This window comes from Peptoniphilus stercorisuis, assembly GCF_017874395.1.
GTDB classification, from domain to species: Bacteria; Bacillota; Clostridia; order Tissierellales; family Peptoniphilaceae; genus Anaerosphaera; species Anaerosphaera stercorisuis.
In genome coordinates, this window is sequence record NZ_JAGGLJ010000011.1 from 1 (window position 1) to 57,671 (window position 57,671).

57 protein-coding genes and 3 tRNA genes (1 of these 60 running past the window's edge) are annotated in these 57,671 nt (G+C 27.6%); 8 read left to right on the top strand and 52 right to left on the bottom strand.

The genetic code is table 11. The features are described 5' to 3' along the window. Positions 1–163: 163 nt before the first annotated feature. Genes J2Z71_RS06090 through J2Z71_RS06100 form a run of 3 tightly spaced genes read right to left on the bottom strand, consistent with a single transcriptional unit; the run spans position 164 to position 3,767 of the window. Positions 164–988: a CvfB family protein gene (locus J2Z71_RS06090; RefSeq protein WP_210060998.1), complete on the bottom strand. Its 825-nt coding sequence runs from the start codon at positions 986–988 to the stop codon at positions 164–166. Then, positions 985–1,590, bottom strand: a complete 606-nt coding sequence (locus J2Z71_RS06095; protein WP_210061000.1) for a hypothetical protein — start codon at positions 1,588–1,590, stop codon at positions 985–987. The genes J2Z71_RS06090 and J2Z71_RS06095 overlap by 4 nt, the downstream gene beginning before the upstream one ends. An 8-nt stretch (positions 1,591–1,598) precedes the next feature. Beyond that, on the bottom strand, positions 1,599–3,767 hold the full coding sequence (locus tag J2Z71_RS06100; protein WP_210061002.1) for a DNA topoisomerase III: 2,169 nt from the start codon (positions 3,765–3,767) through the stop codon (positions 1,599–1,601). Between the two features lie 191 nt (positions 3,768–3,958). Here J2Z71_RS06100 and J2Z71_RS06105 point away from each other — a divergent pair, with 191 nt between their 5' ends. Then, a complete protein-coding gene (locus J2Z71_RS06105) occupies positions 3,959–5,482 on the top strand; it encodes a bifunctional metallophosphatase/5'-nucleotidase (protein WP_210061004.1) in 1,524 nt (507 codons plus the stop codon). A gap of 25 nt (positions 5,483–5,507) precedes the next feature. Here J2Z71_RS06105 and J2Z71_RS06110 read toward each other — a convergent pair whose 3' ends face one another. From J2Z71_RS06110 to J2Z71_RS06185, 16 genes are all read right to left on the bottom strand, one after another. After that, positions 5,508–6,938, bottom strand: coding sequence for a VanW family protein (locus J2Z71_RS06110; RefSeq protein WP_210061005.1), 1,431 nt, complete (start codon positions 6,936–6,938; stop codon positions 5,508–5,510). Beyond that, a complete protein-coding gene (nth, locus tag J2Z71_RS06115; protein WP_210061007.1) occupies positions 6,922–7,584 on the bottom strand; it encodes an endonuclease III in 663 nt (220 codons plus the stop codon). Before nth ends, J2Z71_RS06110 begins: the two co-directional genes overlap by 17 nt. Before the next feature lie 6 nt (positions 7,585–7,590). After that, a complete protein-coding gene (locus J2Z71_RS06120) occupies positions 7,591–7,872 on the bottom strand; it encodes a DUF503 domain-containing protein (protein WP_210061009.1) in 282 nt (93 codons plus the stop codon). 58 nt (positions 7,873–7,930) lie between these two features. After that, a complete protein-coding gene (locus J2Z71_RS06125) occupies positions 7,931–8,092 on the bottom strand; it encodes a hypothetical protein (RefSeq protein ID WP_210061021.1) in 162 nt (53 codons plus the stop codon). Positions 8,093–8,175: 83 nt separating this feature from the next. Then, complete coding sequence (locus tag J2Z71_RS06130; protein ID WP_210061023.1) at positions 8,176–8,892, bottom strand: YaaA family protein; 717 nt, start codon at positions 8,890–8,892, stop codon at positions 8,176–8,178. Next, positions 8,892–9,665 (bottom strand): 3-deoxy-7-phosphoheptulonate synthase, encoded by a 774-nt coding sequence (aroF, locus tag J2Z71_RS06135; RefSeq protein ID WP_210061030.1) that lies wholly within the window; start codon positions 9,663–9,665, stop codon positions 8,892–8,894. The genes J2Z71_RS06130 and aroF overlap by 1 nt, the downstream gene beginning before the upstream one ends. Before the next feature lie 117 nt (positions 9,666–9,782). Beyond that, positions 9,783–10,220, bottom strand: a complete 438-nt coding sequence (gene aroQ, locus J2Z71_RS06140; RefSeq protein WP_210061032.1) for a type II 3-dehydroquinate dehydratase — start codon at positions 10,218–10,220, stop codon at positions 9,783–9,785. Then, entirely contained in the window at positions 10,192–11,724 is a 1,533-nt protein-coding gene (locus J2Z71_RS06145; protein ID WP_210061036.1) for a shikimate kinase, read from the bottom strand. Before J2Z71_RS06145 ends, aroQ begins: the two co-directional genes overlap by 29 nt. Next, positions 11,711–12,811: a chorismate synthase gene (gene aroC / locus J2Z71_RS06150; RefSeq protein WP_210061043.1), complete on the bottom strand. Its 1,101-nt coding sequence runs from the start codon at positions 12,809–12,811 to the stop codon at positions 11,711–11,713. The genes J2Z71_RS06145 and aroC overlap by 14 nt, the downstream gene beginning before the upstream one ends. Continuing rightward, a complete protein-coding gene (locus J2Z71_RS06155) occupies positions 12,801–14,033 on the bottom strand; it encodes a 3-phosphoshikimate 1-carboxyvinyltransferase (RefSeq protein WP_210061045.1) in 1,233 nt (410 codons plus the stop codon). The genes aroC and J2Z71_RS06155 overlap by 11 nt, the downstream gene beginning before the upstream one ends. After that, positions 14,030–15,070, bottom strand: coding sequence for a 3-dehydroquinate synthase (gene aroB / locus J2Z71_RS06160; protein WP_210061047.1), 1,041 nt, complete (start codon positions 15,068–15,070; stop codon positions 14,030–14,032). Before aroB ends, J2Z71_RS06155 begins: the two co-directional genes overlap by 4 nt. A 193-nt stretch (positions 15,071–15,263) precedes the next feature. After that, complete coding sequence (locus J2Z71_RS06165; protein ID WP_245311195.1) at positions 15,264–15,782, bottom strand: acyl-CoA thioesterase; 519 nt, start codon at positions 15,780–15,782, stop codon at positions 15,264–15,266. Then, positions 15,754–16,686 carry a pseudouridine-5'-phosphate glycosidase gene (locus J2Z71_RS06170; protein ID WP_210061049.1) on the bottom strand — a complete coding sequence of 311 codons (933 nt, stop codon included), beginning with the start codon at positions 16,684–16,686 and terminating at the stop codon, positions 15,754–15,756. The genes J2Z71_RS06165 and J2Z71_RS06170 overlap by 29 nt, the downstream gene beginning before the upstream one ends. Continuing rightward, complete coding sequence (locus tag J2Z71_RS06175) at positions 16,676–17,761, bottom strand: carbohydrate kinase (RefSeq protein ID WP_210061051.1); 1,086 nt, start codon at positions 17,759–17,761, stop codon at positions 16,676–16,678. The genes J2Z71_RS06170 and J2Z71_RS06175 overlap by 11 nt, the downstream gene beginning before the upstream one ends. A gap of 77 nt (positions 17,762–17,838) precedes the next feature. Further along, entirely contained in the window at positions 17,839–18,423 is a 585-nt protein-coding gene (locus J2Z71_RS06180) for a thymidine kinase (RefSeq protein WP_210061053.1), read from the bottom strand. Between the two features lie 62 nt (positions 18,424–18,485). Further along, a complete protein-coding gene (locus tag J2Z71_RS06185) occupies positions 18,486–19,733 on the bottom strand; it encodes a dihydroorotase (RefSeq protein WP_210061055.1) in 1,248 nt (415 codons plus the stop codon). A 157-nt stretch (positions 19,734–19,890) separates the two neighbouring features. On the opposite strand from J2Z71_RS06185, the gene J2Z71_RS06190 reads away from it, so the two are divergent. Then, positions 19,891–20,442, top strand: coding sequence for a TetR/AcrR family transcriptional regulator (locus J2Z71_RS06190; RefSeq protein ID WP_210061057.1), 552 nt, complete (start codon positions 19,891–19,893; stop codon positions 20,440–20,442). A 10-nt stretch (positions 20,443–20,452) separates the two neighbouring features. After that, the gene (locus J2Z71_RS06195) at positions 20,453–21,115 is read left to right on the top strand and encodes a hypothetical protein (protein WP_210061058.1); all 663 of its coding nucleotides are present in this window, start codon (positions 20,453–20,455) and stop codon (positions 21,113–21,115) included. Between the two features lie 11 nt (positions 21,116–21,126). Here J2Z71_RS06195 and J2Z71_RS06200 read toward each other — a convergent pair whose 3' ends face one another. The 4 genes from J2Z71_RS06200 to J2Z71_RS06215 form a co-directional block, all read right to left on the bottom strand. Continuing rightward, entirely contained in the window at positions 21,127–21,729 is a 603-nt protein-coding gene (locus tag J2Z71_RS06200) for a peptidylprolyl isomerase (protein ID WP_210061060.1), read from the bottom strand. A gap of 9 nt (positions 21,730–21,738) precedes the next feature. Further along, positions 21,739–23,058: an MATE family efflux transporter gene (locus J2Z71_RS06205; protein ID WP_245311196.1), complete on the bottom strand. Its 1,320-nt coding sequence runs from the start codon at positions 23,056–23,058 to the stop codon at positions 21,739–21,741. A 178-nt stretch (positions 23,059–23,236) separates the two neighbouring features. Beyond that, positions 23,237–23,992 carry a type I methionyl aminopeptidase gene (map, locus tag J2Z71_RS06210; RefSeq protein WP_210061068.1) on the bottom strand — a complete coding sequence of 252 codons (756 nt, stop codon included), beginning with the start codon at positions 23,990–23,992 and terminating at the stop codon, positions 23,237–23,239. Between the two features lie 2 nt (positions 23,993–23,994). Beyond that, the gene (locus tag J2Z71_RS06215) at positions 23,995–24,903 is read right to left on the bottom strand and encodes a tetratricopeptide repeat protein (RefSeq protein WP_210061075.1); all 909 of its coding nucleotides are present in this window, start codon (positions 24,901–24,903) and stop codon (positions 23,995–23,997) included. A gap of 84 nt (positions 24,904–24,987) precedes the next feature. Between J2Z71_RS06215 and mnmL the strand changes: the two genes are divergently transcribed. Next, positions 24,988–25,902: a tRNA modification radical SAM protein MnmL/YtqA gene (mnmL, locus tag J2Z71_RS06220; RefSeq protein ID WP_210061082.1), complete on the top strand. Its 915-nt coding sequence runs from the start codon at positions 24,988–24,990 to the stop codon at positions 25,900–25,902. 35 nt (positions 25,903–25,937) lie between these two features. After that, on the top strand, positions 25,938–26,687 hold the full coding sequence (locus J2Z71_RS06225) for a YoaK family protein (RefSeq protein WP_210061084.1): 750 nt from the start codon (positions 25,938–25,940) through the stop codon (positions 26,685–26,687). Here J2Z71_RS06225 and J2Z71_RS06230 read toward each other — a convergent pair. The 4 genes from J2Z71_RS06230 to J2Z71_RS06245 form a co-directional block, all read right to left on the bottom strand. After that, complete coding sequence (locus tag J2Z71_RS06230) at positions 26,682–28,997, bottom strand: heavy metal translocating P-type ATPase (RefSeq protein ID WP_210061086.1); 2,316 nt, start codon at positions 28,995–28,997, stop codon at positions 26,682–26,684. The two genes, J2Z71_RS06225 and J2Z71_RS06230, sit on opposite strands and share 6 nt — an antisense overlap. 313 nt (positions 28,998–29,310) lie before the next feature. Continuing rightward, entirely contained in the window at positions 29,311–29,766 is a 456-nt protein-coding gene (locus J2Z71_RS06235) for a DIP1984 family protein (protein WP_210061088.1), read from the bottom strand. A 100-nt stretch (positions 29,767–29,866) separates the two neighbouring features. Then, the gene (locus J2Z71_RS06240) at positions 29,867–30,661 is read right to left on the bottom strand and encodes a nitroreductase family protein (protein WP_210061090.1); all 795 of its coding nucleotides are present in this window, start codon (positions 30,659–30,661) and stop codon (positions 29,867–29,869) included. Between the two features lie 13 nt (positions 30,662–30,674). Next, complete coding sequence (locus J2Z71_RS06245) at positions 30,675–31,226, bottom strand: phosphatase PAP2 family protein (RefSeq protein ID WP_210061092.1); 552 nt, start codon at positions 31,224–31,226, stop codon at positions 30,675–30,677. A gap of 147 nt (positions 31,227–31,373) precedes the next feature. Between J2Z71_RS06245 and J2Z71_RS06250 the strand changes: the two genes are divergently transcribed. After that, a complete protein-coding gene (locus tag J2Z71_RS06250; RefSeq protein WP_210061094.1) occupies positions 31,374–33,206 on the top strand; it encodes an ATP-dependent helicase in 1,833 nt (610 codons plus the stop codon). A gap of 27 nt (positions 33,207–33,233) precedes the next feature. On the opposite strand, the gene J2Z71_RS06255 is transcribed toward J2Z71_RS06250, so the two are convergent. Then, positions 33,234–33,731: a GNAT family N-acetyltransferase gene (locus J2Z71_RS06255; RefSeq protein WP_210061095.1), complete on the bottom strand. Its 498-nt coding sequence runs from the start codon at positions 33,729–33,731 to the stop codon at positions 33,234–33,236. Positions 33,732–33,809: 78 nt separating this feature from the next. Between J2Z71_RS06255 and sfsA the strand changes: the two genes are divergently transcribed. Beyond that, complete coding sequence (sfsA, locus tag J2Z71_RS06260; RefSeq protein ID WP_210061096.1) at positions 33,810–34,514, top strand: DNA/RNA nuclease SfsA; 705 nt, start codon at positions 33,810–33,812, stop codon at positions 34,512–34,514. Here sfsA and J2Z71_RS06265 read toward each other — a convergent pair. The 5 genes from J2Z71_RS06265 to J2Z71_RS06285 all read right to left on the bottom strand — a co-directional run bounded on the left by J2Z71_RS06265 (position 34,511) and on the right by J2Z71_RS06285 (position 36,802). Further along, a complete protein-coding gene (locus J2Z71_RS06265) occupies positions 34,511–34,969 on the bottom strand; it encodes a macro domain-containing protein (RefSeq protein WP_342590807.1) in 459 nt (152 codons plus the stop codon). The two genes, sfsA and J2Z71_RS06265, sit on opposite strands and share 4 nt — an antisense overlap. 105 nt (positions 34,970–35,074) lie before the next feature. After that, positions 35,075–35,150: transfer RNA gene (locus tag J2Z71_RS06270), tRNA-Phe, on the bottom strand. Positions 35,151–35,154: 4 nt separating this feature from the next. Then, positions 35,155–35,231: transfer RNA gene (locus tag J2Z71_RS06275), tRNA-Ile, on the bottom strand. A gap of 15 nt (positions 35,232–35,246) precedes the next feature. Then, positions 35,247–35,337, bottom strand: a tRNA-Ser gene (locus J2Z71_RS06280). Between the two features lie 286 nt (positions 35,338–35,623). Continuing rightward, positions 35,624–36,802: a homoserine dehydrogenase gene (locus J2Z71_RS06285; protein WP_210061105.1), complete on the bottom strand. Its 1,179-nt coding sequence runs from the start codon at positions 36,800–36,802 to the stop codon at positions 35,624–35,626. A gap of 126 nt (positions 36,803–36,928) precedes the next feature. Here J2Z71_RS06285 and J2Z71_RS06290 point away from each other — a divergent pair, with 126 nt between their 5' ends. Further along, positions 36,929–37,912, top strand: a complete 984-nt coding sequence (locus tag J2Z71_RS06290; protein WP_210061112.1) for an aspartate-semialdehyde dehydrogenase — start codon at positions 36,929–36,931, stop codon at positions 37,910–37,912. A 16-nt stretch (positions 37,913–37,928) separates the two neighbouring features. Here the strand turns inward: J2Z71_RS06290 and J2Z71_RS06295 are convergent, their stop codons facing one another. From J2Z71_RS06295 to J2Z71_RS06380, 19 genes are all read right to left on the bottom strand, one after another. Further along, positions 37,929–38,498 carry a TetR/AcrR family transcriptional regulator gene (locus J2Z71_RS06295; RefSeq protein ID WP_210061119.1) on the bottom strand — a complete coding sequence of 190 codons (570 nt, stop codon included), beginning with the start codon at positions 38,496–38,498 and terminating at the stop codon, positions 37,929–37,931. Between the two features lie 11 nt (positions 38,499–38,509). Continuing rightward, positions 38,510–39,499 (bottom strand): flippase-like domain-containing protein, encoded by a 990-nt coding sequence (locus tag J2Z71_RS06300; RefSeq protein WP_210061127.1) that lies wholly within the window; start codon positions 39,497–39,499, stop codon positions 38,510–38,512. A gap of 1 nt (position 39,500) precedes the next feature. Beyond that, positions 39,501–40,940, bottom strand: coding sequence for a radical SAM protein (locus tag J2Z71_RS06305; protein ID WP_210061128.1), 1,440 nt, complete (start codon positions 40,938–40,940; stop codon positions 39,501–39,503). A gap of 10 nt (positions 40,941–40,950) precedes the next feature. Next, the gene (locus J2Z71_RS06310; protein ID WP_210061129.1) at positions 40,951–41,511 is read right to left on the bottom strand and encodes a manganese efflux pump MntP; all 561 of its coding nucleotides are present in this window, start codon (positions 41,509–41,511) and stop codon (positions 40,951–40,953) included. Positions 41,512–41,652: 141 nt separating this feature from the next. Continuing rightward, positions 41,653–42,315: a PIN/TRAM domain-containing protein gene (locus tag J2Z71_RS06315; RefSeq protein ID WP_342590809.1), complete on the bottom strand. Its 663-nt coding sequence runs from the start codon at positions 42,313–42,315 to the stop codon at positions 41,653–41,655. Further along, positions 42,290–42,658 carry a hypothetical protein gene (locus J2Z71_RS09050; RefSeq protein ID WP_342590808.1) on the bottom strand — a complete coding sequence of 123 codons (369 nt, stop codon included), beginning with the start codon at positions 42,656–42,658 and terminating at the stop codon, positions 42,290–42,292. Before J2Z71_RS09050 ends, J2Z71_RS06315 begins: the two co-directional genes overlap by 26 nt. 125 nt (positions 42,659–42,783) lie before the next feature. Further along, on the bottom strand, positions 42,784–43,269 hold the full coding sequence (locus tag J2Z71_RS06320; RefSeq protein WP_210061130.1) for a CarD family transcriptional regulator: 486 nt from the start codon (positions 43,267–43,269) through the stop codon (positions 42,784–42,786). A 293-nt stretch (positions 43,270–43,562) separates the two neighbouring features. Beyond that, positions 43,563–44,933: a DNA repair protein RadA gene (gene radA / locus J2Z71_RS06325; RefSeq protein WP_210061134.1), complete on the bottom strand. Its 1,371-nt coding sequence runs from the start codon at positions 44,931–44,933 to the stop codon at positions 43,563–43,565. Continuing rightward, positions 44,905–47,358: an ATP-dependent Clp protease ATP-binding subunit gene (locus tag J2Z71_RS06330; RefSeq protein WP_210061136.1), complete on the bottom strand. Its 2,454-nt coding sequence runs from the start codon at positions 47,356–47,358 to the stop codon at positions 44,905–44,907. Before J2Z71_RS06330 ends, radA begins: the two co-directional genes overlap by 29 nt. After that, the gene (locus J2Z71_RS06335) at positions 47,358–48,335 is read right to left on the bottom strand and encodes an ATP--guanido phosphotransferase (RefSeq protein ID WP_210061138.1); all 978 of its coding nucleotides are present in this window, start codon (positions 48,333–48,335) and stop codon (positions 47,358–47,360) included. The genes J2Z71_RS06330 and J2Z71_RS06335 overlap by 1 nt, the downstream gene beginning before the upstream one ends. Before the next feature lies 1 nt (position 48,336). After that, positions 48,337–48,837, bottom strand: coding sequence for a UvrB/UvrC motif-containing protein (locus tag J2Z71_RS06340; protein ID WP_210061139.1), 501 nt, complete (start codon positions 48,835–48,837; stop codon positions 48,337–48,339). A gap of 12 nt (positions 48,838–48,849) precedes the next feature. Then, the gene (locus tag J2Z71_RS06345) at positions 48,850–49,305 is read right to left on the bottom strand and encodes a CtsR family transcriptional regulator (RefSeq protein ID WP_210061141.1); all 456 of its coding nucleotides are present in this window, start codon (positions 49,303–49,305) and stop codon (positions 48,850–48,852) included. Between the two features lie 179 nt (positions 49,306–49,484). Then, complete coding sequence (locus J2Z71_RS06350) at positions 49,485–49,961, bottom strand: YbaK/EbsC family protein (protein ID WP_210061143.1); 477 nt, start codon at positions 49,959–49,961, stop codon at positions 49,485–49,487. Positions 49,962–50,023: 62 nt separating this feature from the next. Further along, positions 50,024–50,983 (bottom strand): ABC transporter ATP-binding protein, encoded by a 960-nt coding sequence (locus J2Z71_RS06355; protein ID WP_210061150.1) that lies wholly within the window; start codon positions 50,981–50,983, stop codon positions 50,024–50,026. Then, the gene (locus J2Z71_RS06360) at positions 50,976–51,986 is read right to left on the bottom strand and encodes an ABC transporter ATP-binding protein (protein ID WP_210061152.1); all 1,011 of its coding nucleotides are present in this window, start codon (positions 51,984–51,986) and stop codon (positions 50,976–50,978) included. The genes J2Z71_RS06355 and J2Z71_RS06360 overlap by 8 nt, the downstream gene beginning before the upstream one ends. 8 nt (positions 51,987–51,994) lie before the next feature. Continuing rightward, the gene (locus J2Z71_RS06365) at positions 51,995–52,954 is read right to left on the bottom strand and encodes an ABC transporter permease (protein ID WP_210061154.1); all 960 of its coding nucleotides are present in this window, start codon (positions 52,952–52,954) and stop codon (positions 51,995–51,997) included. After that, entirely contained in the window at positions 52,954–53,880 is a 927-nt protein-coding gene (locus J2Z71_RS06370; protein ID WP_210061156.1) for an ABC transporter permease, read from the bottom strand. The genes J2Z71_RS06365 and J2Z71_RS06370 overlap by 1 nt, the downstream gene beginning before the upstream one ends. 77 nt (positions 53,881–53,957) lie before the next feature. Next, positions 53,958–55,742: a peptide ABC transporter substrate-binding protein gene (locus J2Z71_RS06375; protein ID WP_210061158.1), complete on the bottom strand. Its 1,785-nt coding sequence runs from the start codon at positions 55,740–55,742 to the stop codon at positions 53,958–53,960. Positions 55,743–56,152: 410 nt separating this feature from the next. Beyond that, on the bottom strand, positions 56,153–57,671 hold the 3' portion of the coding sequence (locus tag J2Z71_RS06380) for an oligopeptide ABC transporter substrate-binding protein (protein ID WP_210061160.1). 302 nt of this gene lie beyond the right edge of the window; 1,519 of the gene's 1,821 nt are visible here — the last part of the coding sequence; its start codon lies beyond the right edge, outside the window; it ends in the stop codon at positions 56,153–56,155.

Consider the following 57,671-nt stretch of genomic DNA (forward strand, 5'->3'; position numbering starts at 1 on the left):
AACTTAGTAATTTAGCTATTTTATTTGCCCATTAAAGATTTTAATTGGGGATAAGTATCCTTAAATATCAAATTCCTATTCTGCAACTACCTATTAATTATATAATAACATATTTTTAAAAAAAGTACAAAAAAAGAGGCCTAAGCCTCTTAATTAATTAAATTTATTTTCTTTTTAAAACTATTTTTTCAGGATAAAGTTCTACAAGTCTTGCTTTATATAAAGCACCTTCTGCTTTTTTAAATGCTCCTTTAGAAAGTCCTGTAACTTCAAATATAAGTTCTGGATCTGATTTATCACCAAGTGGTAATACTCCATCATTATCTTCTACAAGTTCTAGTAAAAACTCTGCATCTCTATGCATTTGTTTGTAGCTTTTTTGTCTTAAAGTAAGAGTGATTCTTCCATCCATTAATATTCTTTGAATTCTTGTTTCTATTACATCTCCTACTTTGTATATGCCCTTTAATTCTTGTTTTAATACTAATCCATTATATTTATCTTCAATAGCAACATGAGCTCCTCTATTGTCTATTAAATAAATAGTTCCAAATACAATATCATTTACATTAAATTTATCATTTGTTTTTAATTTCTTTTCAATATTCATAGTTACACAAAGTCTATCTGATTTATCAATATATAACATCATTAAATAGCTTTCTGTAACATTTATTCTACCTACAGTTTCTTTATATGGTAGAAATATATCCTTATCTAATCCAATATTTACAAAATATCCAAATTTAGTTTTAGATACAACTTCAAGTTTTTTAACTTCTCCAACTTTAATAAAAGTTTCTTTTAAAGTTGCAACTCTTTCTCCTCTACCATTGTCATATACAAATACATCTACTATTTCACCTTTTTCAAGTTCTTTATAGCCTTCTTGCTTCGGTAGAAGTATTTCTTCATTTTCTTCTGATACTAAATAAGCACCATGATTTGTAATATTATTAACTTTTAATTTTTGATTTCCTAATTTCATTTTATTAACTCCCCAATTTTTTTACCATATGAAAAAGTATTACTAACTATTTCATTATAAAGTTTCTCATAATTATCTAATACTTTTAACACTTCTAAACCATAATAAGTAAACTCTGGATGAATAGATAAATTTTTAATAATTTCTACTGCAGCAGGAGCATTTTTAAGTTGGTAATATCTAGTTAAAAGTATTCCGAATTTAACAGCTTCTATTGAATTAGTATCTCTCATTAATAAAATTGAAAGTCCAAGTAGCCTTTGTTCATCAAATATATCTTGGGATAATAAATAGGATTCAAAGCCATGAATTGACTCTAATGCTCTATTTTTTTCAAAATATTCTGTCATTACTATAATACTTGATGGATCTCTTTTCATAAATAAGTCTATTCCATTATTTAAATCAAAAGTTTTTTTATTTTTTACAATATCTTTATTTCTTAAATAATCATATTCAAAAGTTCCTGCTTTATATTCTTTATCACTATAAAAGTCTATAAGTGAATTTTCATCTAATAATTTTTTAGATTCTAGATCTAATATTCTATCATAAATTGATTTATATTTTCTAATTTTAAATTTTTTAAAAAAATCTATCATTTAATCTCCTAATCAAATTTTAAATTTTTAAGTGCATCTGAAAGTGATGTATTAACTGGCTCATTTTCATTATCTTGTTTATTTAAAAATCTATTAACATCTGATTTTTTCATTTTATTTTTATTTGCTTTAAATTTCTTATCCATACTTTCCTTAGACTCTCTATATCCACAATTATCGCATATATAAGTTTTCTTGTCACCACTTGATATTAATCTAAGTCTCTTATGGCATTTATTACATCTTACATTAGTAAGAATTGAAATAGTTTCTCTATAATTACAATTATAATCCTCACAAATAAGCATTTCTCTATCTTTTCTATTTACTTTTAATAGATATTTACCACATTCAGGGCATTTTATATTTGTAATATTTTCATGTCTAAATTTATACTTACTCTTTTTAATTTCATCTATATTTTCTCTTGAAAAATCTCTTATTTCAGATAAAAATTCTTTATCCTTTAATTTACCATTTTCAATTTGTCTTAGCTTTAATTCCCAAGAAGCAGTTAACTCTGGACTTTTTAGTCTTTCTGGAACAAGCTCTAGTAATTGAGTACCTTTACTTGTAATTGAAATTTTATTATTTTTATTTTCAATTAAATCAGAACTATATAATTTTTCAATAATATCTCCACGAGTTGCAACAGTTCCTATTCCACCAGTTTCTCTTAGAGTTTCTTTTTTAACCTTACTCATATCACTATCATATTTAGTTGGATTTTCCATAGCTAAAAGAAGTGATCCTTCGTTAAATTTTGATGGTGGTTGAGATTTTCTTCTAGTTTTTTTAATATCTTTTATAGATAGGCTCATTCCAGATTCTAGATTATATATTTTTTGATTTTCTTCTTGCTCTTCTTCATAAGAATCAAGTGCTTTAAATCCAAGAGATAATTCCTTAGTTCCCTTTGCAATAAATACTTCATTATTTACCTTAGCAACTACTTTTACTTCTTCATATTCATAGGGATCCATTAACATAGATAAAAATCTCTTAGCTACTAAATCATAAATTTTATACTCTTTATCTGTTAAATTATCTAAGCTAAGTCTTTCTTCTGTTGGAATAATAGCATGGTGATCAGATACTTTTGAATTATTTACAAATCTTTTATTTGCACTTATATTTTTATTCATTAGCTCTCTTGCAAAGGACCTATAACTTCCAGTTGACATTGCCTTTAATCTATCCTTTAAAGTACCTACAACATCATCTGTTAAATACCTACTATCTGTTCTAGGATATGTTAAGACCTTATGTCTTTCATATAAATTTTGCATTATATTTAAAGTTTCCTTCGCAGAAAAATTATATCTTACATTTGCATCTCTTTGTAGATTTGTAAGGTCATATAATTCTTGTGGATATTTTTTCTTTTTCTTAGATTCTACTTCTACAATTTCAAGTTTTTCATTTTTTATTACATTTATAATATTATCAATTTTACTCTCATCTAAAATAGATTGAACATTATTTTTATTAACCCACTTAAATTCCATAGTATTTGTCTTTAAGTTTATTCCAAAATATTCCTTTGGTATAAAAGATGCTATTTCTTCATCTCTTTTTTTAATAATATTTAATGTTGGAGTTTGAACACGTCCACAGGATAATGGTGTGTTGTATTTTAAAGTTAAAGCACGTGATCCATTTATTCCAACTATCCAGTCAGCTTCTGCTCTTGCCATAGCTGATCTATATAAATTATAGTATTCTTTTCCATCTTTTAAATTATTAAATCCATCTTTAATAGCTTTATCTGTTACAGAAGATATCCAAAGTCTCTTTGTTTTTTTATGACATCCACTCATTTTAAGTATTAGCCTTGCAACAAGTTCTCCTTCACGACCAGCATCTGTTGCAATTACAATTTCAGAAACATCTTTTCTATTTAAAAGTGATTTTACAGTATTAAATTGTGCTCTTGAGTTTTTTATTACACTAAGTTTCATCTCTTCTGGAACTATTGGAAGATCGTCCATATCCCATTTTTGAAATCTTTTATTATATTCCTCTGGCGTACTTAATGTGACTAAATGGCCTAATGCCCATGTAACTATTTTATCATTTGATTCAAAATAGCCCTTATTTTTTCCATTTACTTTTAAAACTCTTGCTATATCTCTTGCAACAGAAGGTTTCTCTGCAAGTATAAGTTGTTTTGACATTTTATAACCTCGCTTTTCCTTCAGTTATTTTATCATACTTAGGAGTATTTCTAAAACATTAAAAATAAAAACTATTTATATTTATACTTATATATATGCTTTTACTTAATATAAAGATATTTAATATTACTAGAAAGTTTTACTTTATTTCATTAAAGATATATGCTATTCTTTTAGAAATGGAGGAATTTATGGAAATAAATATTTTTGCATCATCAGATGTTCATGGATTTATTGATAACTATGATTATGTTAAAAATGAAAATTGTTCTAATTCCTTAGCTGCGATTAATACAGCTTTTAAAAACTCAAATTCCAAAAATAAAATTATAGTTGATAATGGCGATATGATTCAAGGAAATTTTATTGGAAACTTTAACGAAAATATTCCACATCCTGCAATAGATGTAATGAATAAAATAGGATATTCTATTTGGAATCTTGGCAATCACGAATTTAATTATGGAGTGTATAATTTAAAAAATGTTATAAAGCAATTTAATAATACAACTTTAATGGCAAATTCCAATGATGATTTTTTTAAAAAATATAAAATATTAAATATCAATGGAATAAATATTGCCTTTGTTGGAGTAAATACTCCCCTAATTAATAAATTTGAAAGTAAAGAGGCCTTAGGAGATTTAATTATAACTGATCCTGTAATAGAACTAGAAAATATTTTAGAAGATATTAAAGATAAATCAGATGTAATTATTGGTCTTTTTCATATGGGACTTAAAAATGAAAATAGCTATTTAAATAGTGGTGCTTTATCTATTATTGATAATTTAAGTAATAGTAATCTACTTGATGTAGTAATCTGTGGACATACTCATCAAAAAATAGAAGAATTTTTTTATAAAGATATACTTATTACACAGCCCTTTGTCTATGGTAAAAATCTTTCTAAAATCAAACTTGTATTTGATAATAATAAACTTATCTCAAAAAGTTCTTCACTTATAGATATAGAAAGTTTTGAACCTGATGAAAATATTATAGAATATTACAAAACTTATCACGAAAAAATAATAGATTTCACACATAAGACTCTAGGATATATTAAAAACGCAGAAGAAAATAGAAATGTAGATTTAGAAGATAGTCCACTAGCTCATTTTATTACAGATATTATGCTGAGTTTTTCTAATGCAGATATATGCTCCTTTCAAATAGATAATACAAAAGCCTATCTTTCTAATGGACCTTTAAAAAGATTTCATATGTCAAATTTATATTCCTATTCTGGAGGAGAAGTTTCTACATATAAGATTAAAGGTTTCCATCTTAAAAAATATATGGAGTGGAGTGCTTCTTATTTTGATAAAATAGATGAAAAAGTCGTTGTCAATGAAAAAAGATCAAAACTAAAATACAAGACCTTTGATATCTTTGGAAATTTATTATATGAAATAGATTTAGATGAAGAAATAGGTAATAGAGTTAAAAATATAAAATACACAAATGGAAAAGAAGTTAAAGATGATGATAGTTTAATAATTGCAATTAATGAATATAGAATGAATTTTCTAATGTCTGAAAAGGGACCTTTAAGTGGAAATGAGTTTGAAAAACTATCCACTACAAAATACCAAGATGAATTTGGACATAAACATGGCACTATAAGTGGCGATTTAGCTGAACAGTTTTTTGAAAAATTAGAAGACAAAACTTATATTGCAAATAACAATAAATTTTTTAGAATAATATAAAAAAGACCATAAAAATGGTCTTTTTTTAATTCATACTTAATTTTTCTTGTTTTTGTTCCTTAGCTCTTTTTTCTTTGGCAAGTTTTCTTTCTCTAATTTCATCAGGATCTCCCTCACCAATTACTACTACTCTATCCTTTGCTATATAGTTTGAATTTGATAGCTTTTCACTTTTTACAATTTCACCATTTTCTACAAACTCTCTATAAGTTTCATAATAATATCCCTTTGCACCAGATTTTTTTACATCTGTTCTTCCTACTGGAATACTTGTAGAATATTGTTTTATTTCACGAGGATTATTTACAGATACAAGCTTTGGAACAATATTAATATCATATTTTTTAAGTTCTTTATTTCCAAATATTTTAAATTCTAAATTATCTCCATCTGCATAGGATTTAATATAAACTGGATATTTAGAACTATTTTTAAATTTTAAATCTTTATATCCACTTACAACTGCAGCATCAGTTCCAAGAGGCACATAATTTACAGGTCTTGTATGGTTAATTCTTTCAACAACATCTAAATCAGCTCTTATTATTGCATTGTATAAAGTAGTTGAAACTTGGCAAATTCCTCCACCAATACCACTATCTAGCTCACCATTTATTATTACTCCAGCAGATTTAAATCCTCTATCTTCGTTAATATCTCCAACGGTTTCATTAAAAGAAACTTCCATATCTGGTTTTACTAAAATACCATCAAAGAAACTTGCTCCTATTGCAATATTTTCTTTTCTATTAGCTATACTTGCAGAATACTTTGTTGAAAATTCTGAAAGTAATGTATCTATTCCATTGAAATCATGTTTATAGATTTTTGGCTGAATATCTATTACAGGAAGTTCTATTTCTTCTCTTTTTTCTAAGTATCCATTTATTTCTTCCTTAGTTTTTTTAATATCTAAAGTTCTACCTAGTTTTTCAGATTCAATAATAGGCTCTTTTTCCTTTATAGTTAAATTTGCATCCTTTGGCTTTTTATAAATATTTTCTTCAAGTTTATCTATTGCAATATTTACACTTTCTTTATTAAAAGATTCATATAATTCTATATTTTTATGAAATACAGTTGTTCCTACAATTACAAAGAAGTTTTTAAAAGGATTTTTTGTCCTTCCAACATTATAGGCTCTATCTACTGCATCTTCTATATCCACATTATATCCAAGTTCCTTAAAAGGTATAAAATAGTTTTTGTCATTTAATTTTAATGTAACTTGAGCATTTTTATTTTCTTCTTCTTTTGCTTCTTCCACTTTTTTTATAGCCTCTTTTTGACTTAATCCAGAAACTTTTATATTTTCTATTTTTACTCCATGATGTATGTGAGTTTCACGAACTTCATGGGCATAATAAATAAATGTAAATAATATAAAAAAAGCAATGACTGTTGTAATTACAGTTTTTTTGTCCTTTGCCTTTAGCAAATCAATATATTTTTCCATTACCTTCCCCTTTTAAGTAATATCTACAATATGAATTTATATTACACTCTTCACATATAGGTTTTCTTGCCTTACATGTTCTTCTTCCATGAAATATTAATAAATGATGGGCCTTAGTCCACATATTTTTATCAATTTTTCTTTGAAGAGAAGCTTCTGTATCTAAAACATTTTTTTCATCAACAAAACCAATTCTATTAGCAAGTCTAAATACATGAGTATCTACAGCTATTGCAGGTACTCCAAAACAAGTTGAAGCAACTACATTTGCAGTTTTCTTGCCAACACCTGGAAGAGTCATTAGCTCTTTTATAGTATGAGGAACTTCTCCATTAAATTCTTCAATTATTTTTTTAGATGTTCCCATAATACTTTTTGCTTTATTTCTATAAAAACCACAAGGTTTTATTATTTTTTCAAGTTCTACTATTCCAAGTTCTAAATAATCATAGGGCGTATTATAATCTTTAAACATATCCTTTGTAATAGAGTTTACTCTTACATCAGTACATTGTGCAGACAAAATAGTAGCTACTAATAGTTCAAAGGGACTATTGTGATCAAGCTCACATTTTGCATTTGGATATCTTTCATTTAAAAGTTCTAATACTTCCTTTGTTTCATCTTTTGTCAATAATTTTCTCATTTTCTCCTACAACATTTCTATATCATAATCTATAATTTCAACTGCATCAAAAGAGTCAATAAAATTAATTATCTTATTGATCACCTCATCTGCATATACTCTATCTTTAGATACTATAGCAATTCCAATAGTTGCAATTTGCCATAGGTCATTATCAGAAACTTCTGCTATGGAAATATTAAATCTATTTTTAAGTCTTTCAATTAGCGATTTTAAAATCATTCTCTTCTCCTTTAAACTACTAGGAGAATACAATCTAAGTTTAAGTTTACAGCTTCCAATAATCATAATTATTATATCATAATTTCTATTTAAAACATTATGCTAATACAATGTTTTATTAAAATTATGCTTCCTCCTTTTTTAATTTTATATCACTATTATTTTCATTAATTTCAAACTTTTTTATATTCTTATTTTCTTTTCTATTTAAAAACAAATTTATTGTTCCTACAAAACTAATTATAAATGAAATACAAATAAATTTTTTACTTTTCCTATTTTTCATAAATCCACTCCCTATATATATATTACAAAATAAAAGTATTTTTTTAAAGTTTAAAGCAATAAAAAAGCTACCATTATAGGTAGCTAATTATTTAAAATATAAACTATTTTATTTTTTGAAGATAAATCTTCTCTATATATTAAATTTTCTATTTCTATTTTTAAAAGTTCATCTAAATTTTCTATTTTATTTTTTATAAGAGAATTAAGAAGTATCCCTCTACCTTTTTTTGATGTTGTAGAATGAGTTTTTAATTCATTATTTTTTATCTTATAAAATTCAAAATCTATAAATTCATAATTTTCTCTATTTATTAAAGATGAAAATTCATCACTTGCTAGATTAAATATTTTTTCGTTTTTATTTATATTATTATATTCTTCTATCCAGTACTTTTTTAAATTTAAATTATCAACTTTTATCTTTGCATTCATATCTAGTCTATAGGGCGATATATATTTAAGTCCATTTATCATTCCATATAAACTAGACAATATTATTAAATAATCTTTTATATATTTTTCTTCATCTTCAGTAAAATTCTTATCTAATTGTCTAAAGCTAAGTCCATTATATAAATCTATTGCACGAAAAAATGGTTTTTCATAAAAATTTTCATAATAATCATAGACATCATCTAATAAATTATCACTTAATTTTAAAGATTTTTTAAGATTTTCTTTACTTAAAAGACTAATCTCTTTTAAAATACCCTTTGTTTTTTCACTGATAAATAAATCTTCACTATATACTTTTTTAGAAAAATCCATATCCTTAGCAGGTGAAAAAATAATTTTCATTATAAATATTTTCCTCGTATTTTTTCATAATCACTATAAGTAATAGTTTGTTCACCATCACTTAGAGCAGTATCTGGATTTCTATGAGTTTCAATTATTACTCCATCAAGTCCACAGGCAATTGCTGCATCTGTCATAGGTCCAATTAGCTCACGTCTTCCTGTTCCATGACTTGGATCTACTATTACAGGAAGTCCTGTTAAATTCTTTGCTACAAGGGCTCCTGCTAGATCAAGTGTATTTCTTGTATAGTCATTGAAAGCTCTTATTCCTCTTTCACATAAAATAATATCTTCATTTCCACCCATTGCAATATATTCAGCAGCCATAGTCCACTCTTTTATAGTTGCACTAAAACCTCTTTTTAATAATACTGGTTTATTAGTTTTTCCAAGTTTTTTTAATAGAGAATAATTATACATATTTCTAGAACCTACTTGAAAAATATCTACATAATCAATCATTTTTTCTATATCATCTTCACTTAGAACTTCTGTTATAATTGGTAAATTAACATTATCTGCAGCTTTTTTAAAATATTCTAATCCTTCATATCCAAGTCCTTGAAAATCATAAGGGCTTGTTCTTGGTTTAAAAACTCCACCTCTTAAAATATCTACTCCAATTTTTTTAAGATTATTTGCCTCATCTATAATATGTTCTTCTGATTCAATAGAGCAAGGTCCTGCAATAAAAATAGGTTTTTCTCCTCCTATTTCCAAATCTCTAACTTTAATAATTTTCTTTTTTCCAGTTAATTTTAATTTATCCATTCTCTCTCCCATACTTCTATATAAACTATATCTTTTTTCTAATGTTAAAAACTATTTATATACTTTTTATTATAATTTGTCAATATTAAGTATATTATGTATTGGGAGAAACTCCCATTATTGATTGTTTAAATAATCTTTCAAATATTCTATAGCATATTTATATCCTTCAATTCCAAAACCTTCAAAGGATTTTATTACATATTCACGAATAAAATTAATCTGTCTAAAATTTTCTCTTTCTGAAACTTTTGAAATATGAACTTCAACAGTTGGAATATTTACAGCTTTTAGTGCATCTAATATTGCAACACTTGTATGAGTATAAGCTGCAGGATTTATTACAATACCATCATACTTTTTATATGAGTCTTGAATAGTATCTACTATATCTCCTTCATGATTACTTTGAAAATGATCTATTTTTATATTTAACTCACTTTGAAGTTTTTCTAAATATCTTAATAAATCACAGTAGTTTTTATTACCATAAATTTTAGGTTCTCTTAGACCTAATAAATTAATATTAGGCCCATTTACAACTAATAATTTCATCTCTTACAAGTCCTCTTAATATAAAATCTAAAGTTTCGTCTATATTTTCTTTTACAGGTACATATCTATTTGAAATACTTCTATATATATTATATCTATTTTTATAAAGAACTTCTAAACTATTCATATCCTTAGAAAGAGGTCTTCCTATTCTTTCTAATTTATCTAAATCTCTATCTAAAAATATTACATAGCCATTTTGTACTATTGCATTACTATTTTCTTGATATACAGGAGTTCCTCCACCAGTTGCAATAATATATCCAGTTTCTTTTGCAAATTTTTGAATTACCTCAGACTCAATATTTCTAAATTCACCTTCGCCTTTAGTTCTAAAAATTTCAGAAATATTCATCTTTTCTTGTTCTTCAATGTATTTATCAATATCTACAAATTTTCTATTTAATTTTTTTGCAAGTGCTTCACCTACTGTAGTTTTTCCAGATCCTGGCATACCTACAAGTACAATATTTAACATTTCTGCTTTTATTCTCTTTGTAGTTCTCTCTACAACTTCAATTGGAATTTCTTTTCCCAAAAATAATTTTGATGCATAATAAGCTTGGCTCACTAACATATCAAGTCCAGTTGCTGTTTTTTTGCCCATTCTCTCAGCATTTAATATCATTTTAGTTTTTAGAGGATTATAAATAATATCTATAACAGACTCACATTTTTCAAATTGAGATATTTCTACATTACACTCTAAATTATTAGGATACATTCCTATAGGAGTAGTATTTATTATTACTTCTGTATCTTTAAAATCATATAAGTTTTCGTAATTATTTTCTCCATGTCTGCTTATAACAGTAATTGATTTTGCTTTTTCATCTCTTAGTAGAGCTTGAATAGTCTTACTTGCTCCACCACTTCCTAGAACTAAAACATTTTTATCTCTTAATGTAATATTTGCCTTTTTGCACATATACTCAAATCCACTATAATCAGTATTATATCCAAAAAGCTTACCTTTTTTATTTACAATTGTATTTACTGATCCTATTTCCTTTGCTAAAGAAGATATTTCATCTATATATTTCATAACTTCAACCTTGTATGGAATAGTTACATTCATTCCTGAAAATTGTCTTCTGCTTAAAAAGTTCTCTAATTCAAACTCATCCATAGGATATAAATCATATTCATATCCACCTATTATTTTGTGAATATAAGGTGATTTACTATGAGATAATTTCTTACCAATTAAACCATAATACTCCTCTGGAGAGTATTTATTATTATTCATAAGTTCTACTTGATACTCTTTGCTTAGTTGAAATATCTTTTCATATAAAGGCTCTACTGCAAATTTATATTCCTCTTCAACTTGATTCTCAAGCCTTTTTATAATTTCATTTTCACGTCCCCTATCACGAACGGGAACATCTCTTACTCTTTTATATCTGCCGATTTTTTTAGTAATATCCATTCTCTTTTTGAAAACTTCTATTAATTCATTATCAATTTCATCTAATTCTTTTCTTAAATTATCTAATCCCATAAAAATCTCCCAACATTATCAAATCTAATATACTAATCGCAGTTATTGCCTCAATAGCTGGAAGTGCTCTTGGAACAATACATGGATCATGTCTTCCTGCAATTTCAATATTTTCCACATCTTTTTTCTCTATATTTATAGTACTTTGTCTTTTAGCTATAGAACTTGTAGGCTTTATAGCTACTTTAAAGACAATTGGCATTCCACTAGTCATTCCACCAATCACTCCACCGTGATTATTTGTTTTAGTTTTTACAATGCCATCTTTATCATAATAATACTCATCATTGTGAGTGCTTCCCTTTAGCTTTGTAGCATCAAATCCAAGTCCAAATTCTACTCCACGAACTCCTGGAATAGAAAATATACCTGAAGAAATTTTAGATTCTACAGAATCATATAATGGCTCCCCTACACCTATTGGCATATTAAAAATTACAACTTCAATAATTCCACCTACTGAGTCTTTTTCGCCACTAACTTTTTCAATTAAACTAATCATCTCATTTCCCTTATTGTCATTAATAACAGGAAATTCTTTTTCTTTTATATTTATTAAATCTTCTTTTTTTATATTAGCAAGATCTATTTCATCATCATTAATATTATAAATACTTTTAATATGAGATGTTATAAAAATATTTTCTTTTTCTAATATACTTTTTGCTATTGCTCCTGCAATCATAATAGGAGCAGTAAGTCTTCCTGAAAACTGCCCACCACCTCTTATATCATTAAATCCATTATACTTTATAAAAGCTGGATAATCAGAATGTGATGGCCTTGGATTAACTTTTAAATTAGAATAATCCTTTGAAATTTGATTTTTATTTTTAATAATTGCACCTATTGAAGATCCAACACTTACTCCATTAAAAACTCCAGATAAAATTTCAAAATCATCTAATTCATTTCTCTTTGTACTATAAGAGTTTTTCCCAGGACGTCTTCTATTTAACTCTTTTCTTATTAGATTATAATCTATTTTAGTTCCATAGGGAACTCCTTCAATAACAATACCTATAGCTTCTGAATGGGACTCACCAAATGTAGTAATCTTAAATTTTTCTCCGAAACTATATGACATCTATTTCTCCTCCAAGATTTTTAAAATCTTCATAAAAATTAACATAAGATTTATTTACACTTTCTGCACCAAGTATTTCTATTTTTCCTTTTGAAAAATTAGAAGCAATTGTAGCAGACATTGCAATTCTATGATCATTATAAGAATTAATTTTACATTCTTTAAATTCATCTACAGAATTAAAAGAAAAACTATCGCTATATTCCACAACATCTACTCCTAAATTTCTTAACATCTCAATAGTAGATTTCACTCTATTACTTTCCTTAATCTTAAGCCTTTTAGTGTTTATTACTTTTGTATATCCCTTTGTAATAGCAGATAATATACAAAGAATCGGAACAGTATCCGGAATATTTTTTGCATCTAAAATTCTTATATCTTTTTCTTTCTTTATTTTCTCTAACTTAAATTCATCCTTTGAAATATTAAAAAATCCTAAATCTTCTAGAAATAAAAGAGCTTCCTTATCCCCTTGCTTTGAATTTTTATTAAGTCCTATAACTTCAACTCCAGCAGCTAAGAAAAATAAAGCATTACTCCAATCTTTTTCTACAATGTATTTTGTACCTTTAGGAGTATTTTTAATAGTATAGATATTTTTATCTTTAATAATCTCAACACCAAATTTTTCCAAAATATCAATTGTCATATTTACATAATCTTTTGATTGAAGTTCTTTATTTACAATAATCTTACTTTCTTTTTCTAAATAAGATAAAGCTATTAAAAGCCCTGAAATAAATTGAGAACTTATATCTCCATCAAGTTCATAAATTCCCTCTTTAATACTTCCACTTTGAATAATATATTCATTATCTTCTTTAATAAAAGCACCATGACTTGGTATTAAATCAAAATAAATATCATTAGGTCTATTTATTAAACTTCCCTCTCTTATGATTTTTCCATTAAGACCTAATACAGAAATAATTGGAATTAAAAATCTAAGGGTCGTTCCACTTTCTCCAACATTATAAGTATTTGATTTATAAATATTTGGAGGTTTTATTTTATAAATATTTTCATCTAAATCTATTTCACATCCAAGAGATTTTATAGTATCTAATGCCCTTTTTATATCATCTGAAATAGTATCTATTTTTAGAAAAGATACACCCTTTGATAAAGCCGAAATAAAAATTGCCCTTTGAGCATAGGATTTTGAAGAAATCCCATTAATACTTCCTGATATTTTTTTAGGATAAACTACTATATTCATATTTCTTTTCCAAGTTCTATAATATTTTTAAGCTCATTAAAACTTAAAGTTTTACTTATAGTATTTCCTATCTCCGTAGGAATAATAAGATTGATTTTATTATCCTTAATTTTTTTATCATGTTTCATAATTTCTAAGATTTCATCTGTTTTAAAATCATACTCTGTTGGAAGATTATATTTTTTAAATTCCTCAATTAAATCTTTATAAAAAGGCTCACTTGCAATTCCAAGTTTATATGCAGCTCTAGATACATATATCAGACCAATCCCAACGGCCTCTCCATGGTTTATTTCATACTTACTAAGGCCTTCTATTCCATGACCTATAGTATGTCCTAAATTAAGATGTTGCCTTATAGATTTATCTCGAATATCATCTTTAACAAATTCAATTTTTATCTCAAGAGATCTATGAATTAAATATTCATAATCTAGTTTTTCATTATTTTTTAATATTTCAAATAAATTTTTATCTTTTAACACTGAATACTTAAACATTTCTGCCAAACCATTATTTAAGTCTCTCTTCTTTAAAGTATCTAAAAAAGAATAGTCAATATGAACATATTCTGGAAAATAAAAAGTTCCAACTTGATTTTTAAGTCCATTAAAATTTATTCCATTTTTCCCACCAACTGATGAATCAATCATAGACAAAAGAGTTGTAGGAACTGCAATAAAATTTATTCCTCTTAAATAAGTAGAAGCGACAAAACCAGCTAAATCGCCTGTTATTCCACCACCAAAAGCAAGTATTACATCTCCTCTTGAATAGTCATTTTCTGACAAAAACTCTAATATTTCACTATAAGTTTTCATTGATTTTGATTTTTCTCCTTGTGGAAATGTAAAAATATCATAATCAAAATCACATAAAATATTATGAAGCCTATTTCTATAAATAAAATATACATATTCATCAGATATAAGAGCAATCTTTCTATTTTTATTTTTAGATAAATAATCTTTAAGTTCTTGATCTATATTTTGTCCTATATTTATTTCATAGTTGTTTTCTTCTACTTTTAACTTCATTTAACTTCCCCTTTAAATATTCAGCTTCCTTAATAATATCAAATTTTTGCTAATATGTTAAGTTTCTTTCTTCTATTATATCTTATATTTTACAACTTATTAAGCTTTATAAAAGCCTTAATATTCAGAAAAACCTTTCCAAATTTTTTTATTTTAAAATTGAAAAAAAGACTGCTTTTTAGCAGCCTTTTAATTAAAAATCTAAATTTATAATTTTTTTAAATTCTTCGTTTCTCTTTATTTTTTCTTTTAGAATAGCTCTTCTTATCTCATATCCATCTATGATTTTTATTTCTTCTTCACTTTCACCTTGAATTTTTGGAAGAATTTCATCTTCTTCTAATCCCTTAGCTCTAAATGTTAGAAAAGCTAAAGCTCCTAAAAATCTTTCTCCTGTGAAATCATCTTCACCGACAAATTTTACACATATTTCCATTGATTGATTTCCAACACCTGAAATAAATGCTTCAATAAATAAAAATTGTCCTACTTTAAAAGGTTTAATAAAGTCAAAACTATCTATTGATGCAGTAGTAACTGGACCTCTTGCATGTCTAATTGCAACAGAACCTGCTAAATTATCTGCAAATTCAAGTAGTCTTGCTCCATATAGTGTTCCCTTCGTATTTAAATCTGTAGGCATTATAGAATAAGAACTTCTAATTCTACTTTCTGATGTTTTTTTAGATTTCTTTATAATAGTTTTTTGCAATTTCTGCTCCTAATTTACAATTATTTTTAACAAGGGCAATATTTGCTTCAAGAGATTTTCCTTCAGTTACTTCAAGAACTTTACTTAATAAGAAAGGAGTAGCTTCTTTTCCGTGGATTCCTTGTTCTTTTGATTCAATTATTGCTTTGTCTATTGCAGCATTAATTACATCTTCATCCATTGCATGTTCTGCTGGTACTGGATTTGCAACTACAACTCCACCTTTTATACCAAGTTCCCATTTAGTCTTTGCAGTATTTGCTATTTCTTCTGGACTATCTACTCTATAATCTAGATTAAATTCAGATTCTCTTGTGAAAAATGCTGGCATTTTCTCTGTTTTATATCCTAACACAGGTACACCGAAAGTTTCAAGGTATTCAAGTGTAAGACCAATATCAAGAATTGATTTACATCCTGCACAAACTACAGTTACATCAGTATTTGCAAGTTCTTGTAAATCTCTAGAAATATCAAAAGTTGTTTCTGCTCCTCTGTGAACTCCACCAATTCCACCAGTTGCAAAGAATTTAATTCCAACAAGTGAACAAGTAAGAACTGTAGTTGCAACAGTTGTTGCTCCATTTTTCTTATTTGCAACAATATATGAATAATCTCTTGTAGAAGTTTTTGCAATATCTTTTGAAGTTGACATAAACATTAAATCTTCTTCAGTAAGACCTACTTTGATTTTTCCATTGATTATTGCAGTAGTAGCAGGAACAGCTCCGTTTTCTCTAATTATATCTTCACATTCTTTAGCAGTATTATAGTTTTGTGGATATGGCATTCCATGAGATATAATAGTAGATTCAAGAGCAACTATTGGAAGTTTTTTGTCCATAGCTTCTTGTACTTCAGGGCTTATTTCAACATATTTTTTTAACATTTCATTATTCAACATTTTTCATTTCCTCCTCAATTGTTTCAAGAACAAATCTCTCACTATTTGTTCTTTCAGATAAAAGTGCTACACGACTTGCAGCAGTTGCAAATCTAAGTTTATCCTTTAACTTCATCTTTTTTATATTTCCATAAACATAAGCAGACATAAAGGCATCTCCTGCACCTGATGCATTTGATACTTTTATTGGCTTTGATTTTATATATACTAAATTTTTCTTATCAGCATAAATTGATCCATCTTCACCCATTGTTATTACAAGAGACTCAACACCTAGATCAATTAGTTTTTTAGCTGCGATTTCAGCATCTGATATATTTTTTATTTTCATATCAGAAAGTACCATCGCCTCATAAATATTTGCCTTTAAAAAATATATTTTATCTAAAAGATTTTTTATTTTCATTGCCTTTTTAGCTGATACTGCATCTATATAATATTTTTGATCTACCATTTTTAATAAATAATCTAAAGCTTCTTGAGATAAATTAGTATCTAATACAGTACCTACTGAATTTTCAATTATTTTTTTCTTTTTTGACAATAAATTAGGATTTAACTTATCCATTATATCCATATCATTTATTGCAAGTTCCATATCTCTATTTTCATCTAAAATGGCAAGATATACAGAAGTTCTCTCATGTGGAAGTATTATTATATTCTCAGTATCTATACCAAGTTCTTTTAATTCATTTAATATAATTTTTCCCTTATCATCTTCTCCAATTGCAGTTATAAGACTTGTTCTTAAATTAAGTCTTGAAATATTTTCTGCAATATTTCGTCCAACTCCACCAGTTGATTGACTAATATGTCCTGGATTAGAATCCTTATAGACTATACTTTCATTTGTATATCCAAAAATATCAAGATTTGCTCCCCCAACAACAGTAATATATGGCTCATCTCTTAAGATATATCCTCTTCCCAAAATATATCCTTGATTGCTTAAATTATTAATATGAACCGCTACTGATGACCTTTTTATTGAAAGCATCTCTGCAATTTCTTGTTGAGAAAGGCTGGGATTTTTTCTGATTAATTCCATAATCTCTCTTTCTCTTGGTGTCAAAATATCAACTCCTTTAACAATGTTTATAAACTAAACTTTTTATTAGTTTTACTATTGTTTATATTATAAGCTAATCTTTATTTATTTTCAAGTTCTTTTTTTAAGGATTGATTATAACAACGTCTGCAAAGAGGCTCATACTCTTCAGTTGCACCAATTACAATTCTTTGTTCGCTAGATGTTTTTCTTTTAGATACCCAAGCATCTGATCCACAACTTGAGCAAACTGCATGATGTTTATTTAAATAATCTGCCCTTGGCATAAGTTCCTTTACCACTTCAAAAGGTTTTGCACTAAAGTCCATATCAAGCCCTGCTACTACTATTGTTTTTCCCATATTTAATAAATTATTTATCTCACAGACAATATCCTTTATTTCTCCACCTAAAAATTGAACCTCATCTATTCCAATTACATCTACATTGTGACAATTAATAAATTTTTTAATTTCATATATATCATTTACAACTACAGCTGAAAAAGAAGTATTATCATGAGTTATTATTTTTTCTTCCTTTGATCTAGTATCTAATGAAGGCTTAAAAGCAACTGTTTTATAACCTGCAATTGTAAATCTTTTCATCTCTTTTTCAAGACTTGAAGTCTTACCACTAAACATTGATCCTGTATGAACTATTAACTTACCTTTATATTGATGCATATTATTCTCCTTTAAAATTACTTAAATTATATTTTTTAAATTTAAAAAGCCTCTTTACGAGGCTATGCTTTATAAACTATTTCTCCATTACAAATTGTATAATATATTTTACCAGGAAGTTTTTCTCCTATAAATGGTGAATTTTTAGATTTAGAAGAAAAATCTTCAACGCTCCACTCTTCATCTATATCAAAAATAACTAAATCGGCACTTTTGCCCTCTTCAATATATCCTGAATCTAAATTATAAAGTTTCGCTGGATTAATTGTCATTTTTCTTAGAAGTTCTAGAATAGATAAATGTCCTTTATTTACAAGTTCTCTTATTCCAAGACCTAAAGCAGTTTCAAGTCCTACTATTCCACTTGGTGCCTTTGTTAAATCAACATTTTTTTCTTCTTCACTATGTGGAGCATGATCAGTTGCAATAATTTCTATAGTATTATCTATTAATCCTTTTATTATTTCATCTCTATCATATGATGTTCTAAGAGGCGGATTCATCTTTGCAAGAGTTCCATATTTTAAAACAGCATCTTCTGTAAGAGTAAAGTGATGAGGAGTAACTTCTGCATAGACCTTTGCACCTTTATCTTTTGCATATCTTACAAGATCTACACTTCTTGCTGATGAAATATGTTGAATATCAACCTTTGCACCAGTATATAAAGCGAGATTTACATCTCTTGCAACTAAAACATCCTCTGCAATATGTGGGCTTCCATAAATTCCAAGACTTTCTGATACCTCTCCATGATTTATTCCATTTTCCTTAATTAAACTTGGATCCTCTTCATGAAAACTTAAAACTGTATCTAATTCTTTCGCCTTTTTCATAGCTTCTAAAACTATATCTGTATTTCTATCAGGAATTCCATCATCAGAAAAACCTATTGCTCCATTCTCAAGCATAGATTTCATATCTACTAAATCTTTTCCATTGAAGTTTTTAGTAAGTGCAGAAACTGTATAAACATTTATATTTGATTTTTTAGCTTTTTCTAAAAATTCTTTTAAAACCTCTACATTATCTATTTTAGGGCTTGTATTTGCCATACATACAACTGATGTGAACCCTCCACGAGCAGCTGAATTTGAGCCTGTTATTATATCTTCTTTATGAGTTTGACCAGGATCTCTAAAATGAACATGAATATCTATTAAACCTGGGGCTATTATTTTTTTATCTAAATTAATTCCATCTTCTTTAATATTTCCAATTCTTTTAATAATTCCATTTTCAATTTCTATATCAACTATTTCATCTCTATTAGTCTTTGGATCTATTAATCTAGCATTTTTAAAAATCATATAAAACTCCTTTCAAATATAAAATTAACTATCTTATATATTATAGCAGTAAAATCTTTTTTAAAATTTATTTTTTTAATTTATTGACAACTTCACCAAAAGAGTATATATTAAATATAAATCATATGAACGTTGTTCGAATAATAAAGGAGGCTATATGAAAAAACTTGATATTAGCGAAGATGATTTAATTAATATAGGTATTAATATGGCACAAAGAGAAGGACTTTCAAATATTACAATAAGATCCTTTGCAAAAGAGGCAGATGTCTCTGTTGGAACTGTTTATCAATTTTTTAAAGATAAGAATACTTTAATAAATAAAATTATGAATAGTTACTGGAAGGAAACATTAAATTTAGAAGTTGAGAATATCATTGAAAATAGCAGGGATTTTTTAGAATCTTTAGATGAAATTTATTCTTTAATTTACAAAAAATCTTTAGAATTCCATGATTTTTCTCTAAATTATTTAATGAGTTCAAAGTCAAAACCAAGTGATAATACTATGGATTTAAAACTTTTTGCACTTAAAAATAAATTAGAGAAACTTTTAAACAAAGATATAAATGTAAAAGAAAAAATTAATTTAATTACAACTGATGATGAATTTTTAGACTTTATTATAGACAATATTTTGTCTCAAATTAAAAGAAGAAATAGTAATCTTGGATTTTTTAGAAAAACTTTAGAAATTATTTTAAATTAAGAGGTGAATTATGCAAAGAATTATGGAAAGTATTTTTGATATTTGTTATTTAGTTTTTGCAATTGGAATGGGAATTTATCTTATTAAAAATGCAAAAGATAAAATTACAAAAAGTTATGGAATTATGTCTGTTGTACTAGGTTGTGGTGATGCTTTTCACTTAATACCTAGAGTTTATGCACTAAATACTACAGGATTTGAAGCAAATGCTGCAGCACTTGGATTTGGTAAGGCTGTAACTTCTATTACGATGACAATCTTCTACTTAATACTTTATAAAATTTATAAAGACTATTATAAAGAAGACAATAAAAGTTTAACTTTTACAATTTTAATACTTGCAATTATTAGAATTATAATTGGTTTACTTCCACAAAATATGTGGCTTGAATATCATCAACCAATGAATTTTGCAATTTATAGAAATATTCCTTTTGCAATAATGGGAATTATTATGATAATTTTATTCTATAAAAAATCAAAATTAAATGATGTATTTAAAACTATGTATATTGCAATATTTTTGTCTTTTGCTTTTTATGTTCCAGTAGTTTTATTTGCTGAAACTTATCCACTTGTTGGACTTCTTATGATTCCTAAAACTATTGCCTATGCATATATAGTTTATCTAGGATATAAATATTATAAATTAACATTAAAAAACGAGGCTTAAGCCTCGTTTTCTTATTTTACTTCTTCTATTATTACTTCTTCTATTACAACATCATTTAATGGCTTATCTCTAAAATCTACTTGAACAGATGCTATATCATCTACAACTTCCATTCCTTCATAAACTTGTCCAAAAACAGTATGTTTTCCATCTAGCCAATAAGTTCCACCAAGATTTTCATAAGCATCTACTACATCACTTGGATATCCCTTTTTTTCTCCTGCACTTCTCATTTGATTTATAATATCTTTTTCAACAGGTCCCATTTGAACTATAAAAAATTGTGAACCATTTGTATTAGGTCCAGCATTTGCCATAGATAAAGCACCTCTTATATTTCTATAATTCATATTAAATTCATCTTCAAAAGGCTTACCCCAAATACTTTCTCCACCCATTCCTGTTGCAGATGGATCTCCACCTTGAATCATGAAATTATCTATTATTCTATGAAATACTGTTTTATCATAATATTTTTTATTAATAAGTCCTTTGAAGTTTTCCACAGTTTTTGGAGCTGCTTCTTCAAAAAGTCTTATTTTAATATTTCCTTTGTTAGTTTTTAATATTACTACTTCTTCGCCTTTAATTGGTTCTTTTAATTGTTCTAACATTTTTCACCTCTACATAATCTGTTCTGTTTTATGAATATATTTATTCATATTCTCTCTAAATCCATTTGTCTTACTAAATAAATATTTATATATTACAAGTATTACTATTCCCTTTAATACACTTGATAAACTCATAGATGCCCATATTCCATTTAATGCAAAGACAGGTATTAAAAGTTTTGCAAAGGGAATTCTTGCAATATTAAGCACTACAGCATTAATTGCAGGATATTTTGTAAGTCCCATTCCATTTAACATTCCTGTAACGCCTATTTCAATTGCCATAAAAAGTTCTGATATTGCTATTATCTTTAAATACCAAGATCCATATTCAACTGCAATAGGATCATTTGGTATGAATATTTTAAATAGTGGTTTACTAAAGAAAAATAATAAAGCTGTTGCAAATATTCCAAGAACTACAATAATTTTCATTCCCTCTTTTTTTCCTCTTTCTAATCTTTCAAAATCTCTTGCTCCATAATTTTGTCCGAAAAAGGCAGAAAAAGCTTTAGCAAATCCTTCAGCACTCATCCAAGATATAGACTCTATTTGAGATCCTATTGCATATACTGCTATTCCCACTGATCCATAACTTGCTATATATTGATTTAATTTTACACCAACAAGTGCATGAATAATACTTTGAATAGATACAGGAACTCCAAGTCTTAATACATCTTTAATTGATTCTTTATTAAAAGTTTTACTATAATTTATTCTAACATATATTTCTCTATCTTTAACACCAAGATATAGATATAAAAGTGCATTTATAATTTGAGCAATTACTGTTGCAAGTGCTGCTCCTTGGATTTCAAGTCTTGGAAAAGGTCCTATTCCAAAAATTAAAATTGGATCTAATATTATATTAATTATTAAAGATATAAGAGATATTCTAAAGGGCGTTATACTATTTCCCCTTGCATAGAAGGCAGATGACATTGCAGCTGTAGAAAATATAAAAATAAAACCAATTGTTACTATTACAAAATAATCAATTGTCATTTGCTCTAAAATAGGTTCAAGATTATACATTCCAATTATATTATTTCTAAATATTAAATAAAAGGCCATTAAAGCTATACAATTAAATGCATTAACTTGAAAACCACTTCTTACAATTTTTTCTGCAGCTTCATTATCTTCTTTTCCATAGGCCTGTGCAAGCCCTACTGAAATACCTGTTCCTGCTATTAATGTAATAGCTTGAGCTATCCATACAAAAAAACCTGATGTTCCAACTGCCGCAACTGCATTTGTTGATAGTTTTCCAAGCCATAATAAGTCAACTAGAGAATATGCCATTTGAACAAAGGCCGTTCCCATAAGCGGTAAAGAAACTCTAAAAAGAGTACTTGCAATATCGCCTTTAAGTAAATCTATGTCTTTTTTAATAATATCACCTACTCTTAAATTTTTTTAAATAAAATACAGCAATTAATAAATTATTTAATTATTTAATCTATTAATTGCTGTAAATAACATTACTATTTTAGAATTGAATTTAGCAATCTCCTTGGTCTGTTATAATAATTGGACCATCTTTTGTTATTGCTATTTGATGTTCATATTGAGCTGAAAGTGAACCGTCTTTTGTTCTTGCAGTCCATCCATCATCATCAATTACAAGCTCTTTTTTTCCTATATTAATCATAGGTTCAATTGTAAATACCATTCCCTCACGAATTCTAAGTCCATGTCCTGGCTTTCCATAGTGTAGAACTTGTGGATCTTCATGCATTTCCCTTCCTATACCATGTCCTACAAATTCACGAACTACAGAATATCCATTTGACTCTGCATATTCTTGAATAGCATGAGCTACATCACCAAGTCTATTTCCTATTTTAGCTTGTTCAATTCCTTTATACATACTTTCTCTTGTTACATCTAGCAATTTTTGAGCTTCATCAGATATTTCACCTACAGCATAAGACCAAGCTGAATCTGCAAGCCATCCATCAACATTTACAACCATATCTACAGTTACAATGTCTCCTTCTTTTAATGCATATTCTCCAGGAAAACCATGACAGATTTCATCATTTACTGATGCACATATAGAATATGGATATCCCTCATATCCTTTTTGTTCAGGATAAGCTCCTCTTTCTTTTAAAAAGCTCTCTACAAATCTATCTAAATCAATTGTCTTAACACCTGGTTTTATTCTACTTCTTAGTTCGTGGTGAACTTCTGCTAAAAGTTTACCTGCAACTATCATTTTTTGAATTTCTTCTTCAGTTTTTATAATAACCATAATTACATCTCCTTAATAATATTACATAAATCTGGATCTTTTTTAGCCCAATTATAAGCCTCTTTATTTATATCAATAGCCCTTTTTAAATCTATTAATGCATCTTCATCTCTATCTAAATTAGATTTAGAACATGCCCTATTGTAAAATAAATTTACACTATCTGGATTAAAATAAATTCCCTCATTTAAAATATTTATTGCACCATTAAAATCCTTTTTCTCTATATAAATTGCTGACATATTCAAATATATATAGGGATTTTGATTATATTCCTTAGCAGACATATAATACTCAAGTGCTCTATCTAAATCGCCTAAATCCTTATAGATTACTCCCATATTAAAAAGAGCTCTAAAATATCTTGGATTAATCTCTAAACTTTTTTCAAAATATTCTTTAGCTAAATTATATTGTCCCAATTCTTCGTAAATTGCTCCAATATCATTATAGGAAATAAAATCCATTTCATCTACTTCTATACACTTAAATAAATTTTCAAGAGCGAGTTTTTTATTTCCAATCTTATCATAACTATGAGCTAGATAGTAATAGGCCCTATCATAATTTTCATCCTTTTTTATGGCCTCTTTGTAATATTTTATAGATTTGTTGACATCTTGTCCCAAAAAATCATTTACAAGGGCAATACCATAATAAGCCCCACTTCTACTATTATCTATTTCAATTATCTTCTCATATATTTCATTAGCTTCTATATATTCTTCAAATATAAGCTTAATATCTGCCATTTCAAAAAGAGCATCAATTTTCTTATCATCACTTATAGCATAATTATAGGCTTTAAAAAAAGCACCATATGCCTTTAAATAAGACTCCTCTGACAAAAGTTCATTGGCAATTATTATATAATTATTATATTTATTTTCAAAATTTAAATGTTTAACCAAAATATCCTCCAATCTTTTTTATTATAACATTAAAACAAAAAAATAATATGATATAATTATTAAAAAATAAATTTGGTGATTAAAATGCGTAGATTTTTATCTTTTAATGATTATTTTAAATATAAATTTAATGGAAAAGTTGTAAAACTTTCTCTTGATGCAGGATGCACCTGCCCTAATCGTGATGGAAATATATCAAATAGAGGATGTATTTTCTGTTCCGAAAAAGGCAGTGGTGATTTTGCTGCAAGTAGAGAATATTCCATAAATGAACAAATTAAATCTCAAAAAATATTACTTAGTAAAAAATGGAATAGCAATAAATATATAGCCTATTTTCAAAATTTTACTAATACTTATGGAGATATAAATTATTTAAAAAATCTTTATAATGAAATTATTAAAAACGAAGAAATAATCGGACTTTCTATTGCAACAAGAGCAGATTGTCTAGATGATGAAGTAATGAAAATGTTAGTTGAATTAAACAAAAAAACCTTCCTTTGGGTTGAACTTGGAATGCAAAGTATAAATGAAAAATCAATTGATTTTATAAATCGAGGATATTCTCATGAAGTTTTTAACGAAAATATTAAAAAACTTAAAAATAATAATATTAGATTTTTAACACATATTATCTTTGGTCTTCCTGATGAAAACTATGAAGATATGATTAAAACTGTAAATTATGTAAGAGATATTCATCCCTTTGGAGTGAAATTTCACTCTTTATATATTCAAAATGACAGCCCTCTTGCAAAATACTATTTAGAAAATCCCTTTAATCTCATATCAAAGGAAGATTATATTAATATAGTTTGTGATGCTATTGAAATCTTGCCAAAGGATATTGTAATTCATAGGCTTACAGGAGATCCAGATAGAGAAAAATTAATTGCACCACTTTGGACTAAAGACAAACTCTCTGTAATATCTTCAATAGATAAAGAATTAAAAAGAAGAAATCTTGAAATATTAGATCTTGAGAAGATACTTTAATATATAAACTATTTCAAATATAAAGGATTGATTTTATGCCACTTAAAGAGGATTTAACTAAAGAAATACTATTAGAAGAAAAAAGAATATTAAAAATGTCAGAATCTCTTATTGTTGCAGTTTTACTCACTATTACTGGTGGGTATTTAGATGTCTATACTTATATTACAAGAGGTGGAGTCTTTGCAAATGCTCAAACAGGAAATATTGTTTTACTTGGAATTAATATTGCAAATAATAATTGGAAGACTTCTTTTCAATATTTAATCCCAATACTCTCCTTTGTTCTTGGTGTATTTTTGTCTGAATTACTGAAGAAAACTTTTTATATTAAAAGAAAACTTCACTGGAGACAACTTGTAGTACTTTTTGAAATTTTTATTTTAATTTTTGTATCAACTCTCAAGGGACACTCTCACGATATTTTGGCAAATGTATTAATTTCCTTTGTGTGCTCTTTACAAGTGGAAACTTTTAGAAAATTCCATGAAAACACCTTTGCTTCTACTATGTGTACTGGAAATTTAAGATCAGCTTCAGAAAATCTATATAAATTTTTAGTTTCAAAGAATAAATTTTATTTATTTAATTTTATTAAATACATTGGAATTATTATTTCTTTTATAAGTGGAGCTATAATAAGTTTAAAAGTAACAAATATTTTAGGAACTAATTCTGTTTTAATATGTTGTATTATTTTATTCATTGCTTTTTTATTAATGTTTTTAGATAAAAAAAGTAGAATTTTAAAATTTAAGATTCTACTTTTTTTATTTTATTTATAATTTTATTTTTAAAATTCTCATAGCATTTAATATTGCAATAAGTGTCACACCTACATCTGCAAATACTGCTGCCCACATTGAAGCATATCCTAAAGCTCCAAGTATTAAAACTAAGAACTTAACTCCTAGTGCAAATAAAATATTTTGATATACAATTTTCTTTGTATATTTCGAAATATCTATTGCATCTGAAATTTTTCCTATTTCATCTGTCATTAGAACTATATCTGCAGCTTCAACAGCAGAATCTGATCCTATTCCACCCATTGCAATTCCAATATCTGCTCTTGCAATTACAGGAGCATCGTTTACTCCATCACCTACAAATATAACTTTATTTTTAGAATTTTCTATTATATTTTCAAGTTTATTTACCTTATCTTCAGGAAGTAGATTTCCATAGGCATTATTAATACCAACTTCATTTGCTATTGCCATAGCTGTCTCATTAGTATCTCCTGATAGCATTGTAAGATTTATATTTCTATCCTTTAATCTTTTTATATCTTCAGCTATATTGTCTTTTAAAACATCTGATACAAATATTTGACCTAAGAATTTATCATTTTTAGCTACAAATACCTTTGTTGCAACTTTATTATCTAATTCATTAAATTTTATATTATTATTATTTAAAAGTTTTTCATTTCCAACTAATATTTTATCATTTTTATAATTATAAGTTATTCCTTGACCTGATATTTCTTTAAAGTCTTCTATTTCTTTTATATTTATTTCATTATTATAACTATTTAATATTGCCCTACCTATTGGATGTGTTGAATGATATTCTCCCATTGCTGCAAGTTCTAAAACTTCCTCTTTTGTACTTATTTCACTTGGTATAATATCTGTAACTTCAAATACGCCCTTTGTAATAGTTCCTGTTTTATCAAATACTACATCCGAAACATCTGAAAGTGCCTCTAGATAATTTCCACCTTTTACAAATATTCCCTTTGTTGAAGATGCTCCAATTCCTGAAAATACTCCAAGTGGAACTGATATTACAAGTGCACAAGGACAAGATATAACTAAGAAAGTACAAGCTCTAAATAATGCATCATTAAAAGCTAGTATTCCTGTTAATGGTAAAACTACAACCATTAATACAGCAAGACCTACTACTATTGGAGTATAAATTTTTGCAAATTTTGTAATAAATTTTTCAACAGGCGCTTTTCTTGCTGAAGCATTTTCTACTAAATCTAAAATCTTTGCAATAGTACCATCATCATAAGAACTAGTTACTTCTATTTCTAAAACACCAGTTGTATTTACACAACCAGATATTGCCTCATCCCCTACAGTTGTTCTTCTTGGTACTGATTCTCCAGTTACATTTGCTGTATTTACATAACTATCTCCAGATTTTACAATACCATCTAGAGGAATTTTTTCTCCAGGCTTAACTACAATAATCTCAGAAACATTTACCTCTTCTGGATCAACTTCTATAATCTCACCATTTCTTATTACATTTGCAAAATCAGGTTTAAGTGCAAGTGCTGAAGATATATTTTTTCTTGATCTTTCAAGAGCTAAATCTTCAAACATTTCACCAATATCATATAAAAGCATAACTGCTACAGCTTCTGGATATTGTCCTACTACTATTGCACCTATTGATGCAATACTCATTAAGAAGTTTTCATCTAGAAAATCTCCTCTTAATATATTTTTAAAGGCAGATTTTAAAACTGGAAGTCCAACAGATATATAAGCTAATAAATATATTACAAAGGATATTTTTTCATCAATTTCTACAAAATGAAGTCCAATTAATACTGCAAAAATTATTATATATTTTGTAACTCTTGCCTTGATACTTCCCTCTCCATGTTCGTGCTCATGATCATGTTCATCTTCATTTAATGTCTTAGAAACTACAACACCTGGCTCCATTGCAGGAACTAGTTTTTCTAATTTTTCATAAACATTTTCAAAATCGGCACTTTCATCAAAAACTATAGTATATTTTTCAGTTGCAAACTCAAAATTTGCATTTTTTACACCTTTAAACTTTTTAGTTTCGTCTTCTATTTTTGCCGAACAATTTGCACAAGTAAGACCTTTTAGATAAATTGTCTCACTTTCATAAATTTTCATATCACTATGATTATGTCCAACATGAGTTAAATGTTCTTTTATTTTATTTAAAATTTCAGATCCTTTAACATCATCTCTAGTTTCAAGCAAAATATCATCTCCACTAGATCTAATCTTTAAAAGTCCTGGAATTTGACTTTTATGAGCTTGTAAGTCCTGTACACATGTAGAACAAGACATTCCTTGTATTAAGTGTTTCATATTGACACCACCTTATTTTTTCCTTTATTTTACATATGTTCAACCATTCATATATCATATTTGTATTATATATCCTTATACTTGAATTGTCAATCATATATTAAAATAAATTGAAAATAAAAAAAGAGGACTTTCGTCCTCTTTTCCCCATTCCCACCCTCATTAAATATAAATCAATGCTTGGTTATAATTTGTAATTTTTAACTTGTACTATAGTTAGATTTAATAGGCATAAAAAGTCATCAAATGGCTTGCCTAGTTCCCGCATAGTTTGTTTTTTTTGCATTCGCCTTTATAATTAATTACCAACTTTTTAAATTAGATCAATAGTCCAATTTAATCCTTGAATTTTTGTATCAAGTATTCTATATTCTTTTGAAATTTCATCTATTTTATTTTGATATTCTTTAATATTTATAGTTGAAATATATTTAACTTCACTTCTTGTATATCTTTCCTGCCTTATACTTGCATCTTCAACTGCATTTTTATATATTCTTGATTTTTTAGACAATACATCTCTTTTAACTAAAGCCTCAGATAAAGAAATTTCTTCATTGAATTTAGTTAAATTATTTGTATTATTTATCCTTATTACTAATTTTTCATATTCTTTTAAAATGCCTTCATATTCTCTTATTAGTTCTATTGGATTTTCATTAGGTTTATCTCCTTCTTGAATTAAAACATTAGAACTAATTCTTTCTTTTATTTGCTCCATTTTATTTTGATAATCTCCTCTTAAAAGTAGAGCTTCTGCTAATTTCAAAATAACACCTCCAATATGAGTATAATATTTATAACTAATACCCAAATTTCTCATAAAAAAAATCTTCTACATAAATGTAGAAGATTTAATAAACAAATTATTACATTGAGAATTTAGCAACTTTTAGATATTTATCTTGATCTTCTAAAATTACAGACCATTTTCCATATCTTCCAATAGTCTTAGCCATTTCTTCAAAGTAAAACATAACAACTCCCATATCTACAAGAGATCTAGAGTCTTCATCAGATTTTTCCATATATAAAACTACATTATGATCTTCCATTACAAATCTCCAAGGTTGAGAGTTTTTATGGCTTGGAGCAAATCTAACAGATGCAAATATGTCTAAAAGTCCAGTTGTTTCTAATTCATCTGCTGAAATTTCATTACCTATTTCATCTTTGAATACTATTTGATCCATAGTGTATCTTCCACTAGTAGTTTCTGGAGTAAATAACTTTTTACCAACACCATATCCAAAAGCAACTACATAATCTACTTTTGTTCCTTCAGCACCAAAAAGATTCTTTTTAGTTTCATCATCAACATTATCTAATGTTATCCAGCAAGAATCTAAATCTAAGTTTACAATTTGAGTATTTAGTTTTTCTAGATAATATCCTGTATTTAAACAAGATTCTTTTTCTTCATCTTTTTTCATTAGAGCTATATATGAAGGTGCTTCAATCATAACGCCTGAATATCCAGCTTTACCCTTTAATCCATTATAAATAATAGAACCGTTTTCGTAAAACTTGAATGAAACAGTTTCAGTTTCCTTTTCGATTTCTTCAATATAGTTTTTTATAGCTTCAATGCTATCACGAGCTATTTCTTTGTTTTTAAAATCTCTTACAGATTTTCTTTTTTGTAAAAAGTTTGTCATTACCATATAATGATACCCCCTAAAGTTTATTTTTGATATAAAGATTAATTAATGGATATAGCTTATAATTTACTAATAAACTAGAAACTATTCCAATTATAATTCCAGCAGCAACATCTGTTGGATAGTGTACTGCTAAATAAATTCTTGATATTGCAATTAATAGTGCAAGCACAATTACAATTATTGAAATTTTTGGAAAGTTTAAGGCAATTATTACAGCTACTGCAAAAGATGCTGCTGAATGCCCTGAAGGAAATGAATAATCTCTTAAATCAATTCCATAAGTATTTAAGTTTTTAAGTATCCAGTACGGTCTACTTCTTGTAAATATTCTTTTTAAAATTTGAACAATAATTCCAGATAAAATTAAAGCAAATGCAATTTTAATACCTAATACTTTATATTTACCCTTTCCAAAGAAAATTAGTAACGCCGTTATAGTAATTAAACTAATAGCCCCACCAATATTAGTTATATGATAAAACAGAAAATCGAAAAAAGGATTTCGCATCTGTTTATTAATTAGATTTATAAAAAAATTATCAAAGGCTTTAAATGGATTTTTCATAAATCACCTCCTTTAAATTATATAACAACGTTTATCTTTTATAAAGGTATTAATTGCATTTTTTAAGGATATTACTATTTTTTTAAAAAATAAGACATATTTTTAAAATTATGGTAGGATTTAAATAGAATTATTAAGGAGGATATAATGGAATTATCAACATCACAACTAAAAGCAATAAACCATATTAATGGACCTGCCCTTGTACTAGCAGTACCTGGAGCTGGAAAAACTACTATGCTTTTACATAGAACTATGCATTTAATAGAAAATAATATAAATCCAAATAGAATTTTATCAATTACATTTTCAAAAGCTTCAAGCCTTGATATGCAAAATAGATTTAAAAAACTATTTCCAAACTCTTCATATAATATTAAGTTTTCTACAATACATGCTTTTAGCTACAAAATAATTAGAGACTATTCAAGAATTTCTAATATTCAATATATGTTAATGGATGGAAATGCCAAGGGAAAATATGACATTTTAAAAAGTATATATATTTCTATTAATAATAATATTCCTACAGAAGATAAACTTGAAACAATAATTTCAGACATATCTTATTGCAAAAATAAAATGTATCTTCCAAAGAATCTTCATGGCTTTAAATCAGAAATTCCAAGATTTAAAGAAATTTATTTTCAATTTGAAAAATTTAAAGAAGAAAAAAACTTAATAGACTTTGACGATATGATTATAAAATCAATAGATATCTTAAAGAATAATATTAATCTTCAAAATAAATACCTAAATATGTATGACTATGTTCAGCTAGACGAAGGACAAGACACATCCTCATCTCAATTTACACTTATAAAATATCTCTGCAAAAATCACAACAATTTATTTATTGTAGCAGATGATGATCAGTCTATATATGGATTTAGAGGAGCCGATCCAAAAGAGCTTTTTAATCTAAAAAAAGAATACAAAGATTTAAAAATATACTTTATGGAAAATAACTATCGTTCTTCTAAAAATATAGTAAATACTTCTAATTTATTTATTAATAATAATTTAAATAGATTTAATAAAGCGATAACTACAGAAAATGACTTTAATACACCTGTTAATATTATAAAAGTAAAAGATAATTTTGAAGAGTACAATTTCATTGAAGAAGAAATAAAAAAAGACAAAGACAAAACTTATGCAATACTATATAGAAATAATATTTGTGGCTTAGGACTTGTTGAATACTTTGAAAGAAATAATATAAATTTTAATATAAGAGATAGTAAAATAAAATTCTTCAATCATTTTGTCATAAGAGATATTATAAATATAATTGAATTTTCAGAGGATTTATCAAATATAAATTTATACGAAAACTTTTACTACAAAATCAAAGGATATATTTCAAAAAAACATATTAACTATTTAAAAAAACATCCTGGGAAAAATCTCTTTAGAATCTTAATGGACTATCCAGGGCTTTCAACAAGATACAAAGAAAATTTATCACATTTAATAAGAGACTTTAAAGAAATTCAAAAAAGTCCTCTAGATAAAAAAATAAATTTAATAATGTATAAACTCCAATATGATGACTATTTAAAAGATAGCTCTGAAAAATTTGGAAATAACTACAAAACACTTAGCGAATATGCTTACTATTTAGAATATATTGCCAAAAATGAAGACAATTTAAGTAGTTTAATAGGAAGATTAAAACATTTAGAAAACTTAATGAAAAAACCTAACTATGTAGAATCTAACCTTACACTATCAACAATACACTCTGTCAAAGGACTTGAATATGACACTGTTTTTGTAATAGATTTAGTCGAGGGAATGCTTCCATCAACTAAGGCAATTGACGATCCTAAAAAATCACTTCTAGAAGAAGAAAGAAGGCTTTTTTATGTAGCTATGACAAGAGCAAAAGATGACTTGTTCCTTCTTTTTCCCAAAAAACATAATTCAAACGAATCAGAAATAAGTAGATTTCTTGCAGAACTTACACAATATTAAAGAGCTACCATTTAGGTAGCTTTTATCCTATATTATCTTTTCAAAAGCATCTCTCTTATCCCCATTATTCAAAATAATTATTCCACATTTTTCATAATCTAAAGATTTTAGAAAATTTTGCATTTTAGTATTTTCACAATGTGTGTCAATTTTTATACTTTTCTTTTTATTTTTCTTTGCAAGTTCTTCTATTTCTAAGAGCATTTTTCTTGCATATCCTTTTCTTGTCTTTGAAGCAAGTGTTGCTACTCTATGAATTGCATAGTAATTATTTGAATTATTTATCCAATTTCCATTATATATTTTATCATATTGATTGTCATATTCTATTATTCTTGCAGTTGATACAGCTTCATTATCATCAAGTACATATATTTCATCTAAAACTTTTAATAGTTCATCTTTTCCTGGTTTATCTTTACCTTGCCACTGATTTATATTTGCTTTTGCAAGACTTTTAGAACCATCTTCATACATTTCTAATATCAATTCTACATCTTCTATTTCTGCTTTTCTTAGTTTCATTTTTCTCCCCCTTATTTTCTCTATTTTAATAATAAAAACCTATAATTACAATATGTTATAATCAAATTGGTGATTTTTATGAAATATAATAATGTAGTTGAGGGAATTTTTATTAATCGTGAGAATAGATTTATTTGCTACTGCTTTGTAAATGGAGAAAAAGTTAAGGTTTATGTACCAAATACTGGAAGATGTAAGGAACTTTTTATAGAAGGTAGAAAAGTTTATTTAACTTATCATAATGATGAAAATAGAAAGACTAAATATACTTTAATTAGTATTTATAAAGATGATCTATTAATAAATATTGATTCTCAAGCTCCAAATGCTGTTGTTGAGGAAGCGATTTTAAATAAAAGTATTTTAAAAGATTATAATTTTACAATGGTTAAAAGAGAAGTTAAGTTTGATAATAGTCGATTTGATTTTTATCTTGAGGGAACTTATAAAGACAATAATGAGTTTAAAGGTTTTCTTGAAGTAAAAGGTGTGACATTAGAAGAAAATGGTCATGCGACATTTCCTGATGCTCCTACTTTAAGAGGTTTGAAGCATCTAAAGGAGCTTAGCCTTGCTGTAGAAAAGGGATATATTGCCTTTGTAGTTTTTGTCATACAAATGTCTCCTATGAAAGATTTTGTACCGAATAAATCTATGCAGATTGATTTTTCAAATGAACTTAAAAATGCAATTAATAATAATGTAATTTGTCTTTGTTATGAATGTGATGTTACTAAGGATTCTCTAAGTATAAAAAAAGAAATCCCTCTTGGAGATTTCTAATTAAACAAAACTAAATATACATCTATTTCATTATTTTCCAAAAATTTGTTAATTTCATCTTTTGCTATTTTAAGAGCATCTTCATAGGGATATCCATATATTCCTGCAGATATAAGAGGAAATGCAATTGAATTTAAATTGTGTTTTTTTGCAAGTATTAATGAATTTCTATAACTTGCTCTTAAATATTCTTCTTCATTTTTATTTCCACCATACCAAATAGGTCCTACTGTATGTATTATAAATTTTGAATCTAAATTATATCCTTTAGTAATTACAGACTCTCCTGTATTACAATATCCTATTTCATCACATTCTTTTTGAAGTTTTTCTGATCCTGCTTTTTTAAATATTGCACCACATACTCCACTTCCTTCTTTTAAGTAATTATTTGCAGCATTTACTATTGCATCTGTTTTACAATTTGTTATATCTCCATTTATAATTTTTAACACAATATCCTCCAATACTAATTTAAATAAGATTCTTAGTTTAGTATATCACAATACTCTATTAAAGTTTAAGAAATTAAAAAAAACTCTAAGATATACTTAGAGTTGTGGTGCCCAGAGCCGGAATCGAACCAGCGACACGTGGATTTTCAGTCCACTGCTCTACCGACTGAGCTATCTGGGCAAAATGGTGGGCCTTCAGGGACTTGAACCCCGGACCTACCGGTTATGAGCCGGGCGCTCTAACCAACTGAGCTAAAGGCCCTCATTTATTTTTAAATGGCGGAGAAAGAGGGATTTGAACCCTCGCGACCCTTACGAGCCCTACTCCCTTAGCAGGGGAGCCTCTTCAGCCTCTTGAGTATTTCTCCACTTCTCTTCGATAAATAAATGAGTTCTTAATGCCGAACCACTTTTATTATTATAGGCGATTAAGAGTTATTTGTCAATAGAACTTTTTTGATTATTTAAAAGTTTTTTTGATTTATTTTTTATCTCTCAATCACAACTGCTTTATTATTATAACTTATTTTTACAAAAAAGCAAAGACTTTTTTAACATTTTTATACATTTTTTATAAAAAAGTCTAAGAAATAAGTATATTACTTACTTTAAAAATATAAAAAAAGCAGAGAAAAACTCTACTTTTTTAAATTTCTAATTATATCTTGCAAAAAAATAATCTTTTTTATTTATTTCTTTTAAAGAATTTATAAGTTCTTTTCTTTTAATTTCTTTTGTTTTTATAATTTTATAATTTTTAAATATTTCTTCTTCTAAAGTAATATTATTTAATTCTACATCTTTTTTAACTCTTATATAATAATTTGCTTTAAAGTCATTATTATTATTTTTAAGATTTTTATTTATTATTACATTATAATTATTATTTGTAATTGCATCTAATATATCTGTTACAACTGCATTTCCTGTAGGTAACATTCCTGCTCCTTCTCCAATAAATGTAAGACTTCCATAGTTTTGGCCACTTATTTCAACGGAGTTTTCTGCATTTGCAATATTTGCAAGATTATCTTTTGAGTTTAGTATTACAGGTTCTACTAAAGCCATAAATTTATCTTCTTCTATTTTTGATTCTGCAATTAATTTAATTTTTTTATTCTTCTCTTTTAAATATTCTATATCAACTTTTGAAATACTACTTATTCCATAAGAGTCTATGTCTTCGTTCTTTATACTAGCTTTAAAAGCTATTGTTGATAGTATTCTAAGCTTTCTAAGTGCATCTATACCTTCTACATCATCTGTTGGATCAGACTCTGCAAATCCCATTTCTTGAGCCATTTTTAAAACTTCACTATAATCATAGTTTTCCTCTGTCATTTTATATAATAAGAAGTTGCTTGTTCCATTTAAGATACCTCTTATCTTTTTAATATTATTTATAATACTTTGATCTTTTAAAGGTTTTATAATTGGAATAGAGCCTGCTACTGATGATTCATATAAAAAATTCACATTATTTTCTTTTGCAAGTTTTAAAAATTCTTCAAAATTTTCTGAAACTACTGCCTTGTTTGCAGTTACAATGTGTTTTTTTCTAAGAAGAGCTTCTTTTATATATTTGTAGGAAGAATCTACATCTCCTGTCATTTCAGCAATTAATTTTATCTCATCATCTTCAATTATATCTGTGTAGTCATTTGTAAAGATATCTCTATTAATAGAAGTTTCAAAATCTAAGTTTCTTTTTAAGATTTTTTTAACTACTATTTCTTCTCCTGTTATCTCTTTTATTTCTTCTTTTTGTCTTTCTAAAATTTCATATGTACCTTTTCCAACTGTACCAAATCCAAGTAATGCAATATTTATCATAATTACCTCCATTCATTTTATTTATATTAACATAACTTTTGAATTATAAAAAGTGAAAACGTTATATCTTTGACATAATCTTTTTAAAGTGTTAATATAAGATAAATTTAAAAGGGGTGAATCTTTATGTTTAATTTGGCAATTTTTGGGGCTACAGGTCTTGTAGGACAAAAAATGAAATTAATTTTAGAAGAAAAAAAACTTCCTATAAATAATATTTATTTTTTTGCATCAGAAAATTCTGCTGGAAAAAATATTTCTTTTATGGGAAAAAATTATATTATAGAAGAGCTAAGTGAAGAAAACTTAAAAAACAAAGATATAGACTTTGCACTAAGTGCATTGGATTCAGGCCTTGCTAAGACCTATGCTCCAATTGCTGCAAAATATAATATTATAACTATAGATAATTCTTCTGCTTTTAGAATGGATGATAATATATCTTTAGTTGTTCCAGAAATTAATAGTGAAGAACTAAAAAAAGATAATTTAATAATTGCAAGTCCTAATTGCAGTACTATTCAATCTGTAATAGCACTTTACCCTATTTATAAAAAATATGGAATTAAAAGAATAATTTATACTACTTATCAAGCTGTATCTGGAAGTGGTGTAAATGGTATTTCAGATCTAAAAACTGGTATTTGGGGTGGCGATGCTGAATTTTATCCTCATCAAATAGCTTATAATATAATTCCTCATATTGATGATTTTTTAGATGATGGTTATACAAAAGAAGAAATGAAAATGGTAAACGAAACTCGTAAGATATTTAATAATAATGATTTGAAAATAACTGCTACTGCAGCTAGAGTTCCAGTTTTTAACTCACATCTTGTCGCCATTAATGTTGAAACTGAAAAACCATTTAATTTAGATGATATATTTTCAGATTTTAGAAATGAAAAAGGCATTGTACTTTATGATGATGTTAAAAATAATATTTATCCAACTCCTCTTGATTCTGCTTTTAAGGATGAGGTTTATGTTGGAAGAATAAGAAGAGATAATTCTATTGAAAATGGATTAAATCTAATGTGTGCTGCCGATAATACAAGAAAAGGTGCTGCACTTAATACTATTCAAATTTTAGAAAATTTAATTAAATAAAAAAATAAAAGCTGTATTAATACAGCTTTTTTTGTTCTATAATATCTACTATTGAATTTGTCAGGAAAAATTCATAGGCCTTGTATAAATCATCTCCTGTTAATGAGTCGTCTTTTTCTGTTAGCCAGTAGTGTAAGACACTTGTAAGGCTTAGCGCATAGTATTTAGTTACTGTTTCTATGCTTATATTATCTATCATTTTTTTTGTGTGCATTGTATTAAAAAACAATGACATAAGCTCTCGTATTTTTTCTGTAAAAACATCTAAAAAATAATGGGACTCAACTATAGAAAAAGCATTTTTATAATAATCACTTTCTGCATCAAGTTTATAAAAAAGCATCTTAAAGGCTTCTTTTCCCATATTAGTTTCTACTAGGTTTCTAAGTTGAGAAAATAATCTATCTTCTAATATATAATGAAGAAGTTCTATTTTATCTTGATAATAATTATAAAATGTAGGTCTTATAACTCCTGCTCCATCTGTTATCATTTTTATTGTAATTTTTTCAAATGGATGAGTTTTCATAAGTTCGATAAAACTCTCACATAAAAGATCTCTTGTTAACTCTACTTTTTTTTCCATAAAATCTCCATCTAATCACTAATTGTCTTTTTGCCAAATTTCATTACAATTGCCACGACTGCTCCAAATACTGTTGGAATTATAAAGTTTGCAAATCTATATAAAAACACTCCAGACATTGCACTATTAACATTCATTAGTTGAGAAAATAGCATTCCAAATACAAATTCAGTAGAACCCATCGCTCCTGGTGCTGGAATTACACCAATTAGAGAAACAGCTAAAGCTGTTATAGAGACATAGTCAAATAAAGTATAATTATATTTTCCCTTAAAGATAATACAAGGTATTAAATACCAACAAAATAGTTTTAATATATTTAATATTATTATTTTTATAAGTAATACTTTATCAAGTAATAAATCTTTTGTCGAATTTCTGATTAAACTTAAACTATCTTCTGTTTTTATTTTTAAATCACTAAATCTTTCTTTTTTATCTAATTTAAAAATCATCATTACTAATTTATGAAAATTTTCTGATACACATATTAATATTAGTACAATTATTATAATACTTGTAATTAATATTCCAAGTAAAAGATAGTTTTGATATTTTAAGAAATACTTCTGCATAAAACTATAATTTATTAAATAAAAAATTATAGCAGTAAGTACTACGGCAATTCTTTGGGCCATATAATTTAATGTTGATATTGAAAAGCCTTTTGTAGCCTCTAGGCCAAGTCTTTTAAAAAAGTAAATAATTGATATATATGTTGCAGATCCAAAAGTAATTACTCTATAAAAAGCACTATATAAAGAGCATCCCCAAGCATCTATTATAGATACTTGAGAATCTAGACTCTTTGCTATTGTTCTTAGACTCAAACCATCAAAAAATTGATACATTAATCCCAATATTGCTATTAATATAAGCGTACTTATATTCGTAGTTTTTATTTCATTTATAATAGGTGGGAATTGATTCCAAAATACATATATTACAAGTCCTACTATTATAAAAAACAATGTTGCTTTTAAAATTTGAATCTTTTTCATATTATCTTATTTTGGTTTCTTCTATTCTACTATCATCATAGTTGTAATAAGCTCTGTCTCTTTTCTTTGAGTTTTTCCAGATTTCTTCAGAAACACTACTCCAATCCTTAGCATAATGATAACACTTGTTAGTTAGATGTTCAACACTTTCAGGAGAAACTAAGTCTGTAGAGTGAGCATTAGTTTCATGAACTAGCTCTTGAATAATATCTGGATTTTCAAGCATTGGACATGGTCTTAGGTGGTTGTGATTAAATGGTTGATGTTTTCTAAAGGCTTGAAATATCGGTGATTGTAAAGCTTCTACAATAGAGCAATCTTTAATATTTACATTTGAATAGTGAATAAATACACAAGGTTCTACATCTCCATTTGCATTTATATGGAAATAGTTTCTTCCACCTGCAATACATCCTCCAACATATTCTCCATCATTTTGAAAATCAAGACAAAATATTGGTTTTCCACCTTCCATAGCTCTTATTTCTCTAACTCTTTTTATCATATATGCTCTTTCATCTGCATCTAAAAGTAAATCTGTTGATGCTGAATTTCCAACTGGCATATAGTGGAAATACCAGTTATATCTAACACCTTTATCTATTAAAGTATCAAGGAATTCATCACTTGTTACTGATTTATAATTTTTAGAAGTATAACAAATTGATGTTCCATATAATAATCCATATTCTTTCATTAAATCAAAGGCATGCATTACTTTTTGATAAACTCCATCTCCACGTCTTTGATCATTTACTTCTTCTTCTCCCTCAACACTTATTGAAAATACAATATTTCCAAGTCTTTGAACTTCTTTACAAAATTCTTCATCTATAAGTGTTCCATTAGTAAATATATTAAAAGCACAGTCATTATATTCTTCTGCAAGTCTTAAAATATCAGCTTTTCTAACAAGAGGTTCTCCACCTGTAAACATATAGAAATATGTTCCAAGTTCTCTACCTTCTCTTACTATTTTAGAAAGAGTTTCATAATCAAGATTCATTTTATATCCATATTCTGCTGCCCAACATCCTGTACATTTTAAGTTACAAGCACTTGTTGGATCCATTAAAATAACCCAAGGAACTGGACATTCATATTTTTCTCTTGATTCTCTTAATTTTTTATTTCCATAAAAAGCTGCTTCATATCCTAAATTCAAAGTCATTTGTCTTATTATATTTGGATGAATCTCATTTAATGCCTTTTCAAAAAACTTATACCATTTACTATCAGTTTCTTGAATTAATCTCTCAGCATTATCAAAAGCCTCAGGATTATACATATCTGAAAAATATCTTTTTGCTATATTATTTAACTTAAGTAAGTTTTCAGTTACCTTTTCTGGATTTTTCTTATAACTTCTTACCACCTCATCTACAGCTGTACCTATTGTAAATCTTAGTGCATTATGTTTTATATTACTTAAATTTACCATAATTACCTCCTTAAATAATTATCCCTATTCCTGAAATAATTAATATCGTTGCACTTAAGTATCTCAATTTATTTTTTATTTCATAACCAAAGGCATAACCTGCATACATACCTAAAACTATAGAAATTGTAGTATTTACAAGTGCAAATATCATTAATATAGTTAGTCCTATACTACTAAGAGTCAAACTAAAACTAACAAGCAAAGTATCCAGGCTTGTAACCATTGCAAGGTAATGGACATTTCTAAAATCAATTAAATCCATTCTTCTTTCTAAAAATTTTGTCTTTTTAGAAGTTTTTGATATTACAAGTCCTCCCAAAACTAAAATTAAAACTGCAGAAAATATATAATCCTTATTTAAAGTTTCTTTAATATATAATCCAAGAGGATATTTAGCTATAATATTTCCTCCTAGAACAGCTATAATTTGCCAAAGAGAGAAAACTCCAATATAGGATAAAACTGTTTTAAATTTAATTTTAGGCATTAACGAGCCCTGTGTTACCATTAGAGCAAAAGTATCTAGTGATACTCCAATACTTATTAATACTAAAATTAAAATTGTCATACACACCACCTAATTTAATTATATACCTCTATGGTATCACTTCAATATACAACTGTATTACTATGTAGCATAAAAAATACACCTTTTAAAATCTGTAGTTTAGATACTACAAATCCTAAAAAGTGTATACTATTCATTACATTAATTTGTTTTTGGTCTAGCAAAAATCATCTTTCCTGCTGATGTTTGTAGAACTGATGTAACTACTACATTAATAGTTTCACCTACATAGTCTTTACCAGATTCTACTACAATCATTGTTCCATCATCTAAATACCCAAGACCTTGGCCATTTTCTTTTCCAAGTTTTACAATTAAAATCTGCATTTCTTCTCCTGGAAGATACACAGGTTTAACTGCATTTGCCAGTTGATTTATATTTAGAACTTCAAGTCCTTGAACTGTTGCAACTTTATTTAAATTATAATCATTTGTTACAATTTTTCCTTTTAAATCCTTTGTAAGTTGCAGAAGTTTTGAATCAACTTCAGGAATTTCTTCATATTTCCCTTGAAAAATTATCACTTCTAAATTTTTATCTTCCTGAATTTCTTTAATCACATCAAGTCCACGTCTTCCTCTATTTCTTTTAAGAGAATCTTCAGAATCAGCTATATGCTGCAATTCTTCTAAGACGAATACTGGTACAACTAAAGGTCCTTCAAGAAAACTAGATTGACAAATTTCTCTAATTCTACCATCAATTATTACTGATGTATCTAAAATCTTTGGTATACCTTTTAGTTTTTGAACTTTAGATTTATCCTTTACAGGTTTTTTATTTGATGCCGGGATCTCTTTTATTTTTTAATATTATTTCATCTTTGTTTTTAAGTGCAATTTTGACACCTAAATAACCAAGCATACCATATAATATTACTGAAAGAGCAGATCCTACATAGGCTCCTGGTATTATAAAAAGTGGTTGACTTACTAAAAATGCTATTAAGAATCCAAGTATTAAACCAACACTTCCTATTACAATTTCTGAAATAGATTTATCTTTTAATTCATCTTCCCATATGTTTAATAAACTTTCTAAAGATTTTAATGCTTTTGGAGATAATATAAAAAATATAAGTGCAAAAATAATGATAATAATAATTTGTATCGTTGAAACGACTTTTACGTTCCAAGTAGCAAACATCTTTAGTTCAAGTTTTTCTAAAATAGCAACTAATAGTACTCCAAGTCCTGCTCCAATTATTGTAAAAAGTAATTTAAAGATTTTATTTACAATCGACTTGTTTTTGCTAATGACGTCTCCCCCTTTCAGATGCTCATAACAGCCTCATTTACTATTTTTTCTATTTCTTCAACTGGTTTTTCATATACAAGAACCATTTCTGAAATAATGATTTGTTTTGCTGCAGTTAACATCTTTCTTTCTCCTGTAGATAGGGTTTTTTTCTCATCAAGTCTTTCTAAACATCTTACAACTCGAGCAATTTCCTCTATCTTTCCTGATTTTATTCTATCCATGTTAAATCTATATCTTCTATTCCAATTCTTGGGCATTTCAATTTCTTCATACAAACTTAGTATATTTAATACTTCGTCCATTTCTTCCTTTGTTAAAATTTCACGTACGCCTACTTCATTGGCATTTCCAACTGGTACCATTACATTCATATCATTAATTGGCATTTTTAGTATATAATACTTTCTTTTTTCCCCTAAAATTTCACGTTCTTCAATTCCTACAATAATGCCAGCTCCATGCATTGGATATACAACTCTATCGCCTATGTCAAACATTTTATCCCTCCTGATATACGCCCACTATTAGTATATCAAAAATGAAAATAAAAGTAAACATATTATAATACCATAAATTGAATTCATATGCAAAGTTTTTTTTAGAAGATATTTAAATTCTATCAGTGTGTTAAATTTTATTCAAGTTAAATAATTGTTAACTTATCTATGATTTATCTAAAATAATATTAATAATTAGAATTATTTTTATAAAGAGCCTTGATTTTTCAATCTTTAAGATATGAAATACTCTTAGTAATTTCTTTAACAATAAAAAAAGTAAGCCCTAAAGCTTACTTCATTATTTTTTCTATTACATCTAAAATTGTCTTACATTCAATAACTTTTATATCTTTTAATGATTTTTTTATTCTATCAGACACTTCAGGAACATAGGCTTTTTTAAAGCCCATTCTCTCTGCCTCTTTAAGTCTTAACTCTAAAGAAGGTACAGATTTAAGTTCTCCAGTAAGTCCTACATCTCCAATAAATACAGTATCAATATCTATTGGTTTATTTAATAGTGATGATACAATACTCATCATTACAGCTAAGTTTGACGCTGTTTCTTTAAGTTTAATTCCACCAGTTGTTTTTATTACAACATTTTTATCTATTAATCTTAAACTTGCTCTTTCTTCAAGTATTGAAATCAAAGTACTTAAATGCTCTCTTCTTATACATTCACCTATTCTAGATGCATAAGGTAAGAAAGATCTAGCAGTTAGTGCCTCTATCTCAAGAATTATAGGTCTAGTTCCTTCTCTTACTACACTTAGAGCAGATCCTGGGACTTCTTCTCCCTTTTTTCTTACTGTCATAAAATACTCAGAAGGATTATCAAGAGACATCATTCCATCTTCAGTCATTAAGAAAAATCCCATTTCCCCAGTTGAACCATATCTGTTTTTTGATGTCAATAAAGATCTTAATTCTTCTTGATTTTCCCCTTCTATTATTAAAACTGTATCTACTAAATGCTCCAAGGCTCTTGCGCCTGCAAGTTCATCTTCCTTAGTCATTTGTCCTACTAAAAAAACCATTCTAGGTCTTTCTTGATTTTTTGCAAGTTCCACCATTTTATGAGCACATTCCATAACTTGTGTTGGACTTGCTGCTCTTGATGGATATTCATTTAATGTAAAAGTTTGAATAGAATCTATAATTATAAAATCAGGATCTATTTCATCTATTTCAACAAGTACATTGTCTAATATAGTATCAGAATATACATAAATATTTTGTGATATATCCTTAGTTATTCTAATAGCTCTTTGTTTTATTTGATTTTCAGATTCTTCACCTGATGCATATAAAACCTTATATCCCTTTTCACTTAAGTCATTGGCAACTTGAAAGAGCAGTGTTGATTTACCTGCTCCTGGTTTTGCTGTTAGTATTGAAATAGAATCTCTTACTATTCCTCCACCCATTACTCTATTAAATTCTTCAATATCTGTTTTTAATCTAAAGGAGTCTTGAGATTTTATATCTATAAGTTTTTTTGCTTTTGTTTTTTTTGAACTTGTTTTAGAAGATATAGCTCCTGATGATTCCTCTACTTCTTCAATAGTGCCCCATTCATTACATTGAGGACATTTTCCAAAGAAACCTGCAGAAATATATCCACAACTATTACACTTGAACACCGTCTTTTTCTTCATTTGTCACCTCAGTAGATTTTTTCTTTACTACTAATTTTCTATAAAAATCAATTGTAATTTCATCACCCTTTGAAATTTCTTTATCTAAAATCATTTGGGCTATTTCATCTTCAATATAAGTTCTTATAGCTCTTTCTAATGGTCTTGCTCCATATTCTGGATCAAATCCCTTTTCAGCAATATATTTTACAATTTTATTTGTAAATTCTACTTTTATACCCATTTCAAGAAGTCTATCTTTTAATTTATCAAGCATTAATACTACAATCTCTTTTATTTCTTTTTCAGTAAGTTCTTTAAATACAATTATTTCATCAACTCTATTTAAAAACTCTGGTCTAAAAGTTGATTTTAAAGCTTCATTTATAACATCTTTCATTCTTTCATATTCAGCTTTATTGTCATTTTCTTGATTAAATCCTATAGCAGCTTTCTTAGACATCATAGTAGCTCCAGCATTAGAAGTCATTATAATTACAGTATCTTTAAAGGAAACTGTTCTTCCCTTAGAATCTGTAAGTCTTCCATCATCTAATATTTGAAGAAGTATATTAAATACATCTGGATGAGCTTTTTCAATTTCATCAAATAATATTACAGAATATGGATTTGATCTTACAATTTCTGTAAGTTGTCCACCTTCATCATGACCAATATATCCTGGAGGTGATCCAATTAATTTTGCAACAGTATGCTTTTCCATATATTCAGACATATCTATTCTAATCATATTGTCCATCGATCCAAATAACTCATTTGCAAGTATCTTTGCAAGATAAGTCTTACCAACTCCTGTAGGACCTACAAATATAAATGAACCTATTGGTTTATTTGGATCTTTAAGTCCAATTCTAGCTCTTTTTATAGCACGAGAAAGACTATCTACTGCCTCCTCTTGTCCCTTTACATAATCTTTAATATTATTGTCTAAATTGGCAAGATTTTCAGTTTCTTTTTCTGTCATTTTAGATACTGGAACATTGCTCCAATCAGAAACTATCTCCGCAATATCCTCATAAGTTACTTTTTCTTTTTTAGCATTTTCTTTAAAATCTTCTTCTTTTTTATTTAACTCTTCTTTAACTAATTTTTCCTTATCTCTTAAACTTGCAGCAAGTTCAAAATCTTGAGAAGATACTGCTTTATTTTTCTCAATTTCAATTTCTTTTAATTTTTCATTATATTCATCTCTAAAATCTGGAATCTTATAAGATTTAATTTTGATTTTAGAAGATGCTTCATCTATTAAATCAATTGCCTTATCAGGTAAAAATCTATCATTTAAATATCTATCTGAAAGTTTTACAGAAGCCTCTACTGCTCTATTTGTAATAATTACATCATGGTGTTTTTCATATTTATCTTTTATGCCTTTTAAAATCTCAATAGATTCTTCAACACTTGGCTCTTCTACCATTATTGGCATAAGTCTTCTTTCAAAGGCAGGATCTTTTTCAATTTCTTTTCTATATTCAGAAGTTGTAGTTGCTCCAATAATTTGAAGCTCTCCCTTTGTAAGCATTGGCTTTAAAATATTAGATGCATCCATTGCACCCTCTGCAGCACCTGCTCCAATTACTACATGAAGCTCATCTATAAATAAAATAGTATTATCTGATTCAATAGATTCTTTAATTACAGATTTAAGCCTTTCTTCAAAATCTCCTCTATATTTTGCCCCAGCAATAAGTCCAGATACATCAAGAGTTCTAATGATTTTGTCCTTCATCATATCAGGCACATTGCCCTCTGATATTTCCTTTGCAAGCCCCTCTGCAATTGCAGTTTTTCCTACACCAGGCTCTCCAATTAAAACAGGATTATTTTTTGTTCTTCTTGATAAAACTTGAATTACTCTTTCAATTTCTTCATCTCTACCTATTACAGGATCTATCTTTCCACTTTTTGATTTTTCTATTAAATTAACTGTATATTTTTCTAAATTTTCATAAACTTTAGATTTTTCATTATTTTGAGAATTCATTTGCATTTGAGCAGATTTTAAAATTCCCTCTTGAAGAGAAATCTCATCTACTCCAAGTCTTTTTAAAACAAGCATTGCAACTCCTTGACCTTCTCTTAATATTCCAAGAAGTAGGTGATGAGTTCCAACATAATTTTTCTTTTCTTCCTTTGCAGCTTCAAAAGCAAGCTCAAAAATTCTCTTAGTTCTTGGTGCATAACTTATAGTAGAAGGAATTGCACCTTGACCTTGAGGAACTATCTCAAGTGTAGCTGCCTTTACCCTATCGTAATTAAGTCCAATTTGAAAAAGAATTTGTGCTCCAAGACCTGTTTCTTCCTTAATTATTCCCAACAATAAATGCTCAGAACCAATATATGAATGTCTATCTTCTCTTGCCTCATTTTGAGCAAATAAAATGGCCTTTTGACTTTTTTCTGTAAATCTTCCAAAAACGCTCATTAAAAGACCTCCTTCATTAGTTTTCTAATATTATTAGCTCTTAATATATTTCTTGATTTAGAATCAAGTAAAGAGCCTCTTTCTATTTGAATATGCCCATTTTTAAAATTCTTAATAGTTTCAACAAAATCAATTTCTCTATTTGCCTTTATAATATTAAGTTCTAGTCCCAAAAATATATTTGAAAAATGTTGCATCATTTCTTCTTCATCAATAATTCTTGCATTAGATAATATTCCATAAGATCTACTTACAATATCTTTTAACTCAATAATATTTTCAAGATAAAACTCCTGTCTTTTCTCAAGTTCCTTTGTAATAATACTTGCACAAAGCACATTTAATCTATTAATATAATCTTTTTCAGTAAAACCAATAGTTCTAACTGGTGAGATAATATAAATATTACCTAAAGCTTTTTTCTTTTCCTTATTAATACCTTCAATCTTATATCCCTTAGCACGAATTTTCTTAAAAACATCAGTTAAATTATAATAACTAATTGCTGGAAGATGCATCATTACACTTGGAATCATTGCACATCCAGAATTTAAAGGATTACTTGCTAAATATCCAAACTCATCATCAAAGGCATAATTTATTTTTCCATCAAAAGCATCATCTAGTTTCATTATTTCATAAAAACTAGTTTCTAAATTTAATTCATTTCTAGATTTTTGAATTACAATATGATCAGTTTCATTTACTAATATTTCAGGAGAATCCTCCTTTAAGAATACAGATGCAAATTCAATATTTTTTAAAAGTTCACCTGTAATTATTTCATCTTCAAAAAGTTTCAACTTTTCAATTGATGTTGTATTCTTTAAATCTATTGAACTATATCCAAGAGGAGTAGCTATGCTTTCTACCTTTTCAATAATCTCTTTGGCATCACCATTAGATATTCTTGATGGAAAATTAAAATCTCTTACATTTCTAACAAGTCTAACTTTTGAATTTAAAACAACTGCCATCTCATCCCTCTTTTAACATATTTATTTCATCTCGAAGCTTTGCAGCCTCTTCATATTCTTCTAGTTCTATTGCAACATTTAATCTATTTAAAAGTTTAATTTCTTCTCTTTTTTTAATAGATTTTTCTCCAGCAGACTTTGGAATTTTTCCCTTATGATTTGTAGATGAACTTAAATTTAATAAAATACCATTTATTTCTTCTCTAAATTCATCATAACAATGTTCACATCCTAAAGTTTTTCCCTTTACCATATCCTTTAAAGAAGTTTCACAATAAGAACAAGCTTTTTCAAGTTCTTTTTCATCAATAGAATTTGTTAATTTAAATAATTCTCCAATAAAATTTTCAACTTTTTCAGTTACTATATTATTAAAATCTAAATCTTCTTTCATTTTCTCTTCAGCACATTTTGCACATAAATGAACAATCTCTACATCATTATTTTGCATCTTTGTATAAGCAATTATTGCATCTCTTTTTTTACAGCTATCACATAACATATATATTACCTCCTATTTGAAAATAACAAGAAGTACATTCTTTAAAATATTTGCTCGAATCTCATTTTTATTTTCACATCCTAAAGATAATGCTCTATCACTTAAAGAAACTTTTATTATTTCCGATTCTCTTTCATTAATATAATCAAGTCTTAAAAGTTCATTAATAATTTGATCAGCCTTGTCTTTAGTAATTGAATTACCTATTTCATCATTAAAAATTTTATCAACAGAGTTTTTATTTTTAAATTCAACTCTTATTATTCTTATATACCCTCCTCCACCACGTCTTGATTCTACATAATACCCTTTATATGGAGTAAATCTTGTAGTTAAAACATAGTTTATTTGAGAAGGAGCACAATTAAACCTCTCAGCTATAAGAGATCTTTGTATTTCTAACTTACCATTTTCTTCCTCAATTAAATCTATTAAAAATTCCTCTATGGAATTTGATAATTTTGCCATAGTATCACCCTTTGACCATCTTTGCCTTTTAAGTTAAAAAAATACTGCATTTTCTTAGTAGATTATACTAACATTATATTTTTAAATTGTAAAGATTTTTCTATAAATTACATTAATAATTATATACCCAATTCATATCTAATCAAAAATATAATAATAGTAATCTTTATATTATTATATCATATATTTACTAATTCATATTCTGTATTAATATCATCAAATATTCTAAGTAAATCCCTAAATTTAATATTTAAAGTTATATTGTTTACAAAGGGATGTACTCCTAGTGTTGTATCTAAGTCTAGAGAATCATCTATTAATACTTTTACTTTATTATTTACATCATAAACAAGTCCTAGTGGAGTTACTGCACTTACATGACAAGCTAGATATTCAAAAAGTTTATCTTCTGATAAGAATGATAGCCTTTTTTCTCCAATTTCACTTTCAAGCTTTCCAATATCTAGATATTTTGATTCTTCTATAATTATAAAATAAACTTGTCTTTCTTTTTTATTTTTCAAAACTAAATTTTTAACTTGTTGTCCTTCTACTAAGTTTAAATTTCCCTCAAGTGTAGTTAAAACTTTATGGTTAAATTTTTTATAATCTATATTATATTTCTTTAATATTTCATATGCTTTTTTCTCATCCATATAAACACCTCTATATTATTATATACAAAAAAGGGCCCAAGTTAAACTTAAACCCTTTTTCTTTATTTAACAAGGTGACATGCTACGAAATGTCCCTTTGAAACTTCTTTTAATTCTGGTTTTGATTCTCTACATTGATCACATGCTTTTGGGCATCTTTCTACAAATGGACAATTATCCTTTGGATCTATTGGACTTGGAACTTCTCCTTCAAGTACAATTCTTTGTTTTTGTCTTTGAATTTTTGGATCTGCAATTGGTATTGCTGATAAAAGTGCAATTGTATATGGATGCATTGGATTTTCATAAAGTTCATCTGATGGTGCAAGTTCCATCATATTTCCAAGATACATTACTCCAACTCTATCTGATATATATCTAACCATTGAAAGATCATGAGCAATAAATAAATAAGTTAAATTCAACTTTTCTTGAAGTTCAATTAATAAATTTATTACTTGAGCTTGTATTGAAACATCTAGTGCAGAAATAGGCTCATCACATACGATAAATTTAGGATTAAGAGCAAGTGCTCTTGCAATTCCAACTCTTTGTCTTTGTCCTCCTGAAAACTCATGAGGAAATCTTGAAGCATGTTCTTCTGATAGTCCTACAAGTTTTAAAAGTTCTATAACTTTATCGTGAATTTCCTTTTGACTACTATATATTTTATTAATCTCTAATGGTTCTGCTACAAGTGCTTCTACTGTCATACGTGGATTTAATGATGCATAGGGATCTTGAAATATAAACTGAAAATCACGTCTAGATTTTCTCAAATCACTATTTGAAAGTTTATAAATATCCTTACCTTCAAAAATCATCTCTCCACCTGTTGGTTCATAAAGCCTTAAAAGAGTTCTTCCTGTAGTTGATTTTCCACATCCTGATTCACCTACAAGACCTAGAGTTTCTCCTTTGTATATATCAAAGGATACTCCATCTACAGCTTTTAATGTTCCTCCACCTTTTACTTTAAAGTATTTCTTTATATTTCTAGCACTTACTAAAGGCTCAGTCATTTATATCGCTCCTTTCAAGATTTGGTTCATTCATTGGATGATATAACCAACATCTGCAAAAATGTCCTTCTCCATGTTCTGTAACTTCAGGCATATGTTCTTTACAAATTTTCATAGCCTCGTCACATCTTTCATAAAATGGACATCCCTTTGGAGGAATATAAAGATCTGGAGGTGTACCTTTAATTGCATGTAATTTATCTGTTTTATTCATATCAATTCTTGGAACTGATGCTAGAAGTTTTTTAGTATAAGGATGTTTTGTATTATAGAAAATTTCATCAGTTGATCCCTCTTCTAAAATTTGTCCTGCATACATTACTTCTACTTTATTACTCATATCTGCTACTACTCCAAGATCATGAGTAATTAATATAATACTCATTCCAAGTTCATCTTGAAGTTTTTTCATAAGTTCTAGTATTTGAGCTTGTACTGTAACATCTAGAGCTGTAGTTGGCTCATCTGCTATCATAAGCTCTGGATGAAGAACCATTGCAATTGCAATCATAACTCTTTGTCTCATACCACCTGAAAATTCATGAGGATATTGATTTATTCTCTTTTCAGGTTCTGGAACAGAAACAAGATCAAGTATTTCTATTGCCTTTTGTTTTGCTTCTTCCTTTGATATATCTTCATGCTTTAAAATACCTTCAACTATTTGTTTTCCAACTTTCATAGTTGGATTTAATGATGTCATTGGATCTTGAAATACCATTGAAATTTTATTTCCACGATAGTCTTCCATTTCTTTTTCTGTCTTTGGTACTAAGTTTTCACCTTTAAATAAAATCTCTCCACCCTTATAAAATGCTGGTGGGTCTGGTAATAGTTTCATTATGGAATTAGCTGTAACACTTTTTCCACATCCACTTTCACCTACTATTGCAACTGTTTGAGATTTTGGAACTGTAAAAGATATCCCTCTTACAGCTTCAACTTCTCCAAAGAAAGTTTTAAAAGATACTTGTAAGTTATTTACTTCTAAAATATTTTCCATTTATGTCCTCACTTTCTTAGTCTTGGGTCAAGTGCATCTTGAAGTCCATCACCAAGTACATTAAATCCAAACATTATTAATGAAATCATTAATGCAGGAAGCATTACTTGATAACCAAGTCCTATTGACAACGCCTCAAGTCCATCATTTGCAAGATTTCCAAGAGATGGATTTGGTGGTTGAAGTCCTAAGGAAATATAAGATAATGTAGCTTCAGAAAATATTGCTGATGGAATTATTAAAGTTAGATTTACAAGAATTGGTCCTAAAGTATTAGGAAGTATATGTTTCATAAAAGTCCAACTTTTATTTGCTCCCATTGATCTAGAAGCTAAAACATATTCTGATTCTCTAAGAGATAAAACTTGTCCTCTAACAAGAATTGCTGTTGGCACCCATCCTGATAAACTCATTGCAAGAACCATTACACCTAGAGATGTACCTGATCCTTTTTCAGAAAATACAACTGAAAGAAGTATTACAACAAGCATATATGGAATAGCATAGATAATTTCTGCAATACGCATTAGAACATTATCTGTGATTTTTGAGCCCATTCCTGCAATACCACCATATATTACACCAACTGTGATATTAACAAATGCTGCTAAAAATCCAATAATTAAAGAATATCTAGCTCCATAAGTTACACGAGTAAATAAATCACGTCCTAGTGAATCTGTACCAAACCAAAATTGTGAGCTTGGTTTTTGATTTGTATTTAACATATCTTGCTCTGCAAAAGTATATCCACTTATAAGGGGTCCTATTATTGCAAATAATACAACTCCAACTATAATTATAAGTCCTGCCATAGCAAGTTTATTATTTTTAAGTCTTCTCCAAACATCAGCCCAATATTTTATAGTAGGCCTTTGAATTTTCTCTGTATTGTCCTTTGATCTATCGACCTTTTCAAACATTTCAGGAGAAGGCACGAATAAATCTTTTACCATTTTTCCTACCATTAATTTTCTCCTCCTGTTATATTTATTCTTGGATCTACAAGTACATATGCAATATCTACAAGTAATATCATAAATACTAATACTATTCCATAAAATACAGTAGTTCCCATAATTAAAGTATAATCTCTATCTGTTATACTCTTTACAAAAAATCTTCCAAGACCTGGAATACCAAAGATTCTCTCTATTACAAATGAACCCATAAGTAAATTTGATGCAACTGTACCAAGTGTTGAAACAATAGGTAATAATGAGTTACGAACTGCATGTCGACATACTACAGTTAGTTTTGATAATCCCTTACTTTTTGCTGTTTTCATATAGTCTTGACCAAGTACCTCAAGCATTGATGATCTCATCAGTCTTGCTATTTGAGCAGTTGGCATAAGACTTAATGCAATTGATGGAAGAACTGTATGGCTAAATGTTCCCCATCCACTTATAGGAAATGCTCCTCCCTTTGCTATAAAATGAATTAATAATGTACCCATAATAAATGATGGAACAGAAATTCCAATTACTGCAAACATCATCGCTAAATAATCAGGAGCTTTATTTTGATATAGTGCTGCTAAAGCACCTAATGCTGGTCCTATAATTAAAGCAATAACAAGAGCTTGAAATCCAAGTCTTACAGACACAGGAAATCCTCTTTTTATCATATCATTTACTGTTTCAGTTTTTGATTTCATACTTTCTCCAAAATCAAAACGTGCAATATTTTTTAAATAAATTTTATATTGTTCAGATATTGGCTTATCAAGTCCATACCTTATACTTAAATTTTGATATACACTTGGTGGAATTTTACCCTCTTGTTGAAGAGGATTTCCAGGAACAGCGTGCATTAAAAAAAATGTTAATGTGATAATAACAAATATTGTCACAAAAGACATTGCTATTCTCTTTAAAATGTATTTAAACATGTTGACTCCTCACTTTGTTTGTTTTTAGCTAGTTAAAAATTAAAGGAAACCCCATCTAGAGGTTTCCTTGACTTACATTACTCACCTAGTTCTGCATAAGTCATAACTGGATATTCAATTAATGGCTTATAAATTCCTTTTACATCCTTTTTAACAAAATATGGTTGAGTGTAGAAATAAACTGGAATTAATGGCATTTCTTCCATTAATATTTTTTCAGCTTCTCTCATAGCATTCATTCTAACTTCTTGATCTCCAGAAGATTTTGCAACATTTATATACTCATCATAAGTTGGATTGCTAAAACCTGTGTCATTCATTGCTCCACCTGTTACAAAGATTTCAAGCATTGTCATTGGATCTGCGAAATCTCCTACCCAACCTCCACGGCTTATTTCAAAGTCATGAGCATGTTCACGAGCCATCTTTACATTAAAGTCTACATTTTCAAGTTGAATTTCAACTCCAAGTGCTTCTTTCCACATTTGTTGAACTGCTTGTGCAATTTTCTTGTGGTTTTCATCTGTATTGTAAAGAAGAACTTTATCGTTTAGATCTTCTGCTTTTAATCCTTCTTCTTCAAGTCCTTTTTCAAGTAAAACTTTTGCTTCTTCAGGATCATAATTTATTAGATTTCCATTTTCTTCTCTAAAGTCTTTACCATTTTCATCATGTAGTCCAAATGGTACCATTCCTTCAGCAGCTATTTGTCCACCCTTTGTAACACTATTTACAAGAGTTTCTCTATCAAGAGCCATTGAAAATGCTTTTCTTATATTTTTGTTAACAAATGGATTTTTTGTTCCTTCCATCGCTAGATTGTTTAAGTTGTAATAGTAAGTTCCAATTTGTTTACCTATTTCAAGTTCTTCATTTTTCTCTTCAAATTTTTGAGCAACTATTTCTTGTGGTGGATCTACTACTATTGAGTATTTTCCTCCATCATAGTTTTGCCATGCTGTATTTTTATCTTCAAGTACATCAAATGTAATTCCATTAAGTTTTACATTTTCTGCATCAAACCAATTATCATTTTTACTTAATACAATTTGATCATTATGTTTCCATTCCTTAAGTGTGAAAGCTCCATTAGATACATATGTGTCTCCACCCTTTTTAGCCCAGTCTGGATTTTCCTTAGCAACTTTTGAGTTTATTGGATATAGTGTGTAGAATGCTGTAAGTTCTGGGAAATATGGTGTTGGATTTTCAAGAGTTACTTCAAGAGTTTTTTCATCAACAGCTTTAACTCCTACTTCAGCTCTTTTTTCCTCTAACCATTTTTCATAAACCATATCGCTTATTTCATCTTCAGATTTACCATCTACTTCTAATCCTTCTAAATCTGCATCAGTATAGTTTACTTCATGATCTACTTCATCAGTATCTTTTCCATCATCATCTTTTACATAAATGATTCCTGGTTTTTCAACTGAGTTATAAGCTTCTCCACCTTTTAGGTGATAAAGTTGAAAAGCGTATACAGATGCCGTTTCTGGATTTAATACTCTTAACCATTCGTACTCAAAATCATCAGCAGTTACAGGATCTCCATTTGACCATTTCATACCATCTTTAATTTTGAAAGTATATTGTAGCCCATCTTCAGATACCTCTGGCATTGCTGACATTCCTTCTGCTAAGTTACCTTCCTTATCATAAGTTAAAAGTCCTGTGTATAAATGACTCATTACCCATGATTCAGGTGTTGATTGTGCAAGTGCTGGATCAAGTGATCCTGGTTCTGAACCTAGAGCTGTATATAATACACCCTCTTCTGCAGAACTACCTTTTCCACAACCAGTAAGTACAAAAGAAAATACTAGTAGCAAACTTAACATTACTGTCCATTTCTTCTTCATATAACGTCCTCCTACTTTACATTATTTTTATTAATGTTAACACAAACAGTTTACAATAGCAACGTGTAATTTAATAGAATAATTGTATTTTTTATTAAAAACTACTTCTTTACGTTGCCAAATTATATGCTTATCTCTCTGGTTAAACGCCTAAATTTAGCCATTTAAAAGTATATAATTATCCTTATATAAAGTATAATTGATACTATATAATACAAAAAAATAATTTTAAAATATTTTTTATATTTTATTAACTTAATATTATATAATTTGAGGATAACATTTTCACAAAAATATACAACACTTTTATAAGATAACATATTACTAGGTAGAATTAATTATACCATACTCTTTTAATTTTTTGCAATAAAAAAACAGCTTTGAGTTTTCAAAGCTGTTTTAAAATCTTATTATTTTGAACTTACAACTGGTTGTGCTTCTGTAAATTCAATATCTGCCCAAGTAAAGTTTGCTGCTGAATCATCTTGGTTCCAGTCATAAAGTTTAACTCTATTATTTACTGGTAAGATTTCAACTCTATTTTGCATTGGGATTGATGGTGCTTCATTGAAGAATACTTTTTCAAATTCATGATAGAATTCTTCTCTTTTTGCATCATCTAAAGCTTCTTCTGAGCCTAATTTATCAATTGCTGCTTGAAGTTCAGGTGATGTGTATCTATTGTAGTTAAATGCTGCTCCTTCTCCGTATAATCCACTTGGATTTGGATCTGATGCTAGACCAAATGCAGCCATAAATACATCAATTCCTGGATCGTCTACTTGCATTCTGTCATAGAAATCATGAAGTTCTAATAGTCTTCCATCTACAAGTGTTACATCAAGTCCTATTTCTTTCCATTGTTGCATATAGTATTGAGAAAGAGGTTCTGCAACTTCTCCACCACTCATCATAGCGAAGTTAATTTTTAATGGATTTCCATCTTTATCTTCTCTTATTCCATCTCCATCAACGTCTTTAAATCCACCTTCATCAAGAAGTTTGTTTGCTTTTTCCATATCATATTTGTATCCTGTCATTTCTGGATCATGTAATGATTTGAAAAGTGGTGCAATTGGACTTGGTGCGTTAAATCTTAAACCATGATAGAATTTTTCTCCAATTGTATCATTGTCAATTGCATAAGCCATTGCTTTTTTAAGATTTACATCATTCATTTTTGCATTAGGATCTGTTACTACTGTATTAGTAGTTGAATCCCATTTACCTTGTTTAAAGCCCATGTATGACATATATAATTCTTGTCTTGATGCAATTTTAATATTGTCTAGTTCTTCAAGTTGTGGGAAAACATCAGCACTTGCCATATATACAAGGTCATATTTTCCAGCTTGAATAGCTGCTACTTGTTGAGATGTTGGAAGTATTTCCATTTCTACATTTTTAACTTTTGGCTCACCTTTATAAAAATGAGGGTTTGCTTCAAAAATTACTTTTTCTCCTTGGATTATGTCTTTAATTACATATGGTCCATAAGAAAGTGGATTTTTTCTAAGTGCATCTGACTCAGTTATTTTATCCATTGGTATTCCTTCAAGTTGTTTTGCATTTACAAATTCTCCTGCAAAAGATCCACCCCAAAGAAGACCTGGTGTAAGTTTTTTAAGATGTATTACCATATTAGAATCATCTATAATTTCAAGACCTGATATATGATCTGCTTTTCCTTCGTTATATTCTTCAATTCCTTCTATAACTTTCATCTCATCATCAAATCTTGGTGATTGTGCTTTTATAATATAGTCTTGATTTGCAACAATTTCATATGTTTTTGCTATATCTGCAGTTGTAACTTGTTCACCATTTGACCATTTAAAGTTTGGATTAATTTTATAAGTTAGAGTTTTTTTCTCAGTATCAAATGATAAATTAATTGGAGTTTCATCACTATTTGCAATTAGTTTAAAA

Excerpts from the sequence above, each read along its gene's own strand:
- J2Z71_RS06090 (WP_210060998.1), bottom strand. The coding sequence starts at position 988 with ATGAAATTAGGAAATCAAAAATTAAAAGTTAATAATATTACAAATCAT.
- J2Z71_RS06095 (WP_210061000.1), bottom strand. The coding sequence starts at position 1,590 with ATGATAGATTTTTTTAAAAAATTTAAAATTAGAAAATATAAATCAATT.
- J2Z71_RS06100 (WP_210061002.1), bottom strand. The coding sequence starts at position 3,767 with ATGTCAAAACAACTTATACTTGCAGAGAAACCTTCTGTTGCAAGAGAT.
- J2Z71_RS06105 (WP_210061004.1), top strand. The coding sequence starts at position 3,959 with ATGGAAATAAATATTTTTGCATCATCAGATGTTCATGGATTTATTGAT.
- J2Z71_RS06110 (WP_210061005.1), bottom strand. The coding sequence starts at position 6,938 with ATGGAAAAATATATTGATTTGCTAAAGGCAAAGGACAAAAAAACTGTA.
- nth (WP_210061007.1), bottom strand. The coding sequence starts at position 7,584 with ATGAGAAAATTATTGACAAAAGATGAAACAAAGGAAGTATTAGAACTT.
- J2Z71_RS06120 (WP_210061009.1), bottom strand. The coding sequence starts at position 7,872 with ATGATTATTGGAAGCTGTAAACTTAAACTTAGATTGTATTCTCCTAGT.
- J2Z71_RS06125 (WP_210061021.1), bottom strand. The coding sequence starts at position 8,092 with ATGAAAAATAGGAAAAGTAAAAAATTTATTTGTATTTCATTTATAATT.
- J2Z71_RS06130 (WP_210061023.1), bottom strand. The coding sequence starts at position 8,892 with ATGAAAATTATTTTTTCACCTGCTAAGGATATGGATTTTTCTAAAAAA.
- aroF (WP_210061030.1), bottom strand. The coding sequence starts at position 9,665 with ATGGATAAATTAAAATTAACTGGAAAAAAGAAAATTATTAAAGTTAGA.
- aroQ (WP_210061032.1), bottom strand. The coding sequence starts at position 10,220 with ATGAAATTATTAGTTGTAAATGGGCCTAATATTAATTTATTAGGTCTA.
- J2Z71_RS06145 (WP_210061036.1), bottom strand. The coding sequence starts at position 11,724 with ATGGGATTAGATAATTTAAGAAAAGAATTAGATGAAATTGATAATGAA.
- aroC (WP_210061043.1), bottom strand. The coding sequence starts at position 12,811 with ATGTCATATAGTTTCGGAGAAAAATTTAAGATTACTACATTTGGTGAG.
- J2Z71_RS06155 (WP_210061045.1), bottom strand. The coding sequence starts at position 14,033 with ATGAATATAGTAGTTTATCCTAAAAAAATATCAGGAAGTATTAATGGG.
- aroB (WP_210061047.1), bottom strand. The coding sequence starts at position 15,070 with ATGAAGTTAAAAGTAGAAGAAAACAACTATGAAATAAATATAGGACAA.
- J2Z71_RS06170 (WP_210061049.1), bottom strand. The coding sequence starts at position 16,686 with ATGTTGAATAATGAAATGTTAAAAAAATATGTTGAAATAAGCCCTGAA.
- J2Z71_RS06180 (WP_210061053.1), bottom strand. The coding sequence starts at position 18,423 with ATGCATCAATATAAAGGTAAGTTAATAGTTCATACAGGATCAATGTTT.
- J2Z71_RS06185 (WP_210061055.1), bottom strand. The coding sequence starts at position 19,733 with ATGATTTTTAAAAATGCTAGATTAATAGATCCAAAGACTAATAGAGAT.
- J2Z71_RS06190 (WP_210061057.1), top strand. The coding sequence starts at position 19,891 with ATGAAAAAACTTGATATTAGCGAAGATGATTTAATTAATATAGGTATT.
- J2Z71_RS06195 (WP_210061058.1), top strand. The coding sequence starts at position 20,453 with ATGCAAAGAATTATGGAAAGTATTTTTGATATTTGTTATTTAGTTTTT.
- J2Z71_RS06200 (WP_210061060.1), bottom strand. The coding sequence starts at position 21,729 with ATGTTAGAACAATTAAAAGAACCAATTAAAGGCGAAGAAGTAGTAATA.
- J2Z71_RS06205 (WP_245311196.1), bottom strand. The coding sequence starts at position 23,058 with ATGGGAACGGCCTTTGTTCAAATGGCATATTCTCTAGTTGACTTATTA.
- map (WP_210061068.1), bottom strand. The coding sequence starts at position 23,992 with ATGGTTATTATAAAAACTGAAGAAGAAATTCAAAAAATGATAGTTGCA.
- mnmL (WP_210061082.1), top strand. The coding sequence starts at position 24,988 with ATGCGTAGATTTTTATCTTTTAATGATTATTTTAAATATAAATTTAAT.
- J2Z71_RS06225 (WP_210061084.1), top strand. The coding sequence starts at position 25,938 with ATGCCACTTAAAGAGGATTTAACTAAAGAAATACTATTAGAAGAAAAA.
- J2Z71_RS06230 (WP_210061086.1), bottom strand. The coding sequence starts at position 28,997 with ATGAAACACTTAATACAAGGAATGTCTTGTTCTACATGTGTACAGGAC.
- J2Z71_RS06240 (WP_210061090.1), bottom strand. The coding sequence starts at position 30,661 with ATGGTAATGACAAACTTTTTACAAAAAAGAAAATCTGTAAGAGATTTT.
- J2Z71_RS06245 (WP_210061092.1), bottom strand. The coding sequence starts at position 31,226 with ATGAAAAATCCATTTAAAGCCTTTGATAATTTTTTTATAAATCTAATT.
- J2Z71_RS06250 (WP_210061094.1), top strand. The coding sequence starts at position 31,374 with ATGGAATTATCAACATCACAACTAAAAGCAATAAACCATATTAATGGA.
- J2Z71_RS06255 (WP_210061095.1), bottom strand. The coding sequence starts at position 33,731 with ATGAAACTAAGAAAAGCAGAAATAGAAGATGTAGAATTGATATTAGAA.
- sfsA (WP_210061096.1), top strand. The coding sequence starts at position 33,810 with ATGAAATATAATAATGTAGTTGAGGGAATTTTTATTAATCGTGAGAAT.
- J2Z71_RS06285 (WP_210061105.1), bottom strand. The coding sequence starts at position 36,802 with ATGATAAATATTGCATTACTTGGATTTGGTACAGTTGGAAAAGGTACA.
- J2Z71_RS06290 (WP_210061112.1), top strand. The coding sequence starts at position 36,929 with ATGTTTAATTTGGCAATTTTTGGGGCTACAGGTCTTGTAGGACAAAAA.
- J2Z71_RS06295 (WP_210061119.1), bottom strand. The coding sequence starts at position 38,498 with ATGGAAAAAAAAGTAGAGTTAACAAGAGATCTTTTATGTGAGAGTTTT.
- J2Z71_RS06300 (WP_210061127.1), bottom strand. The coding sequence starts at position 39,499 with ATGAAAAAGATTCAAATTTTAAAAGCAACATTGTTTTTTATAATAGTA.
- J2Z71_RS06305 (WP_210061128.1), bottom strand. The coding sequence starts at position 40,940 with ATGGTAAATTTAAGTAATATAAAACATAATGCACTAAGATTTACAATA.
- J2Z71_RS06310 (WP_210061129.1), bottom strand. The coding sequence starts at position 41,511 with ATGACAATTTTAATTTTAGTATTAATAAGTATTGGAGTATCACTAGAT.
- J2Z71_RS09050 (WP_342590808.1), bottom strand. The coding sequence starts at position 42,658 with ATGTTTGCTACTTGGAACGTAAAAGTCGTTTCAACGATACAAATTATT.
- J2Z71_RS06320 (WP_210061130.1), bottom strand. The coding sequence starts at position 43,269 with ATGTTTGACATAGGCGATAGAGTTGTATATCCAATGCATGGAGCTGGC.
- radA (WP_210061134.1), bottom strand. The coding sequence starts at position 44,933 with ATGAAGAAAAAGACGGTGTTCAAGTGTAATAGTTGTGGATATATTTCT.
- J2Z71_RS06330 (WP_210061136.1), bottom strand. The coding sequence starts at position 47,358 with ATGAGCGTTTTTGGAAGATTTACAGAAAAAAGTCAAAAGGCCATTTTA.
- J2Z71_RS06335 (WP_210061138.1), bottom strand. The coding sequence starts at position 48,335 with ATGGCAGTTGTTTTAAATTCAAAAGTTAGACTTGTTAGAAATGTAAGA.
- J2Z71_RS06340 (WP_210061139.1), bottom strand. The coding sequence starts at position 48,837 with ATGTTATGTGATAGCTGTAAAAAAAGAGATGCAATAATTGCTTATACA.
- J2Z71_RS06345 (WP_210061141.1), bottom strand. The coding sequence starts at position 49,305 with ATGGCAAAATTATCAAATTCCATAGAGGAATTTTTAATAGATTTAATT.
- J2Z71_RS06350 (WP_210061143.1), bottom strand. The coding sequence starts at position 49,961 with ATGGATGAGAAAAAAGCATATGAAATATTAAAGAAATATAATATAGAT.
- J2Z71_RS06355 (WP_210061150.1), bottom strand. The coding sequence starts at position 50,983 with ATGACTGAGCCTTTAGTAAGTGCTAGAAATATAAAGAAATACTTTAAA.
- J2Z71_RS06360 (WP_210061152.1), bottom strand. The coding sequence starts at position 51,986 with ATGGAAAATATTTTAGAAGTAAATAACTTACAAGTATCTTTTAAAACT.
- J2Z71_RS06365 (WP_210061154.1), bottom strand. The coding sequence starts at position 52,954 with ATGGTAGGAAAAATGGTAAAAGATTTATTCGTGCCTTCTCCTGAAATG.
- J2Z71_RS06370 (WP_210061156.1), bottom strand. The coding sequence starts at position 53,880 with ATGTTTAAATACATTTTAAAGAGAATAGCAATGTCTTTTGTGACAATA.
- J2Z71_RS06375 (WP_210061158.1), bottom strand. The coding sequence starts at position 55,742 with ATGAAGAAGAAATGGACAGTAATGTTAAGTTTGCTACTAGTATTTTCT.